Raw genomic sequence first — 57,671 nt, 5'->3', positions numbered from 1 at the left:
CTGGTGTTCCTGTCATGGGTGGCGATGAATTGCAAGCCATTAGTGATATTGTTAAATTAGGATTAAAAGCTAGTATTATGGGCTGGAATCGCGCAGTAGTTTCAGATATTGAAGCCTCACTGGCTTGTGGTGTTGATGCTGTTGCGATTTCTATTTCCACCTCAGATATTCATATCGAACATAAACTTATGACCACCCGTGAGGACGTTTTAGAACGGATGGTAAAGGCAACAACCTTTGCTAAACGTGAAGGATTGTATATATCCGTTAACGCGGAAGATGCCTCGCGCTCAGATATGGATTTTTTAGTGGAATTTGCTAAAGAAGCCAAAAAAGCGGGCGCAAATCGATTGCGCTATTGTGATACCGTAGGGATTTTGGATCCGTTCAAAACATATGACAATATTAAAACTCTGATCGAAAAAGCAGGTATTGACGTTGAAATGCATACCCATGACGATTTTGGATTGGCAACCGCCAATGCTTTAGCTGGAGTAAAGGCCGGGGCGACACATGTTGGGGTTACGGTGAATGGTTTGGGAGAACGAGCTGGTAATGCAGCCTTAGAAGAAGTGGTCATGGCTTTAAAACATTTACTCGATACGGATTTAAGCTTCGCCACGGAACGTTTTGTCGAGGTTTCTGAATACGTCGCTCGAGCCTCGGGTCGGATGCTTCCACCCTGGAAATCGATTGTGGGTAGTAATATGTTTGCGCACGAATCTGGGATTCATGCCGATGGAGCGCTAAAGAACCCTAAGACTTATGAAGCATTCAGCCCTGAAGATGTTGGGTCCGAACGGCAGATAGTGATAGGAAAACACTCGGGGACGGCGTCCATCAAGGCGAAATTTTTTCTTGAGTATGGAAGAGAAATGTCAGACGAAGATGCTAATGAAATGTTGACTAGGGTCCGAGCGCTGGCTGTCGACATGAAGCGCTCGCTCTTTGATAAAGAACTGGTGTATATTTATAGTGATATGTTAAAACAACACGGAGTTTAATAATTTGCAAAAATAAAAGGCGGCAATCAGCCGCCTTTAAAGGGAGTACAACAATGTCAATTAAAGTAACATTAATACCAGGAGACGGAATAGGTCCAGAAGTTAGTTATGCTGCTCAAAGTGTCATTACGGCTAGTCACGCCCCAATTGAATGGGAAGTAGTAGAAGCAGGCGAAGCCTGTATCGCACAGTACGGAACTCCCTTGCCAGAACATGTATTAGAGACGATTCGTCGTAATAAGGTAGCCCTTAAAGGACCCATTACTACCCCAGTCGGAAAAGGCTTTCGTAGTGTCAATGTTGCTTTGCGCAAGCAATTGCAGCTTTATGCTAACGTGCGGCATTTAAAGAACTTGCCGAATGTTCCGTCACGTTATGAAGGTGTGGATATTGTGGTTGTACGGGAAAATACGGAGGACCTCTATGCCGGGATTGAACACATGGTTGGACGCGATGCGGCGGAAAGTATCAAGATTATTACTCGTGAAGCCTCAGAACGAATTGGGAGGTATGCCTTCGAATTAGCTCGTCAGGAAGGGCGTAAACGAGTGACGATTGTCCATAAAGCCAATATTATGAAACTGAGTGACGGTCTTTTTCTGGAAAGTGTGCGCTCGGTGGCCCATGATTATCCAGAGATTGAGTGTGAAGACCGGATCGTCGATGCGATGTGTATGAATTTAGTTCAAACCCCCGAGCAATTTGATGTGCTAGTCTTACCTAATCTCTATGGTGACATTATTTCAGATCTCGTCGCTGGATTAGTGGGTGGACTGGGTGTCGCACCAGGGGCCAATATCGGAGAAATGGGCGCTGTCTTTGAGGCCGCTCACGGAAGTGCCCCTCAAATTGCAGGTAAGAATTTGGCTAATCCTCTGGCGATGATTCTCTCGGGTATTGAGATGCTTAAATATCTTGGATTCGTGGAGGAAGCCAAGCGAGTTGAGACAGGGATTGAGCATGTTCTAAGGCAAAGAGATTATATTACTGCAGATTTGGGAGGTAAATCCGGTACTAAAGAGATGGCCGCTGCCATCATTAAAGCCATGGGTTAATTCTTATTGGTGAATAAAAGATTAAATCATACAGAGGGATTTTCAGCATGATGTACCAAACACGATAGATCGCCTAAGGTGACTGGATTAGTAATAATCTAGTCACCTTATTGATGTATTAGAGAGCGATTATTGACTTGTATGGTTCTCAATACCTGCAATTGGGACATAAATTATTAATTCAGAATATTCTTCCAATTTAAGTAATAGTAAGATAGTATGTATATAAATTGATATATATACATACTGCATTCCAGAGATAGGGGGCATAAAAGATGAGCGGGAATATGGGAATAACATTTCGAGCTATGATTAACTCAATTAGTGATGGCATCTATATATGCGATTATGAAGGATACTGTATTGCACATAATGACGCTTTCTTGCGTATCACAGGGATCCCTATGGATGTCACAGGACGGCATGTGAGCACGCTTCTTGACGATCACTTGATATCGGATTCAGTAACTATTGAGGTTATTAACAGTAGACAGCGTGTGTCTAAGGTGATTTCTTATCCTAGCGGGTGCGAGGCCTTGGTAACTGGTAATCCGTCTTTTGACGAAGAGGGCAATTTGATTAACGTGGTGTGCGAAGTGCGTGACTTAAGCGAACTGAGTACCTTGAAGAATGAATTAAAATGTTCTAAGCAGCTTAATAAGCAGTACCGAGAGATCCTAATAAACTATGGTCCGACTATGATCAATGCCTCCCGGAAAATAACGGCGCGCGATCCCAAAATGCAAAACATTTTAGACGCACTGCCTAGGATCGGAGATTCTGACGCGACTGTGCTGATCTATGGTGAGTCCGGGGTGGGGAAAGGCTTAATCGCCTCCCTCCTTCACGAGCACAGTGGCCGCAGTGCTAATGGAAAGTTCATAAAAGTGGACTGTAGTGCCATTCCACCCTCATTAATAGAATCAGAACTATTCGGCTATGAGGGAGGAGCATTCACAGGAGCACGACGAGAGGGCAAGGTGGGGTTGTTGGATCACGCCAACCATGGTACGGCCTTCTTGGACGAGATCGGTGAATTACCCCTGCTTCTCCAAGTTAAACTTCTGAGTGTTTTGCAGGACCATAAAATACAGCGCGTCGGAGGAACTACGCCGCTAACGATGGATATTCGGTTCGTGTGTGCCACCAACCGAGATCTAGAGAAGATGGTGGAGGAGGGGACATTTCGTAAGGATCTCTTTTACAGACTAAATGTAATACCTATCGCTATTCCACCTCTGCGGGAACGAAAAGAGGATATTTTCATGTTAACGTTGTCTTTCTTAGACAAGTTTTGCCAAAAGTATCAACGCAGTTTGAGTTTTATCTCGGAAGCAATGGATTGCTTATACGAATACTCTTGGCCTGGAAATGTGCGTGAACTTGAGAATGTCGTAGAACGATTAGTCGTACTTAATCAGACTGGTATAATAGAGAAAGCAGATTTGCCGGAGAAAATTCGGCGGGCAAATCAGGTTATCGTTCTGCAACATACCGATTTCTCAAGTCGAAAAGACCGGAAAATAATCCCTCTGAAAGCGGCGGTGGCAGCCACAGAACGACAATCGATTGAGCGAGCCCTCCGACAAAATGTTCAACTCGGTCCTGCTGCCCAGGCTCTCAGTATTGACATCTCCACCCTTCTGCGCAAGTGTAAGAAACTTGGAATCATGCGAGGTTCAGCATCGGCAAAAATGCGGTGAATAGGTAACTTTGCTTGGGCTAAATTGCCTAAGGTCTTCACTGTAATACGATAGCAATTAGTCCCCAAGACCTAATACCTATGGCTTTTGCTATATTTCCGAATATTCAATATTGTGGCACAACTCTTGCACTAGTATAACCATTAGAAGCAGGAAGGGGGTGCCATATTTTTATTCTGGCGTTATCAATTGACTGGGATGAAAACAAGTAAGTGAGTTAAGCAAAAGCTATACGTAGCCATAGATCTAATAGGTAGGAGGGGGAAAATCATGAGACCAGTGTATATGGTGTCCGGTGGGATCACAAAATTCGCCAAATCCACACCGAAAAAGGATTTTCGTTATATGGCCAAAGAGTCCTTTGATCAAGCTATGGCCGATGTGCCAAATTTAACACTAGACCAGATTGACGGTTCAGTTATCGCCTATTTTTCAGATCACTTTACCCGCCAGTTGATGGCAGGAATTATGGTTCAAGATTATTTGGGACTTACGCCAAAACCATCTAAACGAGTAGAATCCGGTGGAGCTACTGGAGGAATGGGCTTTCAGACAGCTTGGGAGGCCATTGCCAGTGGAAGGATGAACGTCTGTGCTGCCGTTGGCTTTGAAACGATGTCCCATGTGAATACCTGGAAGGGAAATGAGTTTATCGCCCTGGCATCAGATGTTAACTTTGATTACCCAGTCGGTGGTTTTTATACCGGCTATTATGCAATGATGGTCAAACGACATATGCATGAATTCGGTACAACAGAGCGGCAACTAGCAGCGGTATCTGTTAAGAATCATGGCAACGCACTGCATAATCCGTATGCCCAGTTCCCCGCGGAACTAACGATTGAAGATGTACTCAACTCCGAAATGGTGGCTGATCCATTAAAACGTTTGGATATTTGCGTCATGTCAGACGGAGCAGCTACAGCGATCTTAGCCTCGGAAGAAATGGCTTTTAAGTTAACGGATAAACCAATCCTGATTAGCGGCGTGGGTACGGGAACAGATGCTATGCGTTTGTCGGATCGACCTTCACGCGAAGTCATCCTTCTTAATCACGAACGCGCTGAGGATTATAAAGGCTTGAAATACCCAGGGGTCCATTCCTTCAGGGGAGGTCGAGTCGCAGCGAAAGAAGCATACAAAATGGCTGGGATCGAAAACCCGATCGAGCAGCTTGATTTCGTAGAGCTCCACGATGCATTTACTTCCTCGGAAATTCAAACCTATGAAGATTTAGGTTTGTGTAAATACGGAGACGGTGGAAAATTCGTAGAATCGGGAGCAGCTAATGTCAACGGAAGAATGCCTGTAAATCCTTCAGGTGGACTGTTAGCTTGCGGTCATCCAGTAGGAGCGACGGGATTGATGCAATCCGTCTTTGCCCTTTGGCAACTGCAGGGGACCATCGGTCAACATTTCGGCGGGGACGATACACTGCAAATTAAAAATGCCAAACGAGGTTTGATTCACAGCCATGCTGGGACGGGTACCTATATTACCTGTAGCATTCTCGAAAGGGGGTTCTAACCATGAGTGAAAAGAAAGTTGCATTGCCAACCAAGATGGAAGAAGTCGAACAAGGATGTGTTCTATATAACATCGATCCCATCGTCATGAAATACCACTATGAAGTGGATTACATTCATAGCTATGCTCAAGACTCACCCTTTTTTGAGGGCTTAACGAAAGGAGAGCTCAAAGGGAGTAAATGCACGAAGTGCGATGGTACGTTTGCGACCCCCCGTAGTCACTGCATGACCTGCGGAGCAGAGACAGAATGGATGCAGTTACCGTTGAAGGGAAAAGTGCATACCTATACGACGTGTTATTTCGGGGGACAAGAATTTCTCGCAGAAACGCCATTTACCCTCATTATGGTCGAATGGCCCGGGGTTGACACTCTTTTCTTGTCTCGCCTAATTGGAGTAGCTCCAGAAGATGTCAAAATCGGTATGGATATTCAGGCGAAGTTTAAACGCTTGAGTCAGTTCAAACCCACTGATGTCTATTTTGTTCCCACTTGATAGGAACTGAAGGAGGTAGAGTTAAATGTTTGGTTTAACAGAAGATCAAAAAGCATTGCGTGCAATGGTTCGTTCCTTCGCCGATGATGTTGTAGAGCCTGGAGCAGAGGAACGTGATCGTACGGGTGAATTCCCACTGGAAATAATTAAAAAGATGGGTGAACTTGGACTTTTAGGGCTACCATTTTCAGAGGATGTAGGAGGAACGGGTGGAGACACGGTCAGTTATGCACTAGCTGTTGAGGAACTATCCCGGGTATGTGCCTCGACAGGGATCACTTATGCAGCATTACTTTCGCTCGGGATAAGTCCGATATACTACTTCGGTACTCCTGAGCAGAAGGAAAAATACCTACCTTCCTTATTTAGTGGAAAATATTTGGCAGCCTTTGGTTTAACAGAGCCTGGGGCAGGCTCTGACTCAGGCGGTACGAGAACCAGAGCTCGTCGAACGGACAAAGGGTGGGTACTCAACGGCTCGAAGTGTTTTATTACCAATGCAAGTTATTCGGGAGTTGTTACTGTAACAGCTCTTACCGACTCTTCGAAAGGAACCCGTGGGATAAGTTCCTTTTTAGTGGAACCAGGTACTCCAGGATTCCAGATTAACACGCCTTATGACAAAATGGGACTCCATGCTTCCAACACTACGGAACTTGTTTTTGAGGATGTTGAAATTCCAGCAGAAAATCTCTTAGGTGAGGAAAACAATGGTTTTCGTCAATTCATGAAGATATTAGACGGTGGTAGGATTAGCATAGGCGCAATGGGAGTGGGCATTGCGCAAGGTGCACTTGATAAGGCTTTGAAGTATTCCATGGAGCGAATGCAATTTGGGAAAACTCTAAGTAGTTTTCAGGCCATACAGTTCAAACTGGCTGACATGGCTACCCAAACGGAATTATCGCGACTAATGATTTTGCGGGCGGCAAGCCTTAAAGATGCCCGCTTGCCTTTTGGAAAAGAATCAGCTATGGGCAAACTGCATGCTTCAGAAACTTCAGTCAAGAACTCACTAGAGGCCATCCAGATTCACGGTGGATATGGATATATGAAAGATTATCACGTTGAAAGATATCTGCGAGATGCCAAGTTACTTGAAATTGGGGAGGGTACGTCAGAAATTCAACGTATAGTTATCGCAAGGATGTTGGGTTGCAGGTAAAAGGCTTTAATTTGGGAGCTGTAACTGTATTGACATCTCGGCACTTTTGCACAAATGCTAAAGGCTAGGGATTGGCTAGCAGTATCATTGGCGTAAATGCCTTGTATAGGCAACTTTGCCTGTGCTAAGTTGCCTATGTCTTAGGACGAATTGCAATGACATTTGGGCGCTGAGCCCTGAATGTCTGGGCCTCACACATAATATTTCCGAATATTCAATATCATGGCACAACTTTTAGTCTGATTTTTCGTTAGCCTATCATCACGAAATATAAGAAGGCTATGTCGTGAAGAAAAAATTTTGCAGTCATAAGGATGCTTGGTTGGAGTAGGGGGTATAAAGAGATGAGCTGGTGTCCCGAAATGACGTTTCGAGCTATGATAAGTTCCATTAGCGATGGCATCTATATAACGGATTCCAATGGATACTGTATTGCTCATAATGAAGCCTTCCTACGTATCACTGGGATTCCTATAAACGTGGTGGATCGAAACGTTAGCACTCTGATCGACGATAACTTGATATCGGAATCGGCGACACTGGAGGTCATTCGTACCCGGCAGCGAGTGTCTATAATAACCGTCTTTCCCAGTGGTTGCGAGGCCTTAGTAACAGGAAACCCAGTCTTTGACGATGCTGGAAACTTTTTCAACGTGGTTTGCGAGGTGCGTGATTTAAGCGAACTGAACTCCTTGAAGGATGATTTAAAACGTTCTAAACAGCTTAATAAGCAATACCGGGAAATTCTAGTAAGCTACAATCCTGCATTGAATAACGACGAACAGAAAATTACGGTTCGTGACCCTAAAATGCAGAGTATCTTGGATGAGCTGCCAAGGATCGGGGATTCTGACGCAACAGTGCTGATCTACGGTGAGTCGGGTGTAGGAAAAGGGTTAATCGCTTCCCTGCTTCATGAGCATAGCACTCGTAGTACTAAAGGGAAATTCATAAAGGTGGATTGCAGTGCCATTCCATCCTCATTAATAGAATCAGAATTATTTGGCTATGAGGGAGGATCCTTCACAGGGGCACTACGAGAAGGCAAGGCTGGATTGTTGGATCAGGGCAACCACGGTACAGTCTTCTTGGACGAGATTGGCGAGTTACCCCTGCTTCTCCAGGTAAAACTGCTTAGTGTACTACAGGACCATAAAATTCTTCGTGTTGGAGGAACTACGCCTCTGTCGATGGACATTCGGTTCGTATGTGCCACTAATCGGAATCTGGAGAAGATGGTGGAGGAGGGGACGTTTCGGAAAGATCTCTATTATCGGTTAAATGTCATACCTGTCGCTATTCCACCTCTGCGGGAACGCAAAGACGATATTTTTGTGTTAACCATATCCTTCCTGAATAAATTTTGTCAGAAATATAATCGCAATGTAAGTTTTGTTCCAGAGGCTATGGACTGTTTATACGAATACTCTTGGCCAGGCAATGTGCGCGAGTTGGAGAACATTGTGGAACGGTTGGTCGTACTTGGTCAGAGTAGCTTGATTAAGAAAATAGATTTGCCTGAGAAAATCAGGAGGGTAAGTCCGACTATGGTTTTAGCGGATATCGATATCTTACATCCTAACGAGCAGGAAATAATCCCGTTGAAGGCGGCGGTGGCAGCCACAGAACGTCAATTGATTGTGCAAGCTTTTCAGCAAAACGACCACCTCGGTCCTGCCGCTCAGGCTCTTGGTATTGACATCTCAACCCTTTTGCGAAAATGCAAAAAGCTGGGGATTAAACGAGTTGCAACATCAACGGTGGAGATGCCTGTATAAGTATCGTTTGCAGTGTTAGGGAGGTTGAGATTACAAATGACAAATGTAATAAGTCTAAACGAAGCGATTAGCAAGCTCGAGAATGGAATGACCATCATGGTGGGAGGGTTTATCGGGTGTGGAGCACCCAATGAACTATTGGAAGAAATCTGTCGTAAGGAAGTCAATGGGCTGACCCTTATCGCCAATGATACAGGTATTCTCGGGGATGCGATGTCCCAACTCATTGTACAACGTTGCGTTAGTAAACTCATCGCAACTCACATTGGCACTAATAAAGAAACTGGGAGGCAAATGTCAGCTGGTGAGCTTGTTGTAAAGCTTGTACCCCAAGGTACGTTAGTCGAGCAAATTAGAGCAGCGGGCGCGGGTTTAGGAGGAATTTTGACTCCAACTGGAATTGGAACGATCGTGGAGGATGGTAAGCAAAAGCTTGTTGTCAATGGTAGCGAGTATCTTCTGGAACTCCCTGTTCGCGCTAATGTGGCATTATTAAATGCCTATAAAGCGGATAAGGCTGGGAATCTCGTTTATCGTCGTGCTGCTCGGAATTTTAATCCTGTAATGGCAATGGCGGCTGATTTAGTTATCGCTCAAGTGGATAACATTGTTGAAATTGGAGAAATTGACCCGGACGAGGTCATGACACCAGGTATTTTTGTTGATTTTTTAGTTCAGAAACAGCCGCGGGAGGTGACCCATGTTGGACAATGAAGCAAGGATGAGGTGGCTAGTAAAACGAGTGGCTCGAGAGTTTAAAAACGGAGATGTTGTTAACCTAGGGATCGGGATCCCGACTAAGGTTGCAAACGCTCTACCCGAAGGAATAAAAATTATTCTACAATCCGAAAACGGATACATGGGTGTTGGTCCTGCTCCGGAAGTCGGAAAAGAAGATCCTGATACAGTTAATGCCGGAGGGCAATATGCTACCATCTTACCGGGCGGTTGCAGTTTTGATAGTGCTATGTCTTTTGCCATCATTAGGGGCGGTCATGTGGATGCTACAGTATTAGGAGCTCTTCAAGTGGACGAAGAAGGAAATTTAGCGAGCTGGATGATTCCAGGGAAGATGGTTCCTGGAATGGGTGGAGCAATGGACCTAGTAGTTGGTGCGCGACGAGTTATTGTTGCCATGGAGCACGCTACTAAAAATGGAGGCTTAAAAATCCTGAAAAAGTGCACATTGCCTTTGACGGCAGCAAAACAAGTTAATCTAATTGTCACGGATATGGGGGTCATAGAAGTTACTCCCCTGGGTTTAGTTCTTAAGGAGATGGCACCGGGCTTAACCTTCGAGGAAGTGCAAGCTTGTACAGAGGCGATTCTGATTACTCCAGAAAAAGTCGCAGTATGACTTATGTTTTCAGTTGAAATCATAGTATAGAAATATTGCATAAGAGAAATAATTAACATTTTATATCAAGCCTGTGCTATAAAATAGTATGGGCTTTACTCCTATATGTTCTGAAGTTATGGTAACTATAGCTTGAGGTTAGGAATGTATCCCACAGATGATTAGAATATTCTGTTCACCTCTGTCGATATAGATCCGATAGTATCGGCTTAATTGGCATACTGGGTTTGAGCAATCGCAAAAATGCGGTGAATAGGTAACTTTGCCTGGGCTAATATGCCTAGGTCCTCAACAGATATGTGATAGCAATTAGTCTCAAAGGTATGGAGCAAAGGCTAGACGCGATATTTCTGAATATTCAGTATTGTGGCATAACTCTTGCTTTAATCTAACTACTATAAGCAGGAAGGGGGTGCTATAAAAAATAATCATCATCGCTCAAACTTAATTTAATCGAACTATTGTCCATCTTACGTAGATGGCTAAGGGATTGCGAGGTATGTTGAATATATTTCCAAGGGAGGAATTAAACAAGGGTCTGGGTAAAAAGGTAAAGGAGGGTATTTATGTACAGTGAAGAGTATCGGAGAAAGTGTGTCTCTGCCGATGAAGCCGTAAAACTCGTTCGCAGTGGAGATTGGATTGAATTTTCTTGGGCTGCAAGTATGGCGTGTTTATTAGAGGAGGCTTTAGCCAGGAGGACAGAGGAACTTCAAGATGTTAATATTCGTGCAGCTGTGCTTATGAAGCCGTCGGCTATTCTGGAGAGCGACCCAACAGGAGAGCATTTTACTTGGAATAGTTGGCACCTCAGCGGGCGCGAACGAATATTAGTTCAAAATGGTCAAGCGTATTACATTCCTATCAAATATTCAGAGGTTCCTCGGTGGCTCCGCGAGAATTTACAGACAGATGTTGTCGCTATTCAAGTTGCGCCAATGGATGAACATGGGTACTTCAGCTTTGGGGTTACGGTATCGCATTATTCGGCAGCGATTGAAAAGGCTCGTACAGTCATCGTTGAAGTTAATGAAGATATGCCCAGTGTCCATGGAGGGTATGATCATATGGTCCATATCTCAAAAGTGGATTATGTTGTTGAAGGAGGGCACAGAGGACTTCCTGAATTACCTTCGGCCCCTGCCTCTGAAATAGATAAACAAATCGCCGGATATGTATTGTCTGAGATTAAGGACGGAGCCTGTATTCAGTTGGGAATTGGAGGAATGCCGAATGCATTAGGACAGATGATTGCTGAATCGGATCTTAAGGACTTAGGGATTCACACGGAAATGTTAGTAGATGGATTTGTGGATATGGTTGAAAACGGAAGAGTTAATGGATCGTGCAAACAACTTGATCGAGGTAGAATCACTTTTTCCTTCGCGGCGGGAACCCAGAAACTATATGATTTTATGAAGAATAATCCATCACTAGCCGCTTATCCTGTGGATTACACTAATCATCCCTGTAATGCTTCGCGAAATGACAATCTAATTTCCATCAATAGTTGTTTGGAGATCGACTTGACTGGTCAAGTATGTTCAGAATCAGCAGGCTCTAATATGATGAGTGGTTCTGGTGGTCAGCTTGATTTTGTGGAAGCCGCATACAATTCGAAAGGAGGCAAAAGTTTTATCTGTTTACCCTCCACTTATAAAGATAAACAAGGGCAAGTTAAGTCCCGCATCAAAGCGCTTATGACACTGGGTGCTGTGATTACAGATACTAGGACGACCGTCCATTTCATCGTCACAGAGTATGGTAAGGTCAATCTTAAAGGGTTGTCGACTTGGCAACGAGCAGAAGCTTTGATTTCAATTGCTCATCCTGATTTCAGGGAAGAATTAATTGCTGAGGCAAAAAAACTTAAGATTTGGCGCGTTAAAACCTAGGGCGTTTCACCCTTATGGTTACACTTCTATGAATTCCAATCAAGAAAAAACAAGGAGTGGAAGGTTATGAGTGTTACCCTTTCTATCGATCATCATATTGCTCGGATTGTAATTGACCGACCTGAAGCCTTCAACGCCATGAATGAGAGCATTTTACTTCAAATAAAGGATGCTGTTGATACCATACAAAAAAATGAAGATATAAGGGTTGCAATTTTTATGGGTGGCGGTACTAAGAGCTTTGTTGCTGGCGCAGATATAAGCTATATGTCTTCTATGACCCCTCTTGAAGGTGAAAAATGGGCTAAACTTGGTCAAAGTGTTTTTTCGACCATTTCGGAGTTAAGGTGTCCCTCAATTGCGGCAATTCAAGGTTATGCTCTGGGTGGTGGCACAGAATTAGCCATAGCTTGTGACCTGAGAATTGCAAGTGAAAAAGCTTGTTTTGCACAACCTGAGGTGAAGCTAGGCATAATCCCGGGGTTCGGCGGTACACAACGCTTAACTAGATTAATTGGTCCAGGCAATGCAAAACAAATGATTCTTACAGGTAATCAATTTAGCGCTCAGCAAGCATTAGCGATGGGGCTCGTAAATGAAGTAGTACCTCACGATCAGCTCACAGAACGAGTCGATGCTCTGGCTCTAAGCTTAGCAAGTGGATCACCTAATGGAATTCGATTAGCCAAAGAGGCGATTGAGCATGGATTGCAGAGCTCCCTAAATGAAGGGTTGCAGCTCGAGGCGGCTTTATTTGGGTTGTGTTTTGCTTCTCCTGAGCAACGGGAAGGTATGACTGCCTTTTTGGAAAAACGCAAGCCCAAGCTTTAAGGTAGCTTCCAAGAAGGAAGGCTATCGTTGAACGTAGCAAAGGAAATTACCATAATGTGGATTTAGACCTTAATATTAAACTAAATGAATAGGAGGAATATCGATGGCAGATCACAGTTCTAAACCTCGATGGGGGCAGCCTTTAACTGGTATCATTTCTACAGCTGTTCTATTACTTGTCGCACTTGTAACTTGGTTCATTTTTGCGTCACCCCAGGGAATCTTTAAGTACTATGAACATCCTGTGCTTGAATTTTTGGCTTGGATGATTTTAGTGGGTCTTTGGCAACATATGCTATTTGGAGATTGGCCATTTGCAAAGATCAAAAATCCAGTGACCCGAGGGAGCGTGGAGATTTGTATCAACATCGTGATGACCTACGTCATTATCTACGGCATCTTCCAAGGGTTCCTCGGTAAAGTCATACTTCCTCTGTGGAGTGTAGATGCATTAGTGGTTAGGGGACTCACTGAAGAACTTGCCAAAGAGTACGTCGGCGGGGCTCTTACAATGGTGGTGTTAATGGGCTTTTTCACGTATGCGTTTTGGACGATTATCTTTAAAAAGTGGCCGTGGGCAGGTAAAATAGACGGTCCTTCTGCAGGCTTGGCGGAGTGGTCGCTTACTACAGTGGTAACGATCTTTGCCTACGGATGTCTTATTTATCCCTTTTATGTAGCAGTAGCTTTAAAACAACCTTTGGCAGCGCAAGCTCCTTGGTGGGGGGGGATTGATGGGGTTTCCCACCTGAACTATATTGTTGGGATTTGGGAATGGATGGTTGTTTACTTGTTCATGACTGCAAATGTATGGTCGGGAAAACCGTTTCATCTAATTAAAAAACAGCCTTGGAGCGGGCTTGTTGCATTGGCCTCGATCATTCTGTTGGCCTATGTTTCTGTAAAAATTAGTGTATCAGGAATGGGAGCAGTATGGGGGGCAGTAGATCCTAAAGCCAGTGATGGGCCAACATCCTTAGCATGGCGCTATTACAATTCCGCCTCCCTAGCTGGATTTACCTTATTTCCCTTTTTGATTTGGAACCATTATTTTGATAATTGGCCTCAAAAATGGGGAAGCGTTGTTGGTTGGTTCATTCGAACAATTGGGGTTTTTGCACTTGCGGTAGCTCAGTTTTATATCTATTATGCGGTATGTTGGCCTTTATTGGGACTGAAGCCAGAACTCTCTAATCATGTTAACAAACCCTTAGTTTGGTTATTCTGGGCTATTATCCCGTTACTCTTCAACGATTGGTTCATGGGGAAATATCCTTTTTATAAGGCGACAGCAGAATGTGTGGATGTGATTGGATCCAAAACAACGTCAAGTTCTACTTAAAATACCAACTTTCATGCTTTTACTATACGTTCTTTGGTGATCATATCTAATTGGATAGGCAGATCGGAAATGGATTTAATAATTATGTTTTGAACAGTTTAGAGAAAAGTATTATCTTGGAAAGCAGGAATTGAGTTCCCAGCAGAGAATGATATCTGAATATACAAAATAGTTTAAATATAATGAACTGAAAAATGACAGAGGAGGGGTTGGAATGTTAAACTCTAAAGAAGATTTAACCCGAGATCAAGCTCTTGAACTACTAGAAGACTTCGCAAAACGTTGGTTAGCGCACGATGGACTATGGTTCCAAGCGATAGAGCAAGTGCGAGGACTTGACGAAGCGGTGGAACGTGATATCGAGGCTTGGAGAAGGTTTACTGTCATTGAGGCAAAAAGGATTATGGCTTTCCTTGAGTTGCCTAAAAATGGGGGACTAGACGCATTGGAAAGAGCACTCAAGTTCCGACTATATGCCTTTCTAAATGTTCAAGAATGCTCTAGACCGGACGACCGCACATTAATCTTTAAAATGCTCGATTGTCGTGTCCAATCTGCCCGAAAACGAAAAAATCTTCCTGATCACCCTTGTAAGCCGGTTGGAGAAGTTGAATACTCGTTATTTGCTGCTACGATTGACTCTCGAATTAAGACGAGTTGCATTGCTTGTCCACCAGACCCCCATCCAGAAGAGTTCTATTGTGGGTGGACATTTACCTTAGACACAGACTGATTTTTTTGATTTAGAAAATAAACATCCTGCCACAAAAGTGGGAGGATGTTTGTTTTACGGGTATAGGTTTTGACCAATCCTAATAAAAAGGCCTATGATATTTTCTAGGCTCTGAAAAGGACTAATTTGGAATGTAGACGTTCGGATACATGTATCTATCAGTAGACATATGACGAAAGGGCTGATACGCAAGTATAGTGCGAGCTAAGTGTTAAAAGGTGTAAACTTTAGTATACATCATTGGAGTGAGGATTTTATAGGATTGATATGGAAAAAAGGTCTATAACCCTTCAAAATAGCATAAATCAAGCTCAATATATCTTGATAGAGTTCCTTGGCGCGATAATTGCAAGATAATTCTGTAGATTCCGAATTAACTAACATCTGGGGGCATAAATTGGGAGAAAGGAGGAAAGCTGAACGAACTTACGAATTGTCATCAATCGCATTATTCGAAATTCTAGTATTCATACACATTTTAGCCAACAGAAATTTCAAGAGGAGGAATGTCAATGTCAGATCTCAGTTCTAAACCTCGTTGGGGACAACCCTTAACCGGTATTTTAGCTACGGCTTCATTTTTACTCATAGCACTAATAACTTGGTTTATTTTTGCATCTCCTCATGGGATTTTTAAGAACTATGAACATCCTATGCTTGAGTTTCTAGCATGGATGCTTTTAGTGGGAATATGGCAACATATTATGTTTGGAGATTGGCCATTTGCTAAGCTTAAACCAGTAACACGCGGAATTGTGGAAATCTGTATAAACATTGCGGTGGTCTATGTAATTATCTATGGGATCTTTCAAGGATTTCTTGGTAAACTTATCCTTCCACTTTGGAGTGTTGACGCCCTAGTGGCAAGAGGTATAACAGAAGAACTTGCCAAAGAATACGTCGGTGGCGCTCTTACGATGTTTGTATTAATTGGTTTTGTGACTTATTCGTTCTGGTCAATACTCTTCAAAAAGTGGCCTTGGGGTGGTAAACTTACCCAGCCTTCCCTCGGATTTGCAGAGTGGGGATTCACAACAGTGGTGACACTCTTTGCCTATGGAGCACTTATTTACCCGTTCTATGTAAGCGTAGTTTTAAAGCAACCTCTTGCAGCAGCAGCTCCTTGGTGGGGGGTAATTGATGGAGTTTCGCATTTGAACTATGTAATAGGGGTCTGGGAATGGATGGTTGTATACCTATTCATGACGGCGAATGTATGGTCGGGAAAACCGTGGCACCTTGTGAAGAAGCAACCTTGGAGTGGGTTGTTTGGCCTGGTTTCAATCATTCTTTTAGCCTTTCTTACAGTAAAGCTTACGATCTTCGGAATGGGTGCAGTATGGGGCGCCGTGGATCCGAAGGCAGCTGACGGACCGGCGTCTCTGGCATGGCGCTATTACAATTCCGCCACACTTGCTGGATTTACCTTGTTTCCGTTTTTGATCTGGAACCATTACTTTGACAACTGGCCTCAGAAATGGGGAAGTGTTGCTGCGTGGTTCACACGTACAGGGATCGTCTTTGTATTTGCTATAGCCCAATTTTTCATCTACTACTCAATATGTTTGCCATTATTAGGGCTAAAGCCTGAATTTTCTAATCATGTCAATAAACCCTTGGTGTGGTTATTCTGGTCGATCATCCCATTACTCTTTAACGATTGGTTTATGTCAAAAGTACCTTTTTATAAGTCAACAGCTGAGCATATAGATGTTGTTGGATCGAAAACAACGTCAAGCTCTAGCTCTAGCTGATAAATCACTTTTAGGAAGAAATCAAAATGTTATGGGGTGAGAGAAAATGCCGAATTATCAAGAAGTTTACCAAGAGAAACTTTGCACACCAGTAGAAGCTATTAAGCTAGTCCAAGATGGAGATTTCCTTGTCGTGCCAACAGGAGTTGGTGAACCACCGGCACTTTTAAACGCTTTGTCAGAGCATCGCCGAGAGTATAAGGATGTGAAAGTATTCCAGATTCTCCCGCTTAGGAGGTTCGGGTATATTGATCCTGAAACTGTCGACCATGTCCGCCATGTCGCCTATTTTCTGGGAGGCGCTACACGGGCAGGAGCTCAGGAAGGGTGGATCGATTACATCCCAAGTTATTTTAGCAAAATGCCTAGGATGATTGAAGATGGACTTCTAACGGTTGATACTGTCTTTACAATTTGCTCACCGATGGACGAACATGGATATTTCTCGATCAGCTTGGCAACGGATTATACGATGGCCGCGATTAAGGCAGCCCGGACGGTTGTGGTAGAAGTTAATCCCAACGTTCCCTTTGCTAATGGGAATTGCTTAGTTCATATATCTGAGGTTACAGCGATTGTCGAAGACGATGCCCCACTGACAGAAGTTGGACTGCCTAAAATTGGTCCAGTTCAGGAGGCAATCGGTAAATACGTGGCAGACTTAATTGACGATGGTTCGACGATTCAGATTGGATTTGGAGCTATTCCGGATGCAGTCGTGATGCAACTCACTCATAAACATAATTTAGGGATTCACTCGGAGATGTTCGGGGATGGAATCTTGACCTTGATTGAAAGTGGTGCGGTGACGAACCGAAGCAAAAACTACCTACCAGGCAAAGTCATTGCAACCTTTGCCTTGGGTACAAAGCGTCTCTATGACTTTATGCACCGCAATCCCCATGTGGAGATGCACCCAGTCAACTTTACAAATGACCCATGTCTAGCAGGGAAAAACGATAACCTAGTTACGATTAATGCTTCGATACAGGTGGATTTCCTTGGTCAATGCTGTTCTGAGAGCATGGGAAGTACCCCTTACAGTGGAACTGGAGGGCAATCAGATTTCGTACGGTCGGCCAATCGTTCCAAAGGAGGGAAATCCTTTATCGTGCTTCCTGCCACAGCGAAGGATGGGACAATTTCGAGGATCACACCGACCCTAACAGCAGGTTCGGCAGTAACTACCTCGAAAAATGATGTAAACTATGTCGTGACGGAATATGGAGTAGCTCAGTTGCAGGGGAAATCTGCAAAGGAACGGGCTCAAGCATTGATTGCCATTGCTCATCCCAATTTCCGTGATGAACTAACGGCAGCTGCCGAGGAAATGAACTTGCTTTAGCTCTTTCGGGATGTTGAAAACCAGGCTTGTGTTCAGTAAACAAGTCTCGATGGCTTATACGTAGAATACAAAGCACTTCTTCAAGTGAAGAAGTGCTTTGTGACGTATTTTCTGAATGATTGCTATATTGTATGATATCTGTTAATTAAGAGGAAATAACCTCCTATGAGTCGAATAATCTAATAACATCAAATTTGGGGAGGCCTGGCAATGTTAATGGATGGACGATGCAACTCGATCACCCTTGATGAAATTCTAGACAATACAAATAACGCAATCATTGCAGTTAACCTCCAAGGTCAAATTATATACGCAAATCTTGCCGTGTTTAACATATTGGAAATTCCTGCAAGGACTCTTTTGGGGGAGTCAATAACCAGCCATTTCCCTGAAACCGGGCTACTTCGAGTATTTGAAAACGGAATTGCTGAGTTAGCTCAGCAGATGAAGGTTAATAATACTGTCTTATTAAGTAATCGAACCCCAATCTATATTCATGGCGAACTCGTTGGAGCCGTGGCTGTATTCCAAGACATTACAATTCTCCAAAATTTTCTGGATAACTTAGTTATTGAGCATGAGAAGACTAAGCAGCTCCAACGCACCCTTGAAGTCGTTCTTAACACGGCTTATGATGGGCTTATCGTGGTTAACAAAGAAGGAATTGTTACTATGACGAACCAAGCTTTTGCTAATTTTTTTCAGAAAGCACCTGAGGATTTGATGGGTAAACATATAACGGAAGTATATAAAAACCCAAAATTTATTGATGTCCTAGAAACAGGCGAGCCTGTAATTGGATATATTCATGACTTAAACGGTCATGAAATCATCGCCAGCAGAATCCCGATTATCCAAGACGGTAAAATAGTTGGAGCTTTAGGGAAAGTTGTTTTCAAAGATGTTAACGAACTCTACGCCTTAACGAAAAAGGTTGATTCGCTTCGTTACGAACTGGATTATTATAAAAAAACGATGCAACAAAAAAATGACTCGGCACTGGAACTATTAAAAGGGAACAACCCAATCATGGCTTCATTGGTACAAACTGCCCAACGCGTTGCCAAATCGGGCTCGACCGTGCTCTTAAGGGGAGAAAGTGGAACTGGAAAAGAATTATTCGCGCAACTCCTGCATTCAGAAAGTTCTCGCTCACAAGGTGCTTATATTAAGGTGAACTGTGCCGCCGTTCCTGAAAATCTACTCGAATCCGAATTGTTCGGATATGAAGAAGGAGCCTTTACAGGTGCCCGTAAAGGCGGGAAAATTGGTAAATTCGAACTAGCGGATGGAGGCACGTTGTTCCTTGACGAAATCGGTGATATGGAGATGGGCATGCAAGTTAAGTTGTTGAGAGTTATCCAGGAGCGAGAAATTGAACGTCTAGGCAGCAACAAACCTCGTAAAGTTGACGTGCGTTTAGTTGCTGCCACCAACCGTGATCTCGAAGGAATGATTCGGGACAAGCAATTCCGCGAAGACTTATACTACCGCTTAAACGTAGTCACCTTAACCATCCCTCCCTTACGAGAAAGGAAGGATGATATAGAAAGTCTGATCCAAACATTTTTAAAAAAATTCAATCTCCAATTCGCGCAAACCGTTACGGATATATCAACAGAGACGCAAAACGTGCTGATGAAACACCGCTGGCCAGGTAATATCCGTGAACTTGAAAATATTATTGAACGGGCCTTTAACATGCTTGACGGCTCGGAAATTCAGATTAAACATCTTCCAAGTTATTTGCAAATCCTTGCTGGGCATGGAACACGTCCCTTCGTCGGAGGATCACTGGAGAATATTCTTGCTGGTGTTGAAAAAGAAGCGCTCATATATGCACTTGAAACCGCAAAAGGGAATAAAGTTCAAGCCGCAAAAAATTTAGGCTTATCCCGGGCTGGTTTATACAAGAAACTTAAAAAACATGACTTACACTAACTCCCTTAATTCACAATGAACTGAGTCAGTGAGCAAGGCCCCATGAGCGTAAGCTCTGATATTCCCCCTACTTTAGGAGGAAGTTTGTTTTTTCTTGGTTTGGAGAATTATTCTGAATTATGTGTAAACTTTTAGACGCATGTATCCGTTGGTAGACATGTGCCTAAAGTGAGGACAAAGGAGCGGGACGTAAATTTAGGGCGTAAAAGTGTATATCATCGTGTACAGTTCAGGAGCAAGGCATTTCGGGGATTCATAAGAATCAAAGCCCTCTAACCCTTATGAATGGCTTGATCTGGGCTTTAGAAACAGCGAATTAGATCCTTGGCATGACAATTGCAAGATAATTCAGTAGATTCGGAATACAAAGTTTAAAAGGCGGCGGAACTTGGCCAATTATCGAAACCAAAGCTAGGTACTACAGGAGTTAAACCTAGGAAGCCATGACTATCAAAAATAACTAAAGGGTGGGGGAGAGAAAATGCCGAATTATCAAGAACTTTATCAAGAGAAACTTTGCACACCAGTAGAGGCTATTAAACTGGTCCAGGATGGGGATTTTCTCATCGTACCAACAGGAGTTGGTGAACCACCGGCACTTTTAACTGCTTTATCAGAGCATCGCCGAGAGTATCATGGTGTGAAAGTATTCCAGATTCTCCCTCTTAGAAGGTTCGGGTATATTGACCCTGAAACTGTCGACCATGTCCGTCATGTTGCTTATTTCCTGGGAGGCGCTACACGGGCAGGTGCTCAGGAAGGGTGGATCGATTACATCCCAAGTTATTTTAGCAAAATGCCGAGGATGATTGAAGATGGACTTTTAACGGTTGATACAGTCTTTACAATTTGTTCCCCGATGGACGAGCATGGGTATTTTTCGATCAGTTTGGCACCAGATTATACAATGGCTGCGATTAAAGAAGCCCGGACTGTTGTGGTAGAGGTCAATCCCAACGTTCCCTTTGCCAATGGAAACTGCTTAGTGCATATATCTGAGGTTACTGCGATTGTCGAGGATGACACCCCACTGACAGAAGTTGGACTTCCTGAAATTGGCCCGGTTCAGGAAGCGATTGGTAAATACGTGGCAGACTTAATTAATGATGGTTCGACGATTCAGATCGGATTCGGCGCTATTCCAGATGCTGTCGTGATGCAGCTCACCAATAAACACGATTTAGGGATTCACTCAGAAATGTTCGGAGATGGGATCTTGACCTTAATTGAAAGTGGTGTGGTGACTAACCGTAAAAAGAATTACCTACCTGGTAAAGTCATCGCAACCTTCGCTTTGGGTACAAAGCGTCTTTATGACTTTATGAACCGCAATCCTCATGTGGAGATGCACCCTGTCAACTTTACGAATGATCCATGTCTTGCTGGAAAAAATGATAATTTAGTCACTATTAATGCTTCAATTCAAGTGGATTTCCTGGGGCAATGCTGTTCTGAGAGCATGGGAAGCACCCCTTACAGTGGAACTGGGGGGCAATCAGACTTCGTACGCTCAGCCAATCGTTCCAAAGGGGGGAAATCATTTATTGTGCTTCCTTCTACAGCCAAGAATGGAACAATTTCAAGAATCACACCAATCTTAACAGCGGGTTCCGCAGTAACGACCTCAAAAAACGATGTAAACTATGTCGTGACTGAATACGGTGTAGCTCAGCTGCAGGGGAAATCTGCTAAGGAACGTGCTCATGCCCTGATTGCCATTGCTCATCCAGATTTCCGTGAAGAACTAACGGCAGCTGCTGAGAAAATGAACTTGTGTTAGACAAGTAAACTGGTTTAACTAAAGTTGAGCATTGATACTTTGGTGGGGAAAGCCTCCGGTATGATAGTCTCAAGTACGATAGTCTCCACCACTCCCACTTGTAGAGGTGGGAGTCTACTAAAAATAAAGGAGAGATTTAATGACCAGAGCAGTAATTGTGAGTGCAGCCAGGACCCCTTTCGGCACGATGGGCGGAAGTCTCAAGGATATCCCCGCAGTTGACCTTGGTGCACATGTGATTCGTGAGGCACTTAAACGAGCGGAAATCCCTGGGGAGATTGTCAATAATGTCTTGATGGGGATGGTTATCCAAGGTGGAGCAGGCCAGGTTCCTTCTCGTCAAGCGAGTATCAAAGCGGGACTTCCGGTGGAGGTAACCTCAGAGACAATCAATAAAGTCTGCGCTTCAGGGATGCGTGCAGTGAGCTTGGGTGAGACCATCATCCGTGCTGGGGATGCCGATGTAATTATCGCCGGTGGAATGGAGAGTATGTCAAATGCTCCCTTTGCCTTAAAAAAAGCGCGTTTTGGTTATCGCATGGGCAATGACAGTATCATAGATTTGATGGTCAATGATGGATTGTGGTGTGCTTTCCACAATGTTCACATGGCTGTTCACGGTTCTAGTGTGGCTAAAGAGTATGGGATTTCCCGGGAGGACCAGGATGCCTTTGCGTTTCGTTCTCAACAGTTAGCGTCTCAGGCTATCGAATTGGGTAAGTTCGCCGAGGAGATTGCTCCGGTGGAAATTCCACAAAGAAAGGGAGAAGCTCTTTGGTTTGCAGTGGATGAAGGACCACGCCGGGAGACTACCCTTGCAAAGCTCGCCTCCTTACCGCCTATTTTTGTCAAAGACGGAACGGTCACAGCAGGAAACGCCCCCGGTGTTAATGATGGGGCTGGAGCAATGGTTCTGATGAGTGAGGAAAAGGCCAGGGAAATGGGTAAAAAGCCGCTGGCGACAATCCTCGGGCATGCCAGTGTTGCACAAGAAGCCGCTTATATCGCCACAACTCCTGGTTTGGCCATTAATAAACTCCTCAAACAAAAAGGAATGACCATTCAGGATATTGACCTGATTGAAGCTAATGAGGCCTTTGCGGCGGTCGCCCTTACGAGTCAAAAAATTGCTAAGTGGGATCCTTCTAAAGTCAATGTCAATGGTGGGGCCATTGCCTTAGGGCATCCCATTGGGGCCAGTGGAGCGAGAGTTATTATGACCTTGATTTATGAGTTGCGTCGTCGTGGAGGGGGTATTGGGATTGCGGCGATCTGTAGTGGGGCAGCACAGGGAGATGCAATTATGCTTGAGGTGTACGGAACCTAGAAGGAAAAGGTGTAGATATCGAAGGGGGAAATGGGATGGACTTTCAGTTTAACCAGGACCAACTGATGATGCAGAAGATGGTGCGAGATTTTGTCCAAGAAGAAATCGTTCCAATAGCCATGCAAACCGATGAGACGCATGAATTTCCTTTAGAGACTATTCATAAAATGGGTGAGCTTGGACTCATGGGAATTCCTATCCCCGAGGGCCACGGTGGTGCGGGTGCAGACTTCTTATCCTATATTTTAGCGATTGAAGAAATTGCCAAGGGATGCGCTTCTACAGCTGTAATTTTAGCGGTCCATACGTCGGTGGGAACATTCCCTATTCTATATTTCGGAACAGAAGAGCAAAAACAAAAATATCTGCCAAAGCTTGCCAGTGGAAAGTTCATTGGGGCGTTTGCTCTAACAGAAGCCAATGCTGGTTCGGATGCGTCGAGCCTTCAAACGACGGCCGTGCGTAAAGGAGACCATTACATCCTGAATGGTACAAAGCGCTTTATCACGAATGCTGGTTATGCGGATGTCTATTTGGTTATGGCCTCCACAGATCGTGCTAAAGGGCCCCATGGAGTCACTTCATTTCTGGTGGATAAGGATACACCGGGCTTTAAAGTTGGGAAAAAGGAAGAGAAGATGGGTCTGAATGGCTCAGCAACGTGTGAACTGATCTTTGAAGATGCTATGGTGCCCGTAGAAAATCTTTTGGGAGCGGAAGGCCAAGGCTTCAAGGTCGCGATGAGTCTTCTGGATGGTGGACGGATCGGAATCGGTGCTCAAGCTTTGGGGATCGCTGAGGCGGCGCTTGAAGCAGCACTCGCGTATTCGCAGGAGCGGGTGCAGTTCAAACAAGCCATTGGCAACTTTCAAGGAATTCAATTTATGCTTTCAGATATGGCAACCCAAATTGAAGCAGCAAAACTATTAGTTTATCAGGCAGCCTCCCTTCGAATGGCCGGGCTACCCTATGGCAAACAAGCCTCAATGGCTAAGATGTTCGCCAGTGATACAGCGGTCAAGGTAACGGCAGATGCAGTGCAAATTTTCGGTGGGTATGGATATTGTAAGGAGTACAAGGTTGAGCGCTACATGCGGGATGCCAAGATTACGCAAATTTACGAGGGAACTAATCAGATTCAGAGGATTGTTATTGCAAAACATTTAAGAGCTTAGAGGATTCCAGTGACTCGTTTAACTAAGTGGGAGTCCCGGGATAGGATTTAAGTTCATGAGGAAGAAAATGAGTCTAGTCAAGAAAATGGAGGGTAAGTTATGAAAACAATCATGGTTATAGGGGCTGGACAAATGGGGGGAGGGATCGCTCAGGTTGCTGCCCAAGCAGGCTACTCTGTCATTTTAAATGATATCAAAGATGAATTTGTCATGCGGGGTCTTGGAATCATTCAGAAGAACCTCAGCCGGAGCGTAGAAAAAGGAAAACTTGCGTCTGAAGATAAAGAGGCTGCTCTAAGTCGTATTACTAAATCGACCTCTCTTCAAGACGCTGCAACGGCCGACTTAGTCATCGAAGCCGCGGTGGAAAATATGGCCATAAAAGCTCAAGTTTTTTCTCAACTGGATGTCATTTGCCCAAAGCACACGATACTTTCAACCAATACATCTTCTTTGCCGATTACTGAGATCGCAGCATTCACCAAACGTCCGGATCGCGTAATTGGTATGCACTTTATGAATCCCGTTCCAGTAATGAAGCTCGTCGAGGTAATTCGTGGCCTGGCTACCAGTGACGAAGTCTATAAAACGATCGAAACCTTAAGCCTAGCCATGGGTAAAACACCCGTGGAAGTTAATGATGCTCCGGGATTTGTCGCTAACAGGGTCTTAATCCCTATGCTCAATGAAGCAGTCTACACACTTTATGAGGGTATAGCTACAGTAGAGGCAATTGATAATGTTATGAAATTAGGCATGAACCACCCTATGGGCCCGTTGGCGTTAGCGGATCTAATCGGACTGGATACCGTCCTATCCATTATGGAAGTTCTTCATGAAGGCCTAGGGGATAAATATCGCCCATGCCCGTTACTCCGTAAATACGTGAAAGCAGGCTGGCTCGGACGAAAATCTGGGCGTGGCTTCTATAATTACGGAGTCTAATTCCAAGGCCGTTCAGTGAACGAGTTCAGTAAAGCTGAACAGCGAGACTTCGGTGGGGGAGTTAACCCTCAGCAAGACAGGGGGGATTACTAATCCCACTTTAAGACATGGGATTACTCCCACCTATAGAAGGAGAGTCTCAAAATGGGTGATAAAGAGGAGGTATAAAACGTGGAGTATACCAATCTTATCCTAGAACAAAACGGTGCGATCGCCGTCCTAACCATCAATCGACCGAAGGCCTTAAATGCCTTAAACGCTGACACGCTGACGGAACTGTCCACTGTGCTCGATGAGCTTGGGAGGGATTCCAGTGTCAAAGTGGTCATACTTACCGGGAATGGAGAGAAGGCTTTTGTCGCTGGCGCAGACATAGCGCAAATGAAAGACCTTAACTCTCTTGAAGGCCGACGTTTTGGACAATTAGGCCAAGCAACCTTTCGAAAGCTGGAACTATTACCTCAACCTGTGATCGCCGCTATCAATGGATTTGCCTTAGGGGGTGGATGCGAGTTAGCGATGGCCTGCGATATACGTTTGGCGAGTGAAACTGCGAAATTTGGTCAACCAGAAGTAACGCTGGGACTCACGGCTGGATTTGGAGGCACTCAACGTTTACCCCGCCTCGTAGGGACAGGAATAGCGAGCGAGCTACTATTTACAGGAGACCTCATCGATGCCCAAGAGGCTTATCGTATAGGCTTGGTGAACCATGTTTATCCTTTAGAAACTCTTATGGAAGAGGCCCAAAAACTCGCGAACCGAATTGCAGGTCGTGCACCTGCCGCTGTACAGCTAAGTAAAAGTGCCATCCAGCGTGGGAGTAACATGGACCTAGACAGTGCCCAAGCTTATGAAGCAGAAGTTTTCGGGCTGACATTTAGCACACAAGATCAAACAGAGGGGTGTGCAGCTTTTTTAGAACGACGTAAACCCGTTTTTGAAGGGAAATAAGAGAGGATGGATTGAAATGATTTTTGATTTAACAGAAGACCACATCATGATGCGTAAAATGGTTCGGGATTTTGCTGAGAAGGAATGTGGCCCGGGAGCGGAAGAACGTGATGAGACCGAAGAATTTTCGGTGGAGATATGGAAAAAAGCGGGCGCATTAGGCCTTGCGGGGATTACCTTCCCTGAAGAATACGGCGGTGTAGGAGCAGACTATATCTCTTATGCGATTGCTGTAGAGGAACTATCTCGGGTCGATGCGTCTGTAGGGGTTACCATTTCAGCCCATGCTAGCTTATGTTGCAATCCAATAGCTCTGTTTGGGACAGAAGCGCAAAAGAAAAAATATTTGACTCCTTTGGCTTCTGGTGAAAAACTCGGCGCCTTCGGCTTGACAGAACCGATGGCTGGCTCAGATGCTTCAGGGACGCGAACAATGGCTGTGCGTGATGGTGACGATTACATACTAAACGGCAGTAAAATCTTTATTACTAATGCCTCTTATGCAGATGTGTATATAGTTACTGCTCAAATGGATAAAAGCAAAGGAAATAAAGGCATTGCCGCCTTTATCCTCGAAAAAGGTATGCCTGGCTTCTCCTTCGGGAAAAAAGAGAAAAAGATGGGGATCCGTTCATCGGCTACCTTTGAATTAGTGTTTGAAGATGTTCGTGTTCCCGCGGAAAACTTGCTTGGCGCTGAGGGGCAAGGATTCAAAATTGCGATGCAGACACTTGATTTTGGAAGAATCGGCATCGCTTCCCAAGCCTTAGGAATCGCCCAAGGCGCTTATGAGCAAGCTCGTAAATACACCAAAGAAAGAGAACAGTTTGGCAAACCAATTGCTTCATTTCAAAACACTCAATTTAAACTGGCTGACATGGCCACACAAATTGAAGCTGCCCGTCTCCTAGTATATCAATCAGCTTATTTGGCTTCCCAACATAAACCGGTTGGCAAGGCTTCCGCAATGGCTAAAATGTTCGCTTCCGAGACTGCTATGGCAGTAACTACAATGGCAGTTCAACTCCACGGAGGATATGGCTATACAAGGGATTATCCTGTTGAACGTATGATGCGGGATGCCAAAATTACGGAGATTTATGAAGGGACTAATGAGATACAACGAATTGTAATCAGTAGTTTTATCCTTAAAGAATAGTAAGTGAAGTAGTTTAACTAAGTGGGGGGGAGTATACCCCCACTTTAGTAGGAGTCTCAGTGGATCAACCATTGTTATGCCTTTCTGTGTTAACTTGTTATAATTAAGAAACTGTTTATATAGACTACAGTAAATTTAGCGAAGTACCTCTCAAGGCACTTCGCTAAATAGAGTGACAGTCTTAGATTATGATTTGCATAATTAGTAATTTATTTAAGGAGTTGACTATTTAATGAGAGAAGTTGTCATTGTAAGTGCTGTACGTACACCTGTGGGTTCTTTTTTAGGTGCCTTAGGACAAATATCAGCCGCAGAATTAGGTGCAATTGCCATCGCAGAAGCGATGAAAAGAGCAGCGATTACCCCTGATCAGGTTGATGAGGTTATTATGGGCAACGTGCTACAAGGTGCTCTTGGACAAAATCCAGCTCGTCAGGCGTCGATGAAAGCTGGAATTCCTCAGGAAACTCCATCCTGGACACTGAATAAAGTGTGCGGATCTGGAATTAAATCTGTCGTTTGTGCTGCTCAGGCCATTATAGCCGGAGATGCTGATATTATAATAGCAGGTGGGATGGAAAGCATGTCTCTATCGCCATATGCTCTTCCCAAAGCTCGTACAGGTTATCGAATGGGCAATGGTAGCTTAATCGATACGATGGTTAATGACGGATTAACCGACGCCATGCATAATATTCATATGGGCATAACGGCTGAAAATATTGCAGAACAGTTTGGTATTTCCCGAGAAGAACAAGACCAGTATGCGGTGTCTAGTCAAAATCGTGCGGAGGCCGCCATCAAAGCCGGAACGTTTAATGAGGAAATTGTACCCGTGTCCATTCCGCAACGCAAAGGCGATCCCATCGTTGTCTCTCAGGACGAATTTCCACGTTTTGGTGCAACCTATGATGCTCTTGCTAAACTTAGAGGTGCATTTAAAAAGGATGGAACCGTCACGGCTGGAAATGCCTCGGGGATTAATGACGGGGCTGCTGCCGTAGTCGTTATGGCAAAAGAGAAAGCTGTTGAACTAGGCTTGACCCCTCTTGCAACTATCACCTCATGGGGATCGGCAGGTGTGGATCCGCTCATTATGGGAACCGGTCCCATTCCTGCAAGCCGTAAAGCGTTAAAAAAAGCCGGACTAACAATTGAAGATATCGATCTAGTCGAAGCAAACGAAGCATTTGCTTCTCAAACGTTAAGAGTTGCTAAAGAGTTACAACTCGATATGGCAAAGACGAATGTGAATGGTGGCGCGATTGCTATCGGCCATCCAGTGGGTGCTTCTGGTACTCGTATTCTCGTGACCTTATTGCACGAAATGAAACGGAAAAATGCCCATCGTGGCTTGGCCACACTCTGTATCGGTGGAGGACAAGGGATCGCCATGATTGTAGAACGATAATAAATCGTAATAAATCAGGGCATTAATTACTAATAGTGTGTATGGATATGAAGGGAGTCTCTGCTTGCGGGGCCCCTTCTTTCGCATATCTATGGACAATCTTAAAGGCAACGGTTAGAATTGGAAAAAGGAAGAGAATGCTTTCTACTGATTGGCCTTGTGACGTTAATTGAATATCCGGCAGATGGTTGGAAATGTCGAATGACTTAGATACTTACGCGGACAGGAATGTCTTTTTCATTGAGACTAGGAGTTGGTAAGATGAAGGCTACTGACATTATGTGTAAGATAAATCCACTGAAAATATTCTCTAATATTAAAGAAGCAAATGATATTTTTCAAAAGAGTGATACAGATTTTGTCCCAGTTATTGATGAAGAAGGAAAATACGTAGGCATAGTTTCAAAGGACTCTTTGCTGAAAGAAGTCCTAAGTGGTTTAACTCATAATGACAGTATAAAGAGTTGCCTTACTCAACACATGCCTAGTGTAAGGTCTGACATCGAATTAGAAATAATACCTATGTCTAGTAGTGGTGCAGTGGTGTTAGATTGTGATGACCAAGTTATAGGTATCATTAGAAATATTGATTTTATGCGTGCTTTACAGTCAGGCATTGATGACCTCCAAGATCGTATGCATGCTGTTATTGAATCTGCCCATAATGGAATATTGGCAGTTGACTTGAGTGGAACAATTATTCTAGCCAATCGCGTTGTTGCCGAGATCCTTGAAATTCCAGTAAATCATCTGATGGGTCACGTAGTAACTGAATATATTCCGTACTCATTAATGCCAAACATTTTAACATCGGGACAATCTCTTTACGGTGAAAAAGTTGTACTTAATACGACACCGGTTCTAGCAAATTATTCTCCCGTTGAAAAAAACGGTATTATTACAGGCGCTGTCTGTGTGTTTCAGGACTTATCGAGTATGGACGCTATTCACAGTGAACTCGATTCTGTAAAAAAGCTTATAAGAGAATTAGAATCTATTATAAATTCATCTTATGACGGTATGTATATCACCGATGGCAAATGCCTTACGCTTAATTGCAACGAAGCCTATCAGCGAATTACAGGAATTTCTGCTAGTGAAGTCGTAGGAAAAACAATGCATGAATTAGTTAAACAAGGAGTATTCGACAATTCGGTATCTATTCTGGTAATGGAAAAAAGAAAGAGTATTACCATTACCCAAACTATAAAGAAGACCAATAAACAAGTTTTGGTAACTGGCAATCCAATATTTGACGAAGACGGTGACTTATTTCGAATAGTAACCAATGTGCGTGATGTAACAGAACTTTATAATCTGCAAAATCAACTTCGGAAATCAAAAGAACAAACATTACTATACAAAACGGAATTAAGACATTTGCGTTCTCAACAGGCCGAGGATACTGGGATTATTTATCGAAGCTTATGTATGAGCAAGATTATAGAATTGAGTTTAAAACTAGCTAACGTCGATTCCACTGTATTAATTACCGGGGAATCAGGCACCGGAAAAGAATTGTTTGCAAAACTAATTCACAAACATGGGAAAGGTATCAATAAACCATTTATTAAGATTAATTGTGCAGCAATACCGGAACAGCTTTTAGAATCGGAACTGTTCGGGTATGATCCTGGGGCCTTTACGGGCGCAAAAAAAGAAGGAAAACCTGGTCTGTTTGAATTAGCTCACAACGGTACTCTATTTCTTGACGAGGTAGCTGAAATGCCGCTTCTTCTCCAGTCCAAGCTCTTGAGGGTACTTCAAGAGAGACAAATAGTAAGAGTTGGTGGAACAATACCGTTTGATATTAATGTAAGAATAATCGCTGCCACAAACCGTGACCTGCCTAAGATGGTTAACGAGGGTAATTTCCGGGGAGATCTATATTATCGTCTAATGGTTGTACCCATTGAGCTACCGCCTTTGAGGGAGAGGCAAGAGGATATTCCACTCTTGGTAAAATATTTCGTTGATAAGTTAAATAGTCGCTATGGTCACAAATACCATGTTTCAGCTCAACTGCTCAATGCATTAGCCGATTATCCTTGGCCTGGAAATATTCGTGAATTGGCAAACATCATTGAACGATTAGTAATTACGACAAATGAAGATGAGTTATCTGTAGATTTGTTACCAGAAACGATATATAAGAAAGAACTACTTCCGGGATATAGTTCACAGCTTCAAGATGCGGTTGCCCAAGCCGAAGCATATCTTATTTCCGAGACTTATAAAGAATGGAAATCATGGACTAAAGTAGCTGAAATACTCGGAGTGAACAAAAGTACCATATATCGTAAAGCTTTAAAACACGGCTTACTAAAATAGCTCGTCGCAATATTGCAACTCAGTTGTAATATTGCGACGAGCTATTTTAGTAAGCGCATAATTGAATTCAGAAAATTTAGAATGCAATTATGCGACAACTATATCTGAGATTAATTCTAAAAGCCTTATATTATAGGACTTTTTTATTTGGCATCATTATTGCAATATTCTAGAAATATAACCCAAAAATCATTATATAGGCCAAAGGAGGTTTTAATTAAGGATTCATTATCAAGTCCTAATGCCTTATCTGTTGATTATCAAACTTCTCTCAACCTAGGAAGAAAGTGAGTTTCTTGAAAAACAAATTTAAACATAATGGAGGAAGCGAAAATGAAAGTATATGTTCTCAATAATGGATGGCTGGAATGTGATGAGAACTGGATGGTTGCTCAGTCAGTGCTCGGTTCATTGAGTAATAAGACACCCCAAGTTAATTGGATAAAGATACCTGTATACGCGGTCTTAATTGATCATCCCCAAGGTAAAATATTATACGACTTAGGGTGTCACCCAGATGCAATGAAGGGATATTGGCCAGCCGGGCTGCAAGGTGTTTTCCCTTACTATTTCGAAGAATCACAAAGCTTTGTTTCACAACTTGCTCTGACTGGAACAAAACCGGAAGATATCAAAACGGTAGTATTATCTCATCTCCATCTGGATCACGCAGGCCATCTGCACCTATTTGAACATGCAGATGTTTACGTTCACCAAAAGGATTTTGAATATGGGCAAACCCTCGTTCACCTAAGTCCTGACCCAGCAAACCATGGTGCTTATGTAAAGGCTGATCTAGAAGTACCGGTGAAACAATATCATCTTATTGACAAAGATATTGAACTGGTCACTGGGGTCGAGCTTATTACTTTGCCGGGGCATACACCGGGGATATTAGGTTTGGTAGTCCATCTGAAAAATGAAGGAACCCTGATTTTCCCCCAAGATGCCGTGTATGATCACCGGAATTATGGACCTCCAGCCAAAGGGTCAGGTATAGTATACGACAGCATAGCATTTTTCGATTCAATCGAAAAGGTACGTAATTATGCAAAAAAATACAATGCTAAAGTTATGTTCTCCCATGATATGGATTTCTTCAAGACTATGAAACTTGCACCTGAGTTTTATGAATAATAATAAATTTTAAAAGGAGCTACAAGTTTATGAAAACTGCAGAGCAATATGAAGTGAGTTTACGTGGACTTAATTTCAAGGTTTATCTACAGGGTGAGTTGGTGGAGAATCCAGTGGATCACCCAATTATTAGACCGTCGATGAATTCTGTGAAAATGACGTATAAATTGGCAGAAGAACCTCAATATGCAAATCTCATGACGGCGACATCTAATCTTACGGGCAAGACCGTAAATCGTTTTTGTCATCTGCACCAAAGCACAGATGATCTTGTAAAAAAAGTAAAAATGCAACGGTTATTGGGGCAAAAGACTGCTGCTTGCTTCCAACGTTGTGTAGGTATGGATGCAATCAATGCTGTTGACAGTGTTACTTTTGAAATGGACAAAAAGCTTGGGACTACTTATCATAAACGGTTTACTAAATTTCTCTTGCAAATGCAAGAAGAAGATTGGACAGTCGATGGAGCCATGACTGATCCTAAAGGTGACCGTGGTTTATCACCAAGCAAACAAATTGATCCTGATTTATATGTACATGTTGTGGAAAAAAGAGAAGACGGTATTATAGTTTGTGGTGCTAAAGCCCATCAAACAGGCGCTCTTAACTCTCACATGATATTGGTTATGCCAACGATCGCCATGGTTAAAGAAGATGCGGATTATGCTGTTTCCTTCGTGGCTCCAGCAGATGCAGAAGGCATAACCTATATTTATGGACGCCAATCTTGTGATACCCGCAAACTAGAAGGCGGAGATATCGATGTTGGAAATAAACAGTTTGGTGGACACGAAGCGCTGATGGTATTTGATCATGTGTTTATTCCTTGGGAAAATGTCCTTATGTGCGGTGAATATGAATTTAGTGGCGCATTGGTAGAACGTTTTGCAGGATATCATCGTCAAAGTTATGGTGGCTGTAAGGTTGGAGTAGGCGACGTCTTAATTGGTGCAGCTGCACTTGCGGCTGACTATAATGGTGCAGCTAAAGCCTCCCATGTCAAAGATAAGCTCATTGAAATGATGCATCTCAATGAAACCTTATATGCTTGCGGGGTTGCCTGCTCAGCGGAAGGTCATCAAACTGCGTCGGGTAACTATATTATTGACCTCTTACTGGCTAACGTCTGCAAACAAAATGTTACTCGGTTTCCCTACGAAATTGCCCGTTTGGCCGAAGATATTGCCGGTGGACTAATGGTCACTTTGCCTTCTGAACAAGATCTTCGTCACCCAGAAATAGGAGAAGTAGTTAAAAAATACTTCTGTGGTGTAGGTGGAGTACCTACTGAGCATCGTATGCGTATTTTGCGTTTGATTGAAAACATTACCTTAGGTACTGCGGCTGTTGGTTACCGGACTGAATCTATGCATGGAGCAGGTTCGCCACAAGCCCAGCGCATTATGATATCTCGCCAGGGTAATCTTGAACAGAAAAAAGAACTGGCCAAAGCCATTGCAGGGATAGCCACGAAGTAGATCAACTCTCGACTGAGCATTAGCAATTCTTTGAAGGGGTCGACAGTAGAAACTATGCTTGATAAACGTGTAAGCATTAATTTTTGTGGTGGATGTAATCCGTGGATTAATAGAGGGAAAGTTGCTGACGAAGTGAAAGAGCTTCTAATATCGTATGGTTACCTTATATCTTTTAACAGTATTGACGTAAATGTTGTCATTAATTTAAGCGGATGTATGTCAAACTGTGCCCAAAAATATAGCAAGAATGATATTCATAGCGTCGTCGTTGCTGCTTTTACAGTAGATACTTTGATAGTAGACGAAAGTGAAATGGTAGCTGAAATTGTAAACAGAGTGAGGAATTATTATGAACAACTGGAAAGTTAAATACCTAGAAAGGATTGTAACCCCAAAACAGGCTGTCATGCACATTAAATCTGGTGATCGGGTTGTTATTGGGCATGCCTGTGGAGAACCGCCTTCCTTGATTGAGGCATTAGTCAGTAGGGCAGCCGATCTTATTGCAGTTGAAATTGTCCACATGGTGGCTATGGGCCCTGCAAAATACGCCCAACTTGGAATGGAAAAGAGTTTTCGGCATAATGCGTTTTTCATTGGGGCTTCAACTCGCAAAGCCTTTGAAGAGAAGAGGGCGGATTTTACCCCTTGTTTTTTTTCCGAAATTCCTCGGTTGTTTAAAAACAAGATACTACAGGTCGACGTTGTACTGATTCAGATAACTCCCCCTGATGAGCAAGGATATTGTAGTTTTGGGATTTCTGTTGATTATACTCAGGCTGCCACAGAGTGTGCAAAGCTTGTCATTGCTCAGGTCAATAGTTATATGCCGAGAACAGGTGGCGCTAAAATCCATCTGGACGAAATTGACTTCATTGTGGAAAAGGACGAACCATTAATTGAACTAAATCCGCCTAAAATCGGAGAAGTTGAAAAGGCCATCGGAGAAAACGTAGCAAAGTTAGTTCAAGATGGTGCTACTCTTCAGTTAGGGATAGGAGCTATACCGGATGCAGTCTTGTTATTCTTAAAGGAAAAGAAAGATCTGGGAATTCATTCGGAGATGTTTTCTGACGGTGTTGTAGCATTGGCAGAGTCAGGAGTTATTACTAATCGGAAGAAAACTTTGAATCCAGGTAAGTTTATCGCAACTTTTCTAATGGGAACACGAAAACTATATGACTTTGTGGATAAGAATCCTTCCGTTGAGCTTCATCCAGTCGATTATGTTAATGATCCTTATGTTATAGGGCAACACGAAAAAATGATATCAATTAATTCTGCCTTACAAGTGGATTTGATGGGGCAAGTAAACGCGGAAATGATTGGGTCAAGGCAATTTAGTGCTGTTGGAGGGCAAGTTGACTATGTCCGTGGAACAAGCCGTTCACTAAACGGTAAATCCATTATCGCCTTGCCGTCTACGGCCGCAGGTGGCAAGATTTCACGTATTACTAGTGAGCTAGACCGGGGGGCTGCGGTGACGACATCTCGTTATGATGTTCATTACATCGTTACCGAGTATGGTGCTGCTAATTTAAGAGGTAAAAATCTTCGTCAGCGAGCTGAGGCTTTAATAAGTATCGCTCATCCAGATTTTCGAGTTAGTTTGATTAACGAAGCTCAAGAAAAAGGAATTCTCTAAAAAACAAGGTCTTTAACCTTACTAGAAATGAAGCGAAAAATGCCCATCGTGGATTGGCTACCCTGTGCCTTGGAAGAGGTCAAGGGATTGTCATGATTGTAGAACGATAGAAGCTTGGAGGCCTTAGTGGGCAAATGATCACATAGTGGAGATAATTTTAATAGATAAAAGGTGGATAGATTTAATAATCTATCCACCTTTATTTTCAGATATAGACTAGTCTATGCGCTAAATTACGTAAGGTAATCAGACACTTTACATCTCCTTACTATTTTAATGGAGAAACGGATCGAAACTTGATAGGCTTCATTTCTGGACAATCCTTCATTTAATCGTTAGAATTGGTAAGAAGGGAAACGATGCGTATGTTTAGAGAGTTTTAGAGAAGATAGAGGATGGGTGAAATGGGCAAAAAGATTGACCAGCGGATTCCACCAAGGCAACCAGCCTGGAATATTTGGCAAGGATTGTTGCTGATCTCGCTTGTGACGTTAGTTGAATATTCGCTCGGATGGTTGGAAACACCGAATGACTTAGATTCATTGCGCGGGATTCTCTACTTCATAGGAGTAGGCTTAGGGGATGTTCTCGTCTACTTCTGTGTTATTTGGATATTTCTCCGCCTGATACGACGACCGTTTTCTGACCTAGGCTTTGTCAAGCCACTCAAACGCTATGTTGTATTAGGATTTGTAGTCGGAATCTTATTGTTTGTCGGTATTGGTCTTTTAGGAAACCTTTTGACGCACATATTTGGAACCCCAGCACCGCAAAGTTTTACTGTAGCGGTAAAAGGGGTAGACTATCAATGGCAATTTGCGCTTCTTGCCCTATTAGGTGGAGTGGTAGCCCCAATTAAGGAAGAGATGATTTTTCGTGGCTTGATTTATCCGCCACTGCGTCACGCACTGGGACGAGGCAAAGGCATGCTTCTAACGGGACTGTTTTTTGCGACCTTACATTTTGATATTGTTCGCTTTTTACCCTTATTAATTGGAGGGGTAGTACTGGCCTGGTTGTACGAGCGATCTGAGAGTATTTGGCCTGCTGTCGTAGCTCACGGAACTTGGAATATGTTAATGGCCGCTGCTTTATGGATTCAGAGATTTTTGTAGGAGAAGGAGAAACTAAATGAACGATAAAAGATTAGATAACAATCCCACGGACGAGAAGCTAACGGTAGAATGTCTTCGGCTCATCTCAGATGGCTCAGGTGTCGGGTATTTGAACGGCATCGCGACGTTCGTGCCAGGGCTTCTGCCTGGCGAAATTGGAGAAGTCGAGGTATATGAAGCTAAAAAGAAATGGCAAAGGGCCCGGCTTCTGAGAGTTATCAAGCGTTCGCCTGAGCGCATCGCTGCCCCTTGTTCGGTCTTTGAAGAGTGCGGGGGATGCCAACTGCAGCATACGACTTACGAAGAGACCCTTGTGTGGAAACAACGCTGGGTAGAAGATGCACTCTCGAGAATTGGAAAAATAAGCGTTGAGGTCAAGCCCATTCATGGAATGGCTAGCCCATGGTGTTATCGCAATAAGGCGAGCCTACACCGTGAACCAACTGGTAAACTAGGCTATTATAAGGGAAAATCAAAGGAACTTGTCCATTTCTCAGAGTGTCTTCTGTTAAGTGAGCGGATGAATCGTTGGATTCGACTAGCTGAAGAATTTCTAACCGATAGTTTTGCAGAAATACACACCTTATCGTTTCGGGAGAACACAAAAGGAGAAGGACTTTTACTTTTAGAAGGGCCACCAACTAAAGCTTTGTCCGCCGAAGATAATCCGGAATTCTTCGAGGCGTTATTTAAGGAAGGCGTGCGCTCTGTTTGGGGAACCGATTCGGAAGGTAATTTAGCGCTGATATGGGGAGAGGAAAGATTTAGTCAAACGATTCTAGACATGACCTTTGAGGTCTCTCCGTTATCGTTTTTGCAAGTAAATTCGCTTCAGACGGACGTTCTATACTCTCATGTCTTGGATGGGGCGGCTTTGACAGGAGAAGAAATCGTCTGGGACCTTTATTCTGGAATAGGGACGCTTGCTTTAGCTTTAGCCTCAAAGGCCCAAAAGGTGACTGGTATCGAGGAAAATCCGTATGCAGTGGATAATGCCATCCAAAATGCAGTCAACAATAATGCTGTCGGACATGTTGAATTTCTCATGGGAAAAGTCGAGTCAAGAATGACGAAGATCGATGAGGAGCCTGATGTCGTTGTCTTAGATCCGCCTAGATCAGGGATGCATCCGGCCGTCGTGCAACGCTTACTTGAACTGAAACCCCAGCGTATCATCTATGTGTCTTGTGACCCAGGGACTCTGGCCCGGGATCTCGGTGTCTTAACTCAGGGAGGCTACGCGGTTGAAAGTGTGCAACCAGTGGATATGTTCCCGTGGACGATGCATACAGAATGTTGCTGCTTGCTTGAACATGCATAAAGGCTGATGTATAAAGGGGTTGAGGCATATTTATAGCAACTGCAAGTCGTCTACCATTGAGGAGATAAAAAAGATGATATACGAGAAAAGAGCGAGAATGATGGGTTATAGATAGATTATGAGTGCAGCCGGTTGGCAGTGGCTATATTGATTGCATCTGCCCCATGTAAACGGTCAAAACCTTTATTGACGTTTACTATATGGGCAGGGTTCATAAGGAAGCAACTACCGAATACCAAAAAATAAGATAGACGGCCAACAGACGGGGAATATATGCGAGAGAGAAGATGCTGAGGGATAAAGCATCTTTTCTTTTGTCATTTTAATACTTTTTATAACCTGCTATTGACATTTCCAAGACCTCATACTAAACTGTGATTACAGTGCATGCACACAATAAAAATGGGGTGGTCCAGTATTGAACATAATCATAGTAAATTCTGCGGAAGTGCCAATCTACGAGCAGATTATGAATCAAATTAAAGCTGCTATTTTGTCCGGCGAACTAAAAGAGGGCGATGTTTTGCCGTCTGTTAGGGGCTTGGCGAAGGATTTGAATGTAAGCGTTATTACTACAAGGAAAGCGTATGACGGCTTGGAAGCAGAAGGATTTACTATCAATATGATGGGAAAAGGCTCCTTTGTCGCCCCGCAGAATATGGAACTTTTACGGGAAACTCGATTGGTGGAAATTGAAAAAAAACTGGTGGACATTATTGAGTATGCAAAGCCCGTTGGAATTTTGGGCAAAGACTTGAAAAAAATTATAGATGAATTAGGCCGGGAGGAATAAAGTTTGGATACGGTTCTGGAAATTCACAACCTTTGCAAAAGCTATCATGATTTCAGCTTGCAGAATATAAATATGTCACTGGAAAAGGGAACGCTGACCGGCTTCGTAGGGCCTAACGGCGCAGGAAAAACGACGACAATTAAGAGCATACTGAACATTATTAAGCCGGATGATGGAAAAATCACGGTTATGGGTATGGACAGCATTATCAATGACTTAGAAATAAAATCCTTGCTTGGCATTGTCCTTGATGATGGTCATTTTTATGAGGATATGACCTTGAAGAAAATGAAAAGTTTGATTGCGCCTATGTACCCCACCTGGAATGATCGTGCTTATCAGACTTATATAAAAAAGTTTGAACTGCCGGAGAATAAAAAAATCAAAGATTTATCCAGAGGAATGAGAATGAAGTACGCGCTTGTGTTTGCTCTTTCGCATGACGCAGAACTTTTTATTTTGGATGAGCCGACATCCGGCCTTGACCCTTTGGTGAGAAACGAGCTGATAGAGATACTCAAAGACATTGTATTTGAGGACAACAAAACCGTTTTGATGTCAACACACATCACTTCCGACCTTGATAAAATAGCGGATTATCTGTTTTTCATATTCGACGGTAAAATTATCCTGCAAGGGCAAAAGGACGAGATAAAAGATCAACACGCTATTGTAAAAGGCGATACTGGGGCATTATTACCGGATTATGAAAGCTACTTTGTCGGTATAAACCAATCCGCTTATGGCTTTGAAGGATTGACGGATAATAAAGCCGCGCTTAAAAAGGTACTGCCTGACAAAACGGCTTATGAAGTTCCCTCAATAGAGGATATCATGCTCTACTATATAAGGAGGCACAATAATGGGCTCAAACTTTCTTAATTTCACAAAAATGCAGATTTCAGCACTAAGCCAAATTGTTTGGTTACAGCTTCTTTGTATTGCCTTATATCCGATGTTTTTCAATCGAATTAACATAAATAATGATTTGGCCAATGTTCTTATTTACGCTGCGGGACTTTTAATGTTGTCTTATTTAATTCTGCGAAATTTTATGTTCAATGACGCAAAATACAAAACGAAATTGCTGTTCAGCATTTTACCTGTTTCGCCTACTGCAATCATAGGGGCAAGGGGTATTATTATCTACCTTTGTTGTTTAATCGCCACGCCCCTATTAGTTTTGTTTTCCGGCATAACACATGCGATAAAGCCGGAAATGTTTGCGATTGTGCAAATACATATTCTGCCTTATGGCTTCCTGTTGGTAGCCACTTTTATGCCAATAGAGTTCTTGATATTTTATATGTTTGAAACACAAAAAGCGGATATAATCGGTGCGCTTGCGATTTTCCCGTATATGGGCCTTATGGCTCTTTTTTATAACTATTTGATAAATAGTACTCTTTGGATCGTTGTGTTTATTATTGCAGTTTTCATAAATGTGTTTTGTTACAGGCTTTCCACACGACTATATAAAAATAGATAAAGGGTTAGATAGCAGACGTACTGTTCAACTTCGGGCCAACTTGGCCCGAAGTTCGGTATGCCCAACAGCATTACCGTCAAGGCGGGTCAAAGGGTTGTCCGGAGCAAGTGATTGCCAAATGCGGAAACTCCGGGTATACCAGTCAGCCTCACATTCACTTTCATTTAAACGACTGCGAAAGCTTTTTTGCCTCCGCCGGTCTGCCAATCCGATTCGTAGATGTATGGGTAAAAGATAACGATAATTTTTCTCCCGTGGGATATATCGTTAAGGAGCGATTTGTGCAAAACAGTCAGTTTTAAGGTCAGGAAAAGGAAAAGGAAAAGGATTGAACTGATCTCCGCCAAGGGGATACCAGATGGTTACGACATCTTTTTTGTATCCTCAAGGCACGTTGAGACGATAATTCTGATGACGTATTGTGGTTCTAAGGGCAAATGAGACGAGATTACCACAATATATAGTGGTTTTCAAGCAGAAAATAAGCAAAAACAGGGCCGAAAAGGTATGTTTCTTGGTCCTGTTTTTGAGGAATTTTAATAGATGACATCGGGCATTTTTGATTATGAATAGAGGGTAGCATCCACTGAACGGAGTAATTATAATATAGATGGAGTTTATAACCGCCTAATAAATTTAAATATTACGAAAGGAAATAAGAGATATGAGCAATACACTGATTGTTTATTATTCACTTTTCCAAAACACAAAGAATTTAGCATTAGAAATAGCAAAACAGACTGGTGGTGCTATAAGAAAATGCCGGCGGAACTGGGGAAGGGATCGGCCCGTCAATGGAAGGATGTTGTGGAGGCTGTGTCCGAGGAGATGATTGAAAATTGCCGGTTTTGAGGTCTGGCTAATCTAGCTTAGTCCATCTCAAAACCGGCAATTTTTAAACTGGAGACTGTGAAATTCCTCGCCGCAAGCCATTACGGCCTTGGCAATTATAAGTCAGGGCCAGATTCTCCTCGATGGTCATATCTGGGGCAGTGCTCTTTATTGGGTCCTGAAACAGACGCCCGATCATGGCGGCGCGTTTGTGTTCGGCCAAATAGGTGATGTTCTCCTCTTGACGGTACCAAAGCATATGAAGATGGCGATGTAAGGTCCCATGTCAAGTCTAACCCAGAGTGGCTCACGTTGGTTCTTAATTTTTCTTTATTTCTACTGTCTACTTAAGGGGGTATAGTTCATGACAGGGGGCAGTTCATTTCTGACGGTCTGGCTTTTTGCTTCTTTTTGGATTATATTTGCTATCGTAGGAGGATGTAAGGGGAAAATGTAGAAAGTAAGACGGAGATAGTACTGAGGGTCTTCGAAAACTCTCTTCCTTAGGTTTCCTTTTTGAATCGGAAAATATCATCTTAGAGGGAGGAGACAGCAAGGAAAGTCGATTTGTTAATTACCATTTTGCGGGATCTTCACACCAAAAGAGTAGTGTAAATCAGTCAATGAGATATGCAGTAGATATTGTTCAGCTCAATAAGGTAGGGAGCTTTGCAAACCGATACGACCAATGAATGGAGGGGGCGAATGTCCAGAATTGAAGAGATAATTTCTCAAGAGAAAGATAAACTATACATTCACGAATATGCTTTTATGAAATCCAATACAGTAATCTTTTCGGATGAGGTAAGAATGTTATGCAACAAAAACGTCTGTGGCATGTATGGCACTTCGTGGGCGTGTCCTCCTGCTGTTGGAAGTGTTGAAGAGTGTAAAAATAGATGTAATGATTTTGAAAATGCTTTTATGTTTACTTCATTAGCAAAACTTAAAAAGAAGTATGATGTTGCTGAATGGCGTGAAACCCGTCTATTACATGAATCAATCACCGAGAAAGTAGCTCGGATTTTCAGAGATGAATTCAAAGAAAGCCTCACACTATCTACTGAAGGATGTAACCTATGCGAAAAATGTACTTATCCTGAAAAACCATGTAGATTTCCGAACCGCATGTTTCCTGCCACTGAGAGTTTTGGGATTATGGTTATTCAACAAGCACCTCTCTGCAATATCAAATACAACAACGGCACCAATGCCATAACTTATTTTAGTATGATATTTTTCTAAGAATATAGCATCAAAGACACTAAATAATGAAAGGGAGTCCTCCTGTGAGCAATAAACATATTAATTATCCCAAAATCGGAGTAATATCTCTTGCACATACGCTTAATGATCTCTATAGCAACTACCTTCCCCAGTTGCTCCCGTTTTTAGTTGTAATGACTCCCGGTTTTACAGCGACCAGAGCGGCCATTTTAATTTCTGCCTTTACCATAACTTCTTCCTTCACACAACCTTTCTTTGGTTATTTTTTGGACCGAAAAGGTAAACGTTGGCTCCTATATGTAGGGACATTATGGATGGGGAGTATGCTTAGCTTAACGGGAATTGTCCATAACTATGGACTTCTGGTAACGCTGGCCGCACTGGCAGGTTTAGGCACTGCTGTATTTCATCCTCAAGCAGCCACCATGGTAAATGACTTAAGTGGTAACAATAAAGCCGTTGTACTTTCTGGATTCGTAGCTTTCGGTAACGTTGGTTTTGCTTTGGGACCACTTTTGTTAATCCCTTTATTTCAACTGTATGGTTTACGCGCTACAATTGTGACTGTGATTCCTGGAATTATGGTAGCCTTATTACTGCTTCTTTTTGCGCCGCGTAATCATGTTTCACCGGGTACTAGGCCAGAACTATCGCAGGTAATATATTCCTTAAAGTCTGCATCTCGTGAACTTATCGCCATAATTGGTGTAATTGCTGTCCGTTCCTTAGCTTATACTGGAATGTTAACAATGCTTCCACTTTACTTTAAGTCTAAGGATTTATCTAACATCGCCGCGAGTCACCTATTAACAATTATGCTTTTTTCGGGAGCAATTGGCGGGGTCCTAGGTGGTTTCATATCTGATCGATATGGGCGTAAGCGTTTAATTGTTGGATCCCTAATTATTTCCTCACCTTTATTTTTTGCTTTCTTTTATACACGCGGTACGTTGAGTACAATCTTCCTCGGCCTTGCTGGGGCAACATTGCTTTCCAGCTTTGCAGTTACTGTTGTAGCTGCTCAAGAGGCCATCCCTAATAATAAAGCACTCGCCGCAGGTCTCACAATGGGATTTGCCGGAGGGATAGGTGGTCTAGCCGTAATTCTAATTGGCCGAATCGCTGATATTTGGGGTATATCGTCAGCCGTTTTCGTTCTTTTCCTACTTCCGATTTTTGCAGGTCTGATAGGCTTGTTATTTCTAAAAAGCCGTCCGACCTCTCACAGTCAACGTATAGCTGCAGCGTAGGTAAAATAAATTGAAGTGAATTCGTCGCCCGCCCATTCCCAGATGAAGAAGGGTATACCGGTTTGATAAAGAAGAACTGAAGCGGTTAAGTGATTTGCTGGGGGGGCTCAATTTGCTGTATTAATAATTAACCCGAACTAATAATTTAAGAAATTAAGTACAATGTGATTGAAATCTACTGGATTTTCCACATTAGGAAAGTGACCGCAATCTTTCATCGTCACTTTCTTGGAGTGATTGATCTTCTCATGAATGTACTCTCCTATCTTGAGGATAATTTCGCTATCCTTATCAGCAGAAATGATCAAGACCGGGAGCTGAATCTCTCCCAGTCGTTCGTAAGAAGAAGGCTTCAACTCGGTCTCCCACATAGGATTCCAGCGAATAAAATTAGTTGACTCTTTGACTATTTCAATCACCTTGTCTCTTGCATCTGCCTTGTTCGGAGATGGAAAACAGTATTCATAAAAAGGATTGGAAATATACTTTTGTATCGCAGTTTCAGGCCCTTCGGATTGTCCCGTTACATATATATTCACCATTTCAGAAATAAAATTGGACGGATAGGGATACCCATTCAAAGCAGGGCAAACCAAGACTATGTCTTTTACCATTGCTGGATATTGTAGTGCAAAATCAATCGCAAGAGCTCCTCCAGCAGAGGATCCTATTAAAGTAATTTTTCTTAGTGCTAAAGCATCCATTAATGATTTAAGATCTTCCAAATGTGAAAAAGTATCTATGGGGATATCGGATTTTCCATGCCCTCTTTTATCAAAACAGATCACTTTATACTTGCTCGCTAAAGAATCAATTTGGTAGTCCCAAATACGGTGATCGCCAAAGGGTCCACCATGAATAAGAACTAGTGGCTCGCCTTCTCCTTTGACGGAATAAAAAAACGAGTGTTATTGATTGTTAGATAATCCTTAGCATCTAACATAATAAATACCTCCCTTGCAATTTTAGAATCGTATAGACCATTAATTTTCAGCTGTGTGTCATTAACTTTCAAGTTCTAATTACTAATTAATACACTTCTACATAAACATTCCAATTCCTTTTCCGGAAAATACTTTTAGTTACTGGAGAGGGATGCAATGACCGTTCGAAGAATTCCCACTCCTAGCTCCTTTTAAAGCCGAGATCGACCGACTCAGTACAGCGAAAGAGAATTAGATGCGCATGGCTTGCAGTGATATAATGAGTAAGTGTTGTTTAAAAATTAATAGAGGAAGTGTTTGATGTTCAAAAAGAAAAGTTATGGTTGCTCTAACCCAAAAGGAAAATGCCGTAATTCGAACGGCCTGTTAAGAAAACTAAGAATGATACAAAACACGATTGAAGGACAGAATGTTTGTATCGAGCGATAAAATATGGAGGTGTATTTATGGGTGAATTCGAAAATGCTGGAAAGTTAGGCTTAAGAGACAAAGAAACAAATAAAGTTCTCGCTGTGTATCCCTATAAGGCTGAGGGGACAGATGCGGAAATCAATAAAATCGTCAGGGACTGGTATTATCAGCAAAATTGCGCAGCTGAAGATCAACTGTTAACGGCCTATGTCGATATTTTGACAGAACAAGAAATCGTATCACGCAAAAAATTTAAAGGGTGATTGTATATGATGGACGAAAACAAACTTGCTAAGATTAAAATATTAAAAAATGGGCCGTATCTTGTCACAGGAAATGTACCTTTGGCGGAGAGGATCATAGTTCCTAAGGGTAAAATCTATCAATATAGGAAGGGGCGTGAATTTCCCCAGGCTGAAGAATATGCCCTATGCCGATGTGGTCAAACAAAGAATGCGCCCTTTTGTGACGGCTCTCATGAAAAAGTTGGTTTTATCGGAGTTGAGAAAGCATCAAGGGATACGTTTGAAGAACGGGCTGAAATGATTGAGGGTCCGGATCTCGACCTTCTAGATGATAATCGATGTGCCTTAGCTCGTTTCTGTCACAGGGAAGACGGAAATGTATGGGGGCTTACCGAAAACTCGTATAATCCGAACTATAGAGCAGAGGCAATTATTGCAGCCTCTGAGTGTCCAGCAGGAAGATTAGTTGCCTATGACAAAGCGGGAAAACCGATTGAACCTAAGTATGAACCTGCCATAGATATACTTCAGGATTCTGAAAAAGAAGTCAGTGGCCCAATTTTTGTTAAAGGAAATATCCCTATTGAATCTTCAGACGGGTATATTTATGAAATAAGAAATCGAGTTACGCTTTGTCGCTGTGGCAAATCAAGAAATAGTCCATTTTGCGATGCGACACACATTTCAATAAAATTCGTAGATAAGTAAGATTGATGTATTAATTGTTATATTTCTGAAGTCCGGGATGAATTGATTTGGGCATTGAATTCAAAAACATGCTTCCTCAAATTATACGAATTAATACAAAAGAGATTCGTCAGTTAACTGGATTTCCTGCGAAATATGAAAATAGACATAGAGCTGAAACTTCATGGTTGACACATTAGGGGAATATACGATAACATATTATCAATTGAATATTGGAAAATAAAGGTGCACGTACTACAAGTACGGCTTAAAAAGGGAAGCAGGTTAAAGTCCTGCACGGTCCCGCCACTGTAATGGGGAGATGTTTCACACAAGGCCACTGGTATATACCGGGAAGGCGTGAAGCAATTAATGAACCAAAGTCAGAAGACCTGCCTTTATTCATGAACTAACAACTCTACGAGCGATAGGGGGGTTCTTATTAAGTATTGTATTATAGGGAAATACATAGTCTCTTGGCGCTCGTCGTCGAGGGACTTTTTTTATTGCGATTAGCTAAAGCATGAAATTAGGAGGTAATTTAACCGATGATCACGGAAATTATTAAACGAAACGGGAGACTTGAGGGTTTCAAGCAAGAGAAAATCGTGCATGCAATTTTTAAAGCCGCCACAGCTTGTGGAGGATCGGACTATGAGCGTGCAGAGGAAATAGGCAGACAGATTGTCGATGTATTAAAAAGGGAGTTTAGAGACGGTCAACCGGACGTCGAATCGATCCAAGATATCGTCGAAAAAGTCCTGATCGAAAACGGACACGCCAAAACAGCCAAAGCTTTCATCCTTTACCGTCAGAAACGGAAAAGCACCCGTGAAATGGATGCTCTCATTGGGGCTACAATAGAAATGTTCTCCGATTATTTAGGAGATAGGGACTGGCAAGTTTCTGAAAATGCGAACACCCAAAAAAGTATCAATGGTTTAAACAATTACATTCGAGAAGTGTTTACCAAAAAGTATTGGCTTTATGAAATCTATCCTCAGGAAGTTCGAGAGGCTCATGTGAGTGGAGACTGCCATATCCATGACCTAGGCTTTTTTGGACCTTATTGTGCAGGCTGGGACTTAAGACAGCTTCTGCTTGACGGCTTCGGAGGAGTACCTGGCAAGGTAGAAAGCGCTCCCGCCAAACATTTGCGATCGTTCCTAGGGCAAATCGTTAATTCTACCTTTACGACACAAGGTGAAACTGCCGGAGCACAGGCTTGGTCAAGTTTTGACACCTTTTGTGCGCCGTTTATACGGAATGACCAATTGACGTTTACCCAAGTCAAACAGTGCTTGCAAGAATTTGTGTTTAACATCAATGTCCCCACGAGGGTCGGATTTCAGTGCCCCTTTTCCAACCTTACGTTTGACATCAAGGTGCCTTCTACGTTGAGAGATGAGCAGGTGATCATGGGCGGAACCTATACGGAGGATAAATATGGAGAGTTTCAGGAAGAATTGGATCTGTTCAACTTGGCGTTCTGTGAGGTGATGCTAGAAGGGGATTCCAAGGGAAGAGTGTTTACATTTCCGATCCCTACCCTGAATATTACTCAAGACTTTGATTGGGAAAGTCCTGTCGTGGACGCCTTTATGAGAATTACTTGTAAGTATGGAATACCTTATTTCGCCAATTATGTAAACTCAGATCTGTCTCCCGAAGATGCCGTCTCTATGTGCTGTAGGTTAAGGCTGGATACTGGCGAACTGAGAAAAAGGGGTGGGGGGTTATTCGGAAGCAATCCTCTCACCGGATCTATCGGGGTATTTACCATTAACCTGCCCAGAATAGCGTATCTCTCCGAGACAACTCAGGAATTTATAGAACGTCTGAGACAAATGGCTGAAATCGGGCGTACGGCCTTGGAAATCAAGCGGAAAATTATTGAGCAGCAGTCAGCGAGGGGACTGTATCCCTATTCCTGTAATTATTTGAGACATGCAAAGGAACGGACTGGGCATTATTGGCACAATCATTTCAGTACGATCGGGATCGTCGGCATGCATGAGGCGTTACTGAATTTCATGGGGAAAGGAATCGAAACAGAAGACGGTCGCGAGTTCTCGGTGACTGTCATGAACTATTTGCGAGAGCTATTGCTTAAATTCCAACATGAGACCGGAAACGTCTACAATTTAGAGGCGACCCCAGCAGAGGGAACATCATACCGTCTGGCAATGCTTGATACGAAGAGGTATGACTCTATTATTACGGCTAGTGATGAAGTTCCCTATTATTCTAACTCAACCCAACTTCCGGTTGGGTATACGGATGATATTTTTGAGGTTTTAAAGCTACAGGACGAACTGCAGTCTCTCTACACAGGGGGAACAGTTCAGCACCTCTATCTGGGAGAAGCGGTTGAGGATATCAGTGTTTGCAAGCGACTGATTCAGAAAATATTTAACAAACACAAAATCCCCTACATCTCCATTACACCAACCTTTAGTATCTGCGACTCTCACGGATACCTCAGCGGAGAACATTTCAATTGCCCTGAATGTGGTGCCGAGGCCGAAGTCTGGTCCAGAGTGACAGGTTACCTTAGACCAGTAAAGAACTATAATATTGGCAAGAAAGAAGAATACGCCCAGAGGAAAAAATTCGTAATCCCAGAGGTGATTCGATGAATATTGGCGGATTTGTGAAGACCTCCTTTGTGGATTATCCAGGTAAGATTGCGTCTGTAGTTTTTACGCAGGGTTGTAATTGCAGATGTGGTTATTGCCACAACGTCGGTCTGCTAGAGATTAAGAAGACTTTCAACAACATTCGGCCTGAGAAAATTTTCGAATTCCTTGCCAAAAGAAAGGGAATGATCGATGCAATAGTGATAAGCGGAGGAGAACCTACATTGCAAGAACATCTCCACATTTTTATCAAAGAATTAAAAGAAATGAGTTTTCTCGTAAAGCTTGACACAAACGGTACAAATCCAGAGAAATTGAGAGCGTTGATTGATGATCAGTTGCTGGATTTCATCGCCATGGATTTAAAGGCTCCCCTGAGCAAATATGAGCAGGTCACAGAGATAAGAGGTCTGGAATTATCGACAATTCGGGAAAGTGTGGAAGTCATTAAATCTAGCGGACTTGCCCATGAGTTCAGGACAACACTATGCCCTGAACTTGAAGCAGATGATATACCTAGTATTATGTTGGATTTTGAAATTGCTTCGAACTATGTCGTGCAGAACTGTAAAAGTACGGATCTCAAAAAAGTATCTGGGAACAAGCAGGATCTGCAGAGAATATCTCAGTGGTTTGATAAGAATTTGTCCTTCTCTTTTCGAGGGTTTGGAGTCCGCTGAGCAATGAGATTCTGATTAATAATCTTATAGTAGGGAGAAATAAGCATGCAACAAGGGCTCATCCATATTTATACTGGTGCAGGGAAAGGGAAGACGACTGCAGCAATCGGGTTGGGGATCAGGGCGTATGGACAGGGACTTAAGGTTCTCATGGTTCAATTTCTAAAGGGATGGACTACTGGAGAGATGAAAATTATCGCCAGTTTAGGACCGTGCTTTCAACTATTTAGTAAGAAAGAAAATGACAAATTCAGTTGGGGAATGACAGAGGAAGAAATGAAAAGTATATCGGGAGAGATGCGGATTGGTTTGAACTATACTATTGAGGCCGTCAAGAGCGGGGAATGGGATTTGATCATCATGGACGAGATTATGGCTGCGGTGAATTGCGGGTACCTGCCTCTGAAGGAAGTAGTCGAGCTTGTTAAGACCAAGCCATTAGAACTAGAACTAGTACTCACCGGGAGGGATGCTCCAGCAAGGCTGATCGAGTTAGCAGATTATGTCTCGGAAATAACTGCCCGCAAACATCCCATGAACCAGGGCATCATGGCGCGAGAGGGAATAGAGTATTAAGCGCGAACTCACTTGGCTCAATGATTCGGTGGGGATTTAAACATTCTCCCCACTGACCTTCTTTTTCACTTTCTATTTTCAGTCTGATAAAGCTCCCATTAAGGTAGACAGATTAAATAATAAAATCTGTCTACCCTTAATGGGAGCTTTTTCATGTCTAAAAGAAGAAAATATACAGCAGTTGCATATTTTCTGGGTTTCTACTTGACAGGGTGCGGTTCATTTTTGTTATAGACGGCCTGTTACACTAGAAAGGATTATTTTTGATAACATGGAAGGATATGGCAAATGAATGTAGAAGTGTTAGAGTGGAATAATCTGATCTTCAATAGTCATCTCGCGGAAGAGAAAGCCCTTAACTGGAAAGTATTAATAAAATACCCGTCACCTTTTAGATGCTGGTGCGATTTCGAGGATTCATTAAGAAGTGAGATACCGGAAGAACACATCAAACAATTTAGAACAGTCGGTGAAGTAGTTGAATACTTGGAGAAGGTTGTCTAGAAATGGTTTATTATTTTGATGAGATCGAGTCACTAGATGAGAAATTTCTCAACAGGTCTAAATTATTGCTTTCTCAAGAAAGAATGATGAAAGTGGACCGACTTGGAAATAATCGAGATAAGATTCTATCAATATTGGCATATTTACTGCTACTCTATGGCTTGAAGAAAGAAGGCAGAGACACAAGTTTAATGGAGATTCGTTACAATGAGTATGGAAAGCCCTTTCTATGGAATACGGATAGCGTATGCTTTAACCTAAGCCACTGCATAGAAGGGGCAGCCTGCGTCATTTCTACATTTGAGGTTGGAATAGACATCCAAGAGATTAGACCCGTGAATGATTCTATTCTGAAGAAAGTGTGTTCCCAGACAGAGATAAAAACGATCAAAGCTGCTATTAATATGGATGCAGAGTTTACTAGATATTGGACAATGAAAGAGAGTTTCCTAAAAGCAATAGGCACAGGAATTATTAATGATTTGAAAATAATTACGTTTGATGAAATTGGCAAAAACCAAGCTTATAGACTTGGCTATAATATTAATACTTTTTCCGAGAAACGATTTATATTAGCAGTATGTACTAAGGGGAATATAAGAATTGATCTAGAGAAGGTATCACTAGATTGTTTTAATAAAGAATTTGCAAACTGTTAGAGGTGTGAAATATAGAATGAAATATTTTGAATTTACGCAACCACAAATTGGAATATGGGAAACAGAGCGATTTTTTGAGGGCACCTCGATCGGAAGCATTGGAGGGACTCTGCTTATAAATGAAGACCTTGACTTTGAGTTATGGGAAAAGGCGATTAATAAAATCATCGAAAAAAATGACTCTGTTCGACTACGAATTAAGGTCATTGATGAACAACCTGTTCAGTATTTAATGGACTACCAGTACAATAAACTGGAGTTCGTAGATTTAACAGGTAAGACAAAAGACGAACAGGATTCCTGGATATCTAAGAAAATGGAGATTCCCTTTGAAAAGGCAGATTCAGATCTTTTCGAATTTGTGATGATTAAAGCTTGGAACGGTAAACAGGGCTACTTTATCAAATTCCACCATACGATCGCAGATGGATGGACAATTTCGCTATTAGGAACTCAGACTATGGAGTTTTATCGACAGATTAAGAATTTCACGGCATTGTGTGATGAAGCAAAACCTTCATATATAGAATATATATTAAGTGAGCAAGAATATCTGAATTCAGCTAAATTTCAAAAAGATAGGGAATATTGGCTTAATAAATTCAAGGACAGGCCAAATATTTCAGCAATAAAAATAAGGAATAAGGATTTTTATAGTTCAAAAGCAAATAGACTTACTTTTATTGTTGATGGCGAAGAGGCCATTGACATAAGCAATTATTGTAAAGAGTACTCGACCTCACCGGCAGTTTTGTTTGAAGCAGTATTATCGATATATATAAGTAGATTCCTAGATATTCAGGATATGGTCATAGGTACCCTTGTGCTTAATCGCAGTGGTGTTAGGGAAAAGGAAACAACCGGAATGTTTGTAAGTACTGTTCCTATGAAGATACAAATTGATGATTTTGGCTCTTTCAATGATTTGTGCAAAAGAATCAGTGCTGAGCATATGTCAGTTTTCCGTCATCAGAGGTATCCCTATAATTTGATATTATCGGAAGTAAGGAAAAAACATAAGATCACGGAAAATCTGTTCGATATCACAGTATCTTATCAGAATGCTAAAATATCAAAGTCAAACGTTGGCTATGATTTTAAGACAAGCTGGTATTTTAGTGGGCACCTGTCAGAACAACTTCAGCTTCACATAGATGACCGGGATGACTCTGGTGTTTTTGTGCTGCATTATGATTATTTAACAGAATTATTTACGGAAGATGAGATTAATAACTTACATAAAAGAATTACACTCCTGTTAGCTCAGGGAATAAATTATGAAGATATTAAGATTTGTGAAATGGAACTGGTTGACGAAAAGGAAAGACACCAACTACTTTATGAATTCAATGATACTTATGCTGATTATCCAAGGGATAAGTGTATTCATCAGTTGTTCGAGGAGCAGGTAGAAAGGTCACCAGATAATATTGCTGTAGTTTTCGGGAATACAAAGTTCACTTATCAAGAAATAAATAGAAAAGCTAATGCTCTTGCTAAAATGATTAGAAAAAAGGGCGAAAAGACTAAAGGCGTTGTCGGACTGATGCTAAATAGAAGTGAAAATATTCTTATTACTCAACTGGGCATCCTAAAATCTGGAGCTAACTTTCTACCAATTGACCCTTTATATCCAGAAGAGAGGGTCAATTATATGCTTCAAGATAGTTGTGCTAGTGTAGTTATTACTTCGAGAGAAATTTCGAAGAAGTTTAAGTCTGGGATCGCGGTCAATATAGTATATATTGAAGATATTGAATTCGAAGAACCAGTAGTTGAGAACTTTGAAAATATTAACACTCCCAATGATACAGCATATTTAATTTATACCTCAGGCTCTTCGGGAAAACCAAAAGGGACGATTATAACACACAAGGGAGCTGTAAACTTCTGCAATAATAATAAAAATAATATCTATACTGGCATAATCTCTGAAATGTTAAAAAGATTTGTGTCAGTAACTACAATATCATTTGATATATTTGTTACTGAATCATTACTACCTTTGATAAATGGATTGACAGTAGTTATGGCTAATGAGGATGAGCAAAACAATCAAATTATGCTAAATCAACTTATAATTAAAAACGAGGTTGAAATTCTTCAAACGACGCCTACAAGGATGAAACTGTTATTAGCGGATAAAGATAATTTGCAGTATTTACAAAAACTTAAAGTAATTATTCTTGGAGGGGAAACCTTTCCAGTATCATTGTACGGGCAGTTAAATAAATTGACAAAAGCTAAAATTTTCAATATATATGGACCAACAGAGGCAACTGTTTGGTCGACAAAGGCAGAGGTGGTTTCCGAAGACAACATTACTATAGGCAAGCCAATGGCAAATACGCAAATACTTATTTTAGATAAATATTTGAAACCAGTTCCTGTTGGGAAAAATGGAGATATATATATTGGCGGCGATGGACTTGCGGCAGGCTATTATAAACGACCAGAATTAACTGAAGAAATGTTTATCAAAAATCCTTATTTCAAATCTAGTAAAATATATAGAACAGGGGATATCGGATACTGGCGTGATAATGGTGAAATTGTTCATCTTGGCAGAAGTGATTTTCAGGTAAAGATTAGGGGAATAAGAATAGAGCTCGGTGAAATAGAAGATGCAATACATAAATCTGGTTTTGTTAAACAGACAGTGGTTTCCGCTAATTTGGACAAACGGGGAAACCTATATTTATGTGCCTACTATGTTTCCAGTGAGGGAATATGTATAAACGATATGCGATCTTTTTTAAACAAATCATTACCGGAATACATGATTCCAGCATACTTTTTAAGAATGGAGTCAATACCGCTCTCTCCTAACTGGAAAGTGGATAGGAAAGCATTACCTGCACCAATACTGGAGGAGATTCGTACAAAAGAATATGTTGCACCTAGGAACGAATTGGAGAGAAAACTTGCTGATATTCTATGTGGATTGTTTGAGGCCGAAAGTATTAGTATTGATGATCACTTCTTTCATGACCTTGGAGGGAATTCTTTCACCATTATTAGATATCAAACATTGGCAGAAACGCAGGATATCTCTATTAAGACGAAAGAAGTATTTGAATACCCAACAATAAGGCTGTTATCAGCTAATCTGGGCGGACAAGTAGTAGAGACTCTTAACGATGATAGGAATTATGGAAGAATATCTAATAACTTCAGGTGTTTTATGAATAAAAATGAAATGAAAAATGTCTTTTTAACCGGGGCCACTGGCTATTTAGGTTCACATTTATTATCACAGCTTATGGAAAACACTGAAGTTGGGATATTTTGTCTTGTTAGAGATGGCAATCGCTTTATAGATTCACTGAAATATTATTTTGGAGATGCATACAGAAAAGAAATAGGCGAGAGGATCATCCTAATAGTAGGTAACTTAAATAAGCCGCAATTTGGCCTAAACTTTGAAGAATACGAAGAACTATTACAATCTGTTGATACAGTAATTCATGCAGCCGCGAATGTCAGACATTTCGGAATCTGGGATGAATTTTATAAAACAAATGTACTAGGAACAAAGGAAATAATTGCATTTAGCTTGAAATCAAATTCAAAGTTACATCACGTTTCCACAACTACAGTGTCTGGTGATGGATTAGTTAAACAGAATCGAAATAATCCGTTGTTTGACGAAGGCAGTTTATTTATTGGCCAGGATTATAAGAGCAATGTGTACATTCATAGTAAGTATCTTGCTGAGAAGGAAGTGATAGATGCCCTAGATAATGGGCTTGATGCTTGCATTTATCGAGTTGGAAATGTTATGTGGAGAGATTGTGACGGAGTATTCCAGCAAAATGTAAAAGAAAACGGATTTATTAATAGAATTGCCGCATTCAAAAAACTTAACGCTGTACCCTATGCATTATTATTAAAGACGATTGATTTTACACCAGTCGACAGATGTGCAGAAGCCATTATTAAACTTGTTAGAACAACTGACAAATGTGAGATTTATCACATATTTAATGACAATCAGATAAGCTATAGAAAAATGCTAAAAATGGCAAATGTAGACTATAGAATGAAGTCATTTAAGGGATTTGTTAAATTAGTAAATGCAGATATGCAGGATGAAAATATAGGTATTTTGAATTTGTATTTAAATGAAATCAAAGAATACATGAATAAGATGAGTGTTCATGTGGAAAACAAGAAAACAAGGGAAGCCTTAGCAAGGGTCGGCTTTGTATGGAATAAGCCTGATAAGAATTACTTTGATAAATTTTTTAAAACATGTGGAAAATATTCACTTAATCACTTTCTCAGTCCTAGTGAGTATTGTGCTCGGTACTTCTCCAACGCAGAACTTTAGCTTCTTCAGCTATAATAATCCATGTTTCTTTCAGTTTAATTTACAAAGTCTTGAGGTTTTTAAAGAAACAGTGGATGAGCAACTGAAAATTCCCTGCTATTAACTCATTTTCCGTAGCCTTGGCTTATTAGCGTGACAGAGTGTATGATGGAATGGTGTAGCACACGTTACTGTACAAAATTGTTAGTGGGTTATTTGAGCATGCTAAAATATCTGAGCAATTGAAGATTGATTTGTGGAGGAAACGCTATGACAAATTCTCAACTCTATAACGCTATATTTCGCCGGAGGTCCATCCGAAAATATGACATGTCGCCGCTCCCCGCTGACACACTTGAAAAGTTACAAGAATTTGTTAGCGTCACCAAGCCGCTTGACGAAAGTATCCGTTATGAGTTTACCTACCTGGGTTCCCCTGATGTAAAGAATCTCCTTCCTATCAAAGCTCCGCACTATATTTGCCTGTATTCTGAGAAAAAGGGAAACTATTTAATGAATGCGGGGTTTTTGCTTCAGCAGGTTGACTTGTATCTATCCGAGAACAATCTCGCAAGTTGCTGGCTGGGGATGGCAAAGCCAGCAAAAGGCGTACCCATGCTTATGAACGGATTGGAGTTTGTGATCATGCTTTCATTCGGAAATACCATGGAACCAATTCATAGAGCAAATACCTCCGAATTTAAGCGTAAAAATTTGCCTGAAATTTCAAGTGTAGCTGGTGCGGAAGCATTACTTGAGCCTGTTCGCCTTGCTCCATCAGCCTCTAATACACAGACGTGGTTTTTTAGTGGAGATTTAGAGCTTATTACAGTGAGCCGGAAGAAGTTGAATATTCTCAAAGCACAGGTATATGGGAAGATGAATCAAATTGATATTGGTATTGCACTTTTTCATTTGTGGCTCTCAGTTGATCATCAAGGCAAAGTGGCAAGTTATTCTTTTGAAAAGGATGCCGTGCCAAGTGGGTATGAATTCATGGCGAAGGTCAAAATTAGTAACTAGCAATGAGATAATAAGTTATTATTTGGGAGTCCAAGATGGCAAAAGTACGAAATCGTTGAATCAAGTCCGCCCTGATAATTGGAAGATGGGGAAGGGCGGACCGACTTAGTAGCCCTAATAGTTAGCGGGAGAAACGGCCAAAAAGAAGAAATACAATTCCAATTATCGAAAAAACAGCTCCAGCAACACGTCTAATCATAAAATAGGAAGCCTGGGGTTCTTTTGTAGCTTTCCAACTTTCTGTAATTTTCCACATGAACCTGGGATTTATTGCATTACTCATGGCAATAGCAATCCATACTAACATAAAAAGTGTTGTTAATATGTTTATAATATTGAAAGGATTTTCATTCATATGTTCTCCTCCTTCAGGGGAAGTGGCATTGTTTTATTATATCATCGGTGGATTCATCTTTTACTAAATGAATGAAAAAATATAAGGGAGCTTCGAAAGTCCTGAGGCAACATCACTTTCAATAAAACTCTTGGCCTATTCATTTTGGTCCTCATGGTAACGGTGGGGGCCTCTATGCTTTAAAACTTGCCTTTACTTACCAATTGAAAATATGAATCAAAAAGTATGCTATTGGAATAATAAGGTAGACTGAATGAGGGGAGATAACATGACGGTTGCTTCTCAAGTAAAACAAACTTTAGCTAGTTTAAAGGGAGCTCGGGGAACGTTAAGTACGTATACAGTGCAAACAGTATAAGTAATAACAACAATAAAAATTGAATAGAAATAAAGTAGAGTTATTAGTACTTTGTTTCTATTTTATGTAAAAGTATAGAAAGCCCTTGAGTTACAGAAGATAAGTACCATTTAATCGTGACCTTCTCTAGGGGACATCTTGTTTGAAAATGATGGGAGGAGATCCTTTAAGATCAAGTCTTGCCTAGATAACCATGGTGCGGGACGAAATGACATTGAGGGAGGAACATATGAACCTTGATAAGGTATTCTATCAGAATTTCATGAAAAATCTTTTTGCTGATCCGTGTGAAGTAAGATATTGGGATGGTAATGTGGTGAATTATGGAGAAGGGGAGGCTCAATTCCGGATCGGGTTCAACGAACCGATTGGGAAAAAAGAAATTATTAGTGACCTTTCTTTAGCCTTCGGAGAAGGTTATATGCAAAAGAAGATAGATATTGAAGGAAGTGTCCAAAAAGTCATAGAATCCATCTATAGGAAACAAGATAGTCCTCTTAACCAGAAAAATCCTTATGTAAAATGGGCTAAAATACTTTCTAATAATATTATTAAGACTAATAATATTATTAAGAGCAAAGAGAATATTCAATATCACTATGACATAGGAAATGATTTTTACCGTTTATGGTTAGATGAGACCATGACTTATTCCTGTGCCTACTTTAAATCGCCCGAAGATACATTGACTCAGGCTCAGATTAACAAAGTCGATCATATTTTAGGCAAACTCAACTTACAACCTGGGCAAACATTACTCGATATTGGCTGTGGATGGGGAGAACTTATTCTTACTGCAGCGAAAACTTATCAGGTAAAAGCTCTGGGTATCACGCTAAGTTCTGAACAATATGCTCGGGTTTTGGAAAGAATTCAAAATGAAGGGTTACAGGATTTAGTTGAAGTCCAGCTCATGGACTATAGAGAAATAAAGGGCAGAAATTTTGACCGAGTTGTAAGCGTTGGGATGATCGAACACGTAG

General features: G+C 41.9%; 48 protein-coding genes, 1 pseudogene and 1 riboswitch (2 of these 50 only partly in view). Of the genes and pseudogenes, 46 read left to right on the top strand and 3 right to left on the bottom strand.

Annotated elements, in window-relative coordinates:
- From nifV to E4K67_RS05730, 33 genes are all read left to right on the top strand, one after another.
- Positions 1-1,004, top strand: the 3' portion of a protein-coding gene (gene nifV, locus E4K67_RS05890) for a homocitrate synthase (RefSeq protein ID WP_135545491.1). Its footprint begins 133 nt before the window's first position; only the last 1,004 of its 1,137 coding nucleotides appear in the window; its start codon lies off the left edge, out of view; the stop codon is at positions 1,002-1,004.
- A gap of 53 nt (positions 1,005-1,057) precedes the next feature.
- The gene (locus E4K67_RS05885) at positions 1,058-2,059 is read left to right on the top strand and encodes an isocitrate/isopropylmalate dehydrogenase family protein (protein WP_135545490.1); all 1,002 of its coding nucleotides are present in this window, start codon (positions 1,058-1,060) and stop codon (positions 2,057-2,059) included.
- Between the two features lie 275 nt (positions 2,060-2,334).
- On the top strand, positions 2,335-3,762 hold the full coding sequence (locus E4K67_RS05880) for a sigma-54 interaction domain-containing protein (protein ID WP_135545489.1): 1,428 nt from the start codon (positions 2,335-2,337) through the stop codon (positions 3,760-3,762).
- A gap of 270 nt (positions 3,763-4,032) precedes the next feature.
- Positions 4,033-5,289 (top strand): thiolase C-terminal domain-containing protein, encoded by a 1,257-nt coding sequence (locus tag E4K67_RS05875; protein WP_135545488.1) that lies wholly within the window; start codon positions 4,033-4,035, stop codon positions 5,287-5,289.
- Between the two features lie 2 nt (positions 5,290-5,291).
- Positions 5,292-5,786, top strand: coding sequence for a Zn-ribbon domain-containing OB-fold protein (locus tag E4K67_RS05870; RefSeq protein ID WP_135545487.1), 495 nt, complete (start codon positions 5,292-5,294; stop codon positions 5,784-5,786).
- 25 nt (positions 5,787-5,811) lie between these two features.
- Positions 5,812-6,951 carry an acyl-CoA dehydrogenase family protein gene (locus tag E4K67_RS05865; protein WP_135545486.1) on the top strand — a complete coding sequence of 380 codons (1,140 nt, stop codon included), beginning with the start codon at positions 5,812-5,814 and terminating at the stop codon, positions 6,949-6,951.
- Positions 6,952-7,295: 344 nt separating this feature from the next.
- On the top strand, positions 7,296-8,729 hold the full coding sequence (locus E4K67_RS05860; RefSeq protein WP_158408401.1) for a sigma-54 interaction domain-containing protein: 1,434 nt from the start codon (positions 7,296-7,298) through the stop codon (positions 8,727-8,729).
- A gap of 36 nt (positions 8,730-8,765) precedes the next feature.
- Positions 8,766-9,443 carry a CoA transferase subunit A gene (locus E4K67_RS05855; protein WP_135545484.1) on the top strand — a complete coding sequence of 226 codons (678 nt, stop codon included), beginning with the start codon at positions 8,766-8,768 and terminating at the stop codon, positions 9,441-9,443.
- Positions 9,430-10,086 carry a 3-oxoacid CoA-transferase subunit B gene (locus tag E4K67_RS05850; RefSeq protein WP_199242472.1) on the top strand — a complete coding sequence of 219 codons (657 nt, stop codon included), beginning with the start codon at positions 9,430-9,432 and terminating at the stop codon, positions 10,084-10,086. Before E4K67_RS05855 ends, E4K67_RS05850 begins: the two co-directional genes overlap by 14 nt.
- A gap of 566 nt (positions 10,087-10,652) precedes the next feature.
- Entirely contained in the window at positions 10,653-11,981 is a 1,329-nt protein-coding gene (locus E4K67_RS05845; protein WP_135545483.1) for an acetyl-CoA hydrolase/transferase family protein, read from the top strand.
- A gap of 66 nt (positions 11,982-12,047) precedes the next feature.
- Positions 12,048-12,812, top strand: a complete 765-nt coding sequence (locus E4K67_RS05840; RefSeq protein WP_135545482.1) for an enoyl-CoA hydratase/isomerase family protein — start codon at positions 12,048-12,050, stop codon at positions 12,810-12,812.
- A gap of 103 nt (positions 12,813-12,915) precedes the next feature.
- On the top strand, positions 12,916-14,154 hold the full coding sequence (locus tag E4K67_RS05835) for a hypothetical protein (RefSeq protein ID WP_135545481.1): 1,239 nt from the start codon (positions 12,916-12,918) through the stop codon (positions 14,152-14,154).
- Between the two features lie 214 nt (positions 14,155-14,368).
- Positions 14,369-14,887 (top strand): DUF6125 family protein, encoded by a 519-nt coding sequence (locus tag E4K67_RS05830; RefSeq protein WP_135545480.1) that lies wholly within the window; start codon positions 14,369-14,371, stop codon positions 14,885-14,887.
- 512 nt (positions 14,888-15,399) lie between these two features.
- The gene (locus E4K67_RS05825; protein ID WP_135545479.1) at positions 15,400-16,641 is read left to right on the top strand and encodes a hypothetical protein; all 1,242 of its coding nucleotides are present in this window, start codon (positions 15,400-15,402) and stop codon (positions 16,639-16,641) included.
- Between the two features lie 46 nt (positions 16,642-16,687).
- The gene (locus E4K67_RS05820) at positions 16,688-17,986 is read left to right on the top strand and encodes an acetyl-CoA hydrolase/transferase family protein (RefSeq protein ID WP_135545478.1); all 1,299 of its coding nucleotides are present in this window, start codon (positions 16,688-16,690) and stop codon (positions 17,984-17,986) included.
- Positions 17,987-18,196: 210 nt separating this feature from the next.
- Positions 18,197-19,927 (top strand): sigma 54-interacting transcriptional regulator, encoded by a 1,731-nt coding sequence (locus E4K67_RS05815; protein WP_135545477.1) that lies wholly within the window; start codon positions 18,197-18,199, stop codon positions 19,925-19,927.
- Positions 19,928-20,408: 481 nt separating this feature from the next.
- Complete coding sequence (locus tag E4K67_RS05810) at positions 20,409-21,707, top strand: acetyl-CoA hydrolase/transferase family protein (RefSeq protein WP_135545476.1); 1,299 nt, start codon at positions 20,409-20,411, stop codon at positions 21,705-21,707.
- Positions 21,708-21,846: 139 nt separating this feature from the next.
- Positions 21,847-23,034 (top strand): acetyl-CoA C-acetyltransferase, encoded by a 1,188-nt coding sequence (locus tag E4K67_RS05805; RefSeq protein WP_135545475.1) that lies wholly within the window; start codon positions 21,847-21,849, stop codon positions 23,032-23,034.
- Between the two features lie 35 nt (positions 23,035-23,069).
- On the top strand, positions 23,070-24,209 hold the full coding sequence (locus E4K67_RS05800) for an acyl-CoA dehydrogenase (RefSeq protein ID WP_135545474.1): 1,140 nt from the start codon (positions 23,070-23,072) through the stop codon (positions 24,207-24,209).
- A 99-nt stretch (positions 24,210-24,308) separates the two neighbouring features.
- A complete protein-coding gene (locus tag E4K67_RS05795) occupies positions 24,309-25,154 on the top strand; it encodes a 3-hydroxybutyryl-CoA dehydrogenase (protein ID WP_135545473.1) in 846 nt (281 codons plus the stop codon).
- A gap of 171 nt (positions 25,155-25,325) precedes the next feature.
- Positions 25,326-26,108 (top strand): short-chain-enoyl-CoA hydratase, encoded by a 783-nt coding sequence (locus tag E4K67_RS05790; protein WP_135545472.1) that lies wholly within the window; start codon positions 25,326-25,328, stop codon positions 26,106-26,108.
- Between the two features lie 16 nt (positions 26,109-26,124).
- On the top strand, positions 26,125-27,267 hold the full coding sequence (locus tag E4K67_RS05785) for an acyl-CoA dehydrogenase (protein WP_135545471.1): 1,143 nt from the start codon (positions 26,125-26,127) through the stop codon (positions 27,265-27,267).
- Between the two features lie 232 nt (positions 27,268-27,499).
- The gene (locus tag E4K67_RS05780; RefSeq protein WP_135545470.1) at positions 27,500-28,678 is read left to right on the top strand and encodes an acetyl-CoA C-acetyltransferase; all 1,179 of its coding nucleotides are present in this window, start codon (positions 27,500-27,502) and stop codon (positions 28,676-28,678) included.
- A 261-nt stretch (positions 28,679-28,939) separates the two neighbouring features.
- A complete protein-coding gene (locus E4K67_RS05775) occupies positions 28,940-31,009 on the top strand; it encodes a sigma-54-dependent Fis family transcriptional regulator (RefSeq protein ID WP_158408400.1) in 2,070 nt (689 codons plus the stop codon).
- A gap of 333 nt (positions 31,010-31,342) precedes the next feature.
- Positions 31,343-32,146, top strand: coding sequence for an N-acyl homoserine lactonase family protein (locus E4K67_RS05770; RefSeq protein WP_135545468.1), 804 nt, complete (start codon positions 31,343-31,345; stop codon positions 32,144-32,146).
- Between the two features lie 29 nt (positions 32,147-32,175).
- A complete protein-coding gene (locus tag E4K67_RS05765) occupies positions 32,176-33,624 on the top strand; it encodes a 4-hydroxyphenylacetate 3-hydroxylase family protein (protein WP_135545467.1) in 1,449 nt (482 codons plus the stop codon).
- A 54-nt stretch (positions 33,625-33,678) separates the two neighbouring features.
- Entirely contained in the window at positions 33,679-33,993 is a 315-nt protein-coding gene (locus tag E4K67_RS05760; protein WP_135545901.1) for a hypothetical protein, read from the top strand.
- A complete protein-coding gene (locus tag E4K67_RS05755) occupies positions 33,974-35,269 on the top strand; it encodes an acetyl-CoA hydrolase/transferase family protein (protein WP_135545466.1) in 1,296 nt (431 codons plus the stop codon). Before E4K67_RS05760 ends, E4K67_RS05755 begins: the two co-directional genes overlap by 20 nt.
- Before the next feature lie 404 nt (positions 35,270-35,673).
- Positions 35,674-36,384 (top strand): CPBP family intramembrane glutamic endopeptidase, encoded by a 711-nt coding sequence (locus E4K67_RS05750; protein ID WP_135545900.1) that lies wholly within the window; start codon positions 35,674-35,676, stop codon positions 36,382-36,384.
- A gap of 16 nt (positions 36,385-36,400) precedes the next feature.
- The gene (gene rlmD, locus E4K67_RS05745) at positions 36,401-37,705 is read left to right on the top strand and encodes a 23S rRNA (uracil(1939)-C(5))-methyltransferase RlmD (RefSeq protein ID WP_135545465.1); all 1,305 of its coding nucleotides are present in this window, start codon (positions 36,401-36,403) and stop codon (positions 37,703-37,705) included.
- Between the two features lie 418 nt (positions 37,706-38,123).
- The gene (locus E4K67_RS05740) at positions 38,124-38,498 is read left to right on the top strand and encodes a GntR family transcriptional regulator (RefSeq protein WP_135545464.1); all 375 of its coding nucleotides are present in this window, start codon (positions 38,124-38,126) and stop codon (positions 38,496-38,498) included.
- A 3-nt stretch (positions 38,499-38,501) separates the two neighbouring features.
- Positions 38,502-39,380 carry an ABC transporter ATP-binding protein gene (locus E4K67_RS05735; protein WP_135545463.1) on the top strand — a complete coding sequence of 293 codons (879 nt, stop codon included), beginning with the start codon at positions 38,502-38,504 and terminating at the stop codon, positions 39,378-39,380.
- Complete coding sequence (locus E4K67_RS05730) at positions 39,361-39,987, top strand: ABC-2 transporter permease (protein WP_243454340.1); 627 nt, start codon at positions 39,361-39,363, stop codon at positions 39,985-39,987. The genes E4K67_RS05735 and E4K67_RS05730 overlap by 20 nt, the downstream gene beginning before the upstream one ends.
- 898 nt (positions 39,988-40,885) lie before the next feature.
- On the opposite strand, the pseudogene E4K67_RS30500 reads toward E4K67_RS05730, so the two are convergent.
- Positions 40,886-41,068 (bottom strand): annotated as a pseudogene (locus E4K67_RS30500) (ABC transporter ATP-binding protein); the annotation flags it as partial.
- A 455-nt stretch (positions 41,069-41,523) separates the two neighbouring features.
- Between E4K67_RS30500 and E4K67_RS05715 the strand changes: the two are divergent.
- Entirely contained in the window at positions 41,524-42,063 is a 540-nt protein-coding gene (locus tag E4K67_RS05715) for a DUF2284 domain-containing protein (RefSeq protein WP_135545462.1), read from the top strand.
- 26 nt (positions 42,064-42,089) lie between these two features.
- Positions 42,090-43,295: an MFS transporter gene (locus E4K67_RS05710; protein WP_135545461.1), complete on the top strand. Its 1,206-nt coding sequence runs from the start codon at positions 42,090-42,092 to the stop codon at positions 43,293-43,295.
- Between the two features lie 137 nt (positions 43,296-43,432).
- On the opposite strand, the gene E4K67_RS05705 is transcribed toward E4K67_RS05710, so the two are convergent.
- Entirely contained in the window at positions 43,433-44,155 is a 723-nt protein-coding gene (locus E4K67_RS05705; RefSeq protein ID WP_135545460.1) for an alpha/beta fold hydrolase, read from the bottom strand.
- A gap of 530 nt (positions 44,156-44,685) precedes the next feature.
- On the opposite strand from E4K67_RS05705, the gene E4K67_RS05700 reads away from it, so the two are divergent.
- From E4K67_RS05700 to E4K67_RS05660, 9 genes are all read left to right on the top strand, one after another.
- Entirely contained in the window at positions 44,686-44,913 is a 228-nt protein-coding gene (locus tag E4K67_RS05700; protein ID WP_135545459.1) for a hypothetical protein, read from the top strand.
- A 6-nt stretch (positions 44,914-44,919) separates the two neighbouring features.
- Positions 44,920-45,603: a CDGSH iron-sulfur domain-containing protein gene (locus E4K67_RS05695; RefSeq protein ID WP_135545458.1), complete on the top strand. Its 684-nt coding sequence runs from the start codon at positions 44,920-44,922 to the stop codon at positions 45,601-45,603.
- 206 nt (positions 45,604-45,809) lie between these two features.
- Positions 45,810-45,996: riboswitch (cobalamin riboswitch) on the top strand.
- 134 nt (positions 45,997-46,130) lie between these two features.
- Complete coding sequence (locus E4K67_RS05690) at positions 46,131-48,221, top strand: ribonucleoside triphosphate reductase (protein ID WP_135545457.1); 2,091 nt, start codon at positions 46,131-46,133, stop codon at positions 48,219-48,221.
- Positions 48,218-48,901: an anaerobic ribonucleoside-triphosphate reductase activating protein gene (locus E4K67_RS05685; protein WP_135545456.1), complete on the top strand. Its 684-nt coding sequence runs from the start codon at positions 48,218-48,220 to the stop codon at positions 48,899-48,901. Before E4K67_RS05690 ends, E4K67_RS05685 begins: the two co-directional genes overlap by 4 nt.
- Before the next feature lie 45 nt (positions 48,902-48,946).
- A complete protein-coding gene (locus tag E4K67_RS05680; protein WP_135545455.1) occupies positions 48,947-49,477 on the top strand; it encodes a cob(I)yrinic acid a,c-diamide adenosyltransferase in 531 nt (176 codons plus the stop codon).
- 288 nt (positions 49,478-49,765) lie between these two features.
- Positions 49,766-49,981, top strand: a complete 216-nt coding sequence (locus tag E4K67_RS05675; protein ID WP_135545454.1) for an acyl carrier protein — start codon at positions 49,766-49,768, stop codon at positions 49,979-49,981.
- Between the two features lie 2 nt (positions 49,982-49,983).
- Entirely contained in the window at positions 49,984-50,640 is a 657-nt protein-coding gene (locus tag E4K67_RS05670) for a 4'-phosphopantetheinyl transferase family protein (RefSeq protein ID WP_135545453.1), read from the top strand.
- 16 nt (positions 50,641-50,656) lie between these two features.
- Positions 50,657-54,973, top strand: coding sequence for a non-ribosomal peptide synthetase (locus E4K67_RS05665; protein ID WP_135545452.1), 4,317 nt, complete (start codon positions 50,657-50,659; stop codon positions 54,971-54,973).
- 249 nt (positions 54,974-55,222) lie between these two features.
- Positions 55,223-55,975, top strand: a complete 753-nt coding sequence (locus E4K67_RS05660) for a nitroreductase family protein (protein ID WP_135545451.1) — start codon at positions 55,223-55,225, stop codon at positions 55,973-55,975.
- Positions 55,976-56,096: 121 nt separating this feature from the next.
- Here the strand turns inward: E4K67_RS05660 and E4K67_RS05655 are convergent, their stop codons facing one another.
- Positions 56,097-56,330, bottom strand: a complete 234-nt coding sequence (locus tag E4K67_RS05655) for a DUF6199 family natural product biosynthesis protein (RefSeq protein ID WP_243454338.1) — start codon at positions 56,328-56,330, stop codon at positions 56,097-56,099.
- 253 nt (positions 56,331-56,583) lie between these two features.
- Here E4K67_RS05655 and E4K67_RS05650 point away from each other — a divergent pair, with 253 nt between their 5' ends.
- The gene (locus E4K67_RS05650; RefSeq protein ID WP_338031840.1) at positions 56,584-56,688 is read left to right on the top strand and encodes a DUF1657 domain-containing protein; all 105 of its coding nucleotides are present in this window, start codon (positions 56,584-56,586) and stop codon (positions 56,686-56,688) included.
- Positions 56,689-56,917: 229 nt separating this feature from the next.
- Positions 56,918-57,671: the 5' portion of an SAM-dependent methyltransferase gene (locus E4K67_RS05645; RefSeq protein WP_135545449.1), read on the top strand. Its footprint extends 440 nt past the window's final position; the window shows 754 of its 1,194 coding nt (coding positions 1-754); it begins with the start codon at positions 56,918-56,920; its stop codon lies off the right edge, out of view.

Origin of the sequence: Desulfosporosinus fructosivorans (assembly GCF_004766045.1) — a bacterium.
Taxonomy (GTDB): domain Bacteria; phylum Bacillota; class Desulfitobacteriia; order Desulfitobacteriales; family Desulfitobacteriaceae; genus Desulfosporosinus; species Desulfosporosinus fructosivorans.
This window is presented reverse-complemented; position numbering and strand designations above follow the sequence as displayed.

Excerpts from the sequence above, each read along its gene's own strand:
- E4K67_RS05885 (WP_135545490.1), top strand. The coding sequence starts at position 1,058 with ATGTCAATTAAAGTAACATTAATACCAGGAGACGGAATAGGTCCAGAA.
- E4K67_RS05880 (WP_135545489.1), top strand. The coding sequence starts at position 2,335 with ATGAGCGGGAATATGGGAATAACATTTCGAGCTATGATTAACTCAATT.
- E4K67_RS05875 (WP_135545488.1), top strand. The coding sequence starts at position 4,033 with ATGAGACCAGTGTATATGGTGTCCGGTGGGATCACAAAATTCGCCAAA.
- E4K67_RS05870 (WP_135545487.1), top strand. The coding sequence starts at position 5,292 with ATGAGTGAAAAGAAAGTTGCATTGCCAACCAAGATGGAAGAAGTCGAA.
- E4K67_RS05865 (WP_135545486.1), top strand. The coding sequence starts at position 5,812 with ATGTTTGGTTTAACAGAAGATCAAAAAGCATTGCGTGCAATGGTTCGT.
- E4K67_RS05860 (WP_158408401.1), top strand. The coding sequence starts at position 7,296 with ATGAGCTGGTGTCCCGAAATGACGTTTCGAGCTATGATAAGTTCCATT.
- E4K67_RS05855 (WP_135545484.1), top strand. The coding sequence starts at position 8,766 with ATGACAAATGTAATAAGTCTAAACGAAGCGATTAGCAAGCTCGAGAAT.
- E4K67_RS05850 (WP_199242472.1), top strand. The coding sequence starts at position 9,430 with ATGTTGGACAATGAAGCAAGGATGAGGTGGCTAGTAAAACGAGTGGCT.
- E4K67_RS05845 (WP_135545483.1), top strand. The coding sequence starts at position 10,653 with ATGTACAGTGAAGAGTATCGGAGAAAGTGTGTCTCTGCCGATGAAGCC.
- E4K67_RS05840 (WP_135545482.1), top strand. The coding sequence starts at position 12,048 with ATGAGTGTTACCCTTTCTATCGATCATCATATTGCTCGGATTGTAATT.
- E4K67_RS05835 (WP_135545481.1), top strand. The coding sequence starts at position 12,916 with ATGGCAGATCACAGTTCTAAACCTCGATGGGGGCAGCCTTTAACTGGT.
- E4K67_RS05830 (WP_135545480.1), top strand. The coding sequence starts at position 14,369 with ATGTTAAACTCTAAAGAAGATTTAACCCGAGATCAAGCTCTTGAACTA.
- E4K67_RS05825 (WP_135545479.1), top strand. The coding sequence starts at position 15,400 with ATGTCAGATCTCAGTTCTAAACCTCGTTGGGGACAACCCTTAACCGGT.
- E4K67_RS05820 (WP_135545478.1), top strand. The coding sequence starts at position 16,688 with ATGCCGAATTATCAAGAAGTTTACCAAGAGAAACTTTGCACACCAGTA.
- E4K67_RS05815 (WP_135545477.1), top strand. The coding sequence starts at position 18,197 with ATGTTAATGGATGGACGATGCAACTCGATCACCCTTGATGAAATTCTA.
- E4K67_RS05810 (WP_135545476.1), top strand. The coding sequence starts at position 20,409 with ATGCCGAATTATCAAGAACTTTATCAAGAGAAACTTTGCACACCAGTA.
- E4K67_RS05805 (WP_135545475.1), top strand. The coding sequence starts at position 21,847 with ATGACCAGAGCAGTAATTGTGAGTGCAGCCAGGACCCCTTTCGGCACG.
- E4K67_RS05800 (WP_135545474.1), top strand. The coding sequence starts at position 23,070 with ATGGACTTTCAGTTTAACCAGGACCAACTGATGATGCAGAAGATGGTG.
- E4K67_RS05795 (WP_135545473.1), top strand. The coding sequence starts at position 24,309 with ATGAAAACAATCATGGTTATAGGGGCTGGACAAATGGGGGGAGGGATC.
- E4K67_RS05785 (WP_135545471.1), top strand. The coding sequence starts at position 26,125 with ATGATTTTTGATTTAACAGAAGACCACATCATGATGCGTAAAATGGTT.
- E4K67_RS05780 (WP_135545470.1), top strand. The coding sequence starts at position 27,500 with ATGAGAGAAGTTGTCATTGTAAGTGCTGTACGTACACCTGTGGGTTCT.
- E4K67_RS05775 (WP_158408400.1), top strand. The coding sequence starts at position 28,940 with ATGAAGGCTACTGACATTATGTGTAAGATAAATCCACTGAAAATATTC.
- E4K67_RS05770 (WP_135545468.1), top strand. The coding sequence starts at position 31,343 with ATGAAAGTATATGTTCTCAATAATGGATGGCTGGAATGTGATGAGAAC.
- E4K67_RS05765 (WP_135545467.1), top strand. The coding sequence starts at position 32,176 with ATGAAAACTGCAGAGCAATATGAAGTGAGTTTACGTGGACTTAATTTC.
- E4K67_RS05760 (WP_135545901.1), top strand. The coding sequence starts at position 33,679 with ATGCTTGATAAACGTGTAAGCATTAATTTTTGTGGTGGATGTAATCCG.
- E4K67_RS05755 (WP_135545466.1), top strand. The coding sequence starts at position 33,974 with ATGAACAACTGGAAAGTTAAATACCTAGAAAGGATTGTAACCCCAAAA.
- E4K67_RS05750 (WP_135545900.1), top strand. The coding sequence starts at position 35,674 with ATGGGCAAAAAGATTGACCAGCGGATTCCACCAAGGCAACCAGCCTGG.
- rlmD (WP_135545465.1), top strand. The coding sequence starts at position 36,401 with ATGAACGATAAAAGATTAGATAACAATCCCACGGACGAGAAGCTAACG.
- E4K67_RS05730 (WP_243454340.1), top strand. The coding sequence starts at position 39,361 with ATGGGCTCAAACTTTCTTAATTTCACAAAAATGCAGATTTCAGCACTA.
- E4K67_RS05715 (WP_135545462.1), top strand. The coding sequence starts at position 41,524 with ATGTCCAGAATTGAAGAGATAATTTCTCAAGAGAAAGATAAACTATAC.
- E4K67_RS05710 (WP_135545461.1), top strand. The coding sequence starts at position 42,090 with ATGAAAGGGAGTCCTCCTGTGAGCAATAAACATATTAATTATCCCAAA.
- E4K67_RS05700 (WP_135545459.1), top strand. The coding sequence starts at position 44,686 with ATGGGTGAATTCGAAAATGCTGGAAAGTTAGGCTTAAGAGACAAAGAA.
- E4K67_RS05695 (WP_135545458.1), top strand. The coding sequence starts at position 44,920 with ATGATGGACGAAAACAAACTTGCTAAGATTAAAATATTAAAAAATGGG.
- E4K67_RS05690 (WP_135545457.1), top strand. The coding sequence starts at position 46,131 with ATGATCACGGAAATTATTAAACGAAACGGGAGACTTGAGGGTTTCAAG.
- E4K67_RS05685 (WP_135545456.1), top strand. The coding sequence starts at position 48,218 with ATGAATATTGGCGGATTTGTGAAGACCTCCTTTGTGGATTATCCAGGT.
- E4K67_RS05680 (WP_135545455.1), top strand. The coding sequence starts at position 48,947 with ATGCAACAAGGGCTCATCCATATTTATACTGGTGCAGGGAAAGGGAAG.
- E4K67_RS05675 (WP_135545454.1), top strand. The coding sequence starts at position 49,766 with ATGAATGTAGAAGTGTTAGAGTGGAATAATCTGATCTTCAATAGTCAT.
- E4K67_RS05670 (WP_135545453.1), top strand. The coding sequence starts at position 49,984 with ATGGTTTATTATTTTGATGAGATCGAGTCACTAGATGAGAAATTTCTC.
- E4K67_RS05665 (WP_135545452.1), top strand. The coding sequence starts at position 50,657 with ATGAAATATTTTGAATTTACGCAACCACAAATTGGAATATGGGAAACA.
- E4K67_RS05660 (WP_135545451.1), top strand. The coding sequence starts at position 55,223 with ATGACAAATTCTCAACTCTATAACGCTATATTTCGCCGGAGGTCCATC.
- E4K67_RS05655 (WP_243454338.1), bottom strand. The coding sequence starts at position 56,330 with ATGAATGAAAATCCTTTCAATATTATAAACATATTAACAACACTTTTT.
- E4K67_RS05650 (WP_338031840.1), top strand. The coding sequence starts at position 56,584 with ATGAGGGGAGATAACATGACGGTTGCTTCTCAAGTAAAACAAACTTTA.